The 40855-nt window shown below is 53.0% G+C and carries 52 protein-coding genes; 22 read left to right on the top strand and 30 right to left on the bottom strand.

All coding sequences use genetic code 11. The annotated features are described in order from the left end of the window. The 5 genes from GKAS_RS23830 to ymcF all read right to left on the bottom strand — a co-directional run. Positions 1-238 (bottom strand): recombination protein NinG (locus GKAS_RS23830; protein ID WP_210436379.1); only part of this gene is annotated, 238 nt, incomplete at its 3' end. A gap of 2 nt (positions 239-240) precedes the next feature. Continuing rightward, positions 241-447 (bottom strand): hypothetical protein, encoded by a 207-nt coding sequence (locus GKAS_RS09720; RefSeq protein ID WP_374043984.1) that lies wholly within the window; start codon positions 445-447, stop codon positions 241-243. After that, positions 447-1049, bottom strand: coding sequence for a DUF1367 family protein (locus GKAS_RS09715; RefSeq protein ID WP_035893865.1), 603 nt, complete (start codon positions 1047-1049; stop codon positions 447-449). Before GKAS_RS09715 ends, GKAS_RS09720 begins: the two co-directional genes overlap by 1 nt. A 178-nt stretch (positions 1050-1227) precedes the next feature. Then, complete coding sequence (locus GKAS_RS09710) at positions 1228-1455, bottom strand: hypothetical protein (RefSeq protein WP_035893863.1); 228 nt, start codon at positions 1453-1455, stop codon at positions 1228-1230. 76 nt (positions 1456-1531) lie between these two features. Further along, the gene (gene ymcF / locus GKAS_RS25265) at positions 1532-1708 is read right to left on the bottom strand and encodes a cold shock small protein YmcF (protein WP_227675179.1); all 177 of its coding nucleotides are present in this window, start codon (positions 1706-1708) and stop codon (positions 1532-1534) included. Positions 1709-1850: 142 nt separating this feature from the next. Here ymcF and GKAS_RS25260 point away from each other — a divergent pair, with 142 nt between their 5' ends. Continuing rightward, positions 1851-2021, top strand: a complete 171-nt coding sequence (locus GKAS_RS25260; RefSeq protein ID WP_345703621.1) for a YnfU family zinc-binding protein — start codon at positions 1851-1853, stop codon at positions 2019-2021. A 315-nt stretch (positions 2022-2336) separates the two neighbouring features. Here the strand turns inward: GKAS_RS25260 and GKAS_RS09705 are convergent, their stop codons facing one another. After that, the gene (locus GKAS_RS09705) at positions 2337-2555 is read right to left on the bottom strand and encodes a cold shock domain-containing protein (RefSeq protein ID WP_035893861.1); all 219 of its coding nucleotides are present in this window, start codon (positions 2553-2555) and stop codon (positions 2337-2339) included. Between the two features lie 291 nt (positions 2556-2846). On the opposite strand from GKAS_RS09705, the gene cspF reads away from it, so the two are divergent. After that, positions 2847-3059: a cold shock-like protein CspF gene (gene cspF / locus GKAS_RS23825; protein WP_072011377.1), complete on the top strand. Its 213-nt coding sequence runs from the start codon at positions 2847-2849 to the stop codon at positions 3057-3059. A gap of 250 nt (positions 3060-3309) precedes the next feature. On the opposite strand, the gene GKAS_RS09700 is transcribed toward cspF, so the two are convergent. The 13 genes from GKAS_RS09700 to GKAS_RS09645 all read right to left on the bottom strand — a co-directional run bounded on the left by GKAS_RS09700 (position 3310) and on the right by GKAS_RS09645 (position 10480). Further along, on the bottom strand, positions 3310-5229 hold the full coding sequence (locus tag GKAS_RS09700) for a DNA cytosine methyltransferase (protein WP_051910748.1): 1920 nt from the start codon (positions 5227-5229) through the stop codon (positions 3310-3312). A 62-nt stretch (positions 5230-5291) separates the two neighbouring features. Continuing rightward, positions 5292-5549: a hypothetical protein gene (locus GKAS_RS09695; protein ID WP_035893859.1), complete on the bottom strand. Its 258-nt coding sequence runs from the start codon at positions 5547-5549 to the stop codon at positions 5292-5294. Beyond that, complete coding sequence (locus GKAS_RS09690) at positions 5549-5761, bottom strand: hypothetical protein (RefSeq protein WP_035893857.1); 213 nt, start codon at positions 5759-5761, stop codon at positions 5549-5551. The genes GKAS_RS09695 and GKAS_RS09690 overlap by 1 nt, the downstream gene beginning before the upstream one ends. Then, positions 5758-6270, bottom strand: a complete 513-nt coding sequence (locus GKAS_RS09685; protein WP_035893873.1) for a hypothetical protein — start codon at positions 6268-6270, stop codon at positions 5758-5760. Before GKAS_RS09685 ends, GKAS_RS09690 begins: the two co-directional genes overlap by 4 nt. Before the next feature lie 5 nt (positions 6271-6275). Then, on the bottom strand, positions 6276-6848 hold the full coding sequence (locus tag GKAS_RS23445; RefSeq protein WP_051910747.1) for an ead/Ea22-like family protein: 573 nt from the start codon (positions 6846-6848) through the stop codon (positions 6276-6278). Beyond that, positions 6845-7069, bottom strand: a complete 225-nt coding sequence (locus tag GKAS_RS25545) for a Lar family restriction alleviation protein (RefSeq protein WP_072011376.1) — start codon at positions 7067-7069, stop codon at positions 6845-6847. The genes GKAS_RS23445 and GKAS_RS25545 overlap by 4 nt, the downstream gene beginning before the upstream one ends. Next, the gene (locus GKAS_RS09675; RefSeq protein ID WP_035893855.1) at positions 7062-7418 is read right to left on the bottom strand and encodes a hypothetical protein; all 357 of its coding nucleotides are present in this window, start codon (positions 7416-7418) and stop codon (positions 7062-7064) included. The genes GKAS_RS25545 and GKAS_RS09675 overlap by 8 nt, the downstream gene beginning before the upstream one ends. Next, positions 7415-7666, bottom strand: a complete 252-nt coding sequence (locus GKAS_RS09670) for a hypothetical protein (RefSeq protein WP_035893853.1) — start codon at positions 7664-7666, stop codon at positions 7415-7417. The genes GKAS_RS09675 and GKAS_RS09670 overlap by 4 nt, the downstream gene beginning before the upstream one ends. Continuing rightward, positions 7663-7863, bottom strand: coding sequence for a hypothetical protein (locus GKAS_RS09665; RefSeq protein ID WP_035893851.1), 201 nt, complete (start codon positions 7861-7863; stop codon positions 7663-7665). The genes GKAS_RS09670 and GKAS_RS09665 overlap by 4 nt, the downstream gene beginning before the upstream one ends. After that, entirely contained in the window at positions 7860-8609 is a 750-nt protein-coding gene (locus GKAS_RS09660; RefSeq protein WP_035893850.1) for an ATP-binding protein, read from the bottom strand. The genes GKAS_RS09665 and GKAS_RS09660 overlap by 4 nt, the downstream gene beginning before the upstream one ends. Positions 8610-8611: 2 nt before the next feature. Continuing rightward, on the bottom strand, positions 8612-9595 hold the full coding sequence (locus tag GKAS_RS09655) for a replication protein (protein ID WP_035893848.1): 984 nt from the start codon (positions 9593-9595) through the stop codon (positions 8612-8614). A gap of 78 nt (positions 9596-9673) precedes the next feature. After that, on the bottom strand, positions 9674-10222 hold the full coding sequence (locus tag GKAS_RS09650; RefSeq protein ID WP_035893847.1) for a toxin YdaT domain-containing protein: 549 nt from the start codon (positions 10220-10222) through the stop codon (positions 9674-9676). Between the two features lie 30 nt (positions 10223-10252). Next, complete coding sequence (locus GKAS_RS09645) at positions 10253-10480, bottom strand: hypothetical protein (protein ID WP_035893845.1); 228 nt, start codon at positions 10478-10480, stop codon at positions 10253-10255. A 68-nt stretch (positions 10481-10548) separates the two neighbouring features. On the opposite strand from GKAS_RS09645, the gene GKAS_RS09640 reads away from it, so the two are divergent. From GKAS_RS09640 to GKAS_RS09635, 3 genes are all read left to right on the top strand, one after another. After that, the gene (locus GKAS_RS09640) at positions 10549-11271 is read left to right on the top strand and encodes an XRE family transcriptional regulator (RefSeq protein ID WP_156105146.1); all 723 of its coding nucleotides are present in this window, start codon (positions 10549-10551) and stop codon (positions 11269-11271) included. Between the two features lie 12 nt (positions 11272-11283). Then, on the top strand, positions 11284-11382 hold the full coding sequence (locus GKAS_RS24820; RefSeq protein ID WP_143194474.1) for a YoaK family small membrane protein: 99 nt from the start codon (positions 11284-11286) through the stop codon (positions 11380-11382). 93 nt (positions 11383-11475) lie between these two features. After that, positions 11476-12375 (top strand): hypothetical protein, encoded by a 900-nt coding sequence (locus tag GKAS_RS09635; RefSeq protein ID WP_035893841.1) that lies wholly within the window; start codon positions 11476-11478, stop codon positions 12373-12375. 34 nt (positions 12376-12409) lie between these two features. On the opposite strand, the gene GKAS_RS09630 is transcribed toward GKAS_RS09635, so the two are convergent. After that, positions 12410-12613, bottom strand: a complete 204-nt coding sequence (locus GKAS_RS09630; RefSeq protein WP_035893839.1) for a hypothetical protein — start codon at positions 12611-12613, stop codon at positions 12410-12412. A 203-nt stretch (positions 12614-12816) separates the two neighbouring features. On the opposite strand from GKAS_RS09630, the gene GKAS_RS09625 reads away from it, so the two are divergent. From GKAS_RS09625 to xis, 7 genes are all read left to right on the top strand, one after another. Beyond that, entirely contained in the window at positions 12817-13023 is a 207-nt protein-coding gene (locus GKAS_RS09625) for a phage encoded cell division inhibitor protein (protein ID WP_035893838.1), read from the top strand. Positions 13024-13033: 10 nt separating this feature from the next. After that, the gene (locus GKAS_RS25095) at positions 13034-13201 is read left to right on the top strand and encodes a YdaE family protein (protein ID WP_167540408.1); all 168 of its coding nucleotides are present in this window, start codon (positions 13034-13036) and stop codon (positions 13199-13201) included. Positions 13202-13341: 140 nt separating this feature from the next. Beyond that, positions 13342-16299 carry a RecE family exodeoxyribonuclease gene (locus GKAS_RS09620; protein ID WP_035893836.1) on the top strand — a complete coding sequence of 986 codons (2958 nt, stop codon included), beginning with the start codon at positions 13342-13344 and terminating at the stop codon, positions 16297-16299. 11 nt (positions 16300-16310) lie between these two features. Further along, entirely contained in the window at positions 16311-17423 is a 1113-nt protein-coding gene (locus GKAS_RS09615; RefSeq protein WP_035893834.1) for a RecT family recombinase, read from the top strand. Positions 17424-17457: 34 nt separating this feature from the next. Then, a complete protein-coding gene (locus tag GKAS_RS09610) occupies positions 17458-17868 on the top strand; it encodes a PerC family transcriptional regulator (protein ID WP_167540407.1) in 411 nt (136 codons plus the stop codon). Next, positions 17865-18107 (top strand): DUF4060 family protein, encoded by a 243-nt coding sequence (locus tag GKAS_RS09605; RefSeq protein WP_035893830.1) that lies wholly within the window; start codon positions 17865-17867, stop codon positions 18105-18107. Before GKAS_RS09610 ends, GKAS_RS09605 begins: the two co-directional genes overlap by 4 nt. Positions 18108-18149: 42 nt before the next feature. Next, entirely contained in the window at positions 18150-18434 is a 285-nt protein-coding gene (xis, locus tag GKAS_RS23815; protein WP_072011375.1) for an excisionase Xis, read from the top strand. Here the strand turns inward: xis and GKAS_RS09600 are convergent. The 5 genes from GKAS_RS09600 to rpoE form a co-directional block, all read right to left on the bottom strand. After that, positions 18412-19641 (bottom strand): tyrosine-type recombinase/integrase, encoded by a 1230-nt coding sequence (locus GKAS_RS09600; protein WP_035893829.1) that lies wholly within the window; start codon positions 19639-19641, stop codon positions 18412-18414. The genes xis and GKAS_RS09600 overlap by 23 nt on opposite strands. Positions 19642-20185: 544 nt before the next feature. Next, positions 20186-20662: a SoxR-reducing system protein RseC gene (rseC, locus tag GKAS_RS09595; RefSeq protein ID WP_035893827.1), complete on the bottom strand. Its 477-nt coding sequence runs from the start codon at positions 20660-20662 to the stop codon at positions 20186-20188. Beyond that, positions 20659-21612, bottom strand: a complete 954-nt coding sequence (rseB, locus tag GKAS_RS09590; protein WP_035893825.1) for a sigma-E factor regulatory protein RseB — start codon at positions 21610-21612, stop codon at positions 20659-20661. Before rseB ends, rseC begins: the two co-directional genes overlap by 4 nt. Continuing rightward, a complete protein-coding gene (gene rseA, locus GKAS_RS09585; protein WP_035893823.1) occupies positions 21612-22262 on the bottom strand; it encodes an anti-sigma-E factor RseA in 651 nt (216 codons plus the stop codon). Before rseA ends, rseB begins: the two co-directional genes overlap by 1 nt. Positions 22263-22293: 31 nt before the next feature. Then, positions 22294-22869, bottom strand: a complete 576-nt coding sequence (gene rpoE / locus GKAS_RS09580) for an RNA polymerase sigma factor RpoE (protein WP_035893821.1) — start codon at positions 22867-22869, stop codon at positions 22294-22296. 417 nt (positions 22870-23286) lie between these two features. On the opposite strand from rpoE, the gene nadB reads away from it, so the two are divergent. After that, entirely contained in the window at positions 23287-24906 is a 1620-nt protein-coding gene (gene nadB / locus GKAS_RS09575; protein ID WP_035893819.1) for an L-aspartate oxidase, read from the top strand. Here nadB and trmN read toward each other — a convergent pair. Next, a complete protein-coding gene (gene trmN / locus GKAS_RS09570) occupies positions 24891-25628 on the bottom strand; it encodes a tRNA(1)(Val) (adenine(37)-N(6))-methyltransferase TrmN (protein ID WP_035893869.1) in 738 nt (245 codons plus the stop codon). The genes nadB and trmN overlap by 16 nt on opposite strands. Before the next feature lie 132 nt (positions 25629-25760). Here trmN and srmB point away from each other — a divergent pair, with 132 nt between their 5' ends. After that, complete coding sequence (gene srmB, locus GKAS_RS09565) at positions 25761-27095, top strand: ATP-dependent RNA helicase SrmB (protein ID WP_035893818.1); 1335 nt, start codon at positions 25761-25763, stop codon at positions 27093-27095. Between the two features lie 58 nt (positions 27096-27153). Next, positions 27154-27873 carry a GntR family transcriptional regulator gene (locus GKAS_RS09560; protein WP_035893817.1) on the top strand — a complete coding sequence of 240 codons (720 nt, stop codon included), beginning with the start codon at positions 27154-27156 and terminating at the stop codon, positions 27871-27873. Between the two features lies 1 nt (position 27874). Here GKAS_RS09560 and GKAS_RS09555 read toward each other — a convergent pair whose 3' ends face one another. Next, positions 27875-29074 carry an enolase C-terminal domain-like protein gene (locus tag GKAS_RS09555; protein ID WP_035893815.1) on the bottom strand — a complete coding sequence of 400 codons (1200 nt, stop codon included), beginning with the start codon at positions 29072-29074 and terminating at the stop codon, positions 27875-27877. A 273-nt stretch (positions 29075-29347) separates the two neighbouring features. Here GKAS_RS09555 and GKAS_RS09550 point away from each other — a divergent pair, with 273 nt between their 5' ends. Then, positions 29348-30715, top strand: a complete 1368-nt coding sequence (locus GKAS_RS09550; protein WP_035893813.1) for a PTS transporter subunit EIIC — start codon at positions 29348-29350, stop codon at positions 30713-30715. Between the two features lie 85 nt (positions 30716-30800). Here GKAS_RS09550 and grcA read toward each other — a convergent pair whose 3' ends face one another. Then, positions 30801-31184, bottom strand: coding sequence for an autonomous glycyl radical cofactor GrcA (gene grcA / locus GKAS_RS09545; protein ID WP_035893810.1), 384 nt, complete (start codon positions 31182-31184; stop codon positions 30801-30803). 319 nt (positions 31185-31503) lie between these two features. Between grcA and ung the strand changes: the two genes are divergently transcribed. Further along, positions 31504-32184, top strand: coding sequence for a uracil-DNA glycosylase (ung, locus tag GKAS_RS09540; RefSeq protein ID WP_035893808.1), 681 nt, complete (start codon positions 31504-31506; stop codon positions 32182-32184). Between the two features lie 73 nt (positions 32185-32257). Here the strand turns inward: ung and GKAS_RS09535 are convergent, their stop codons facing one another. Further along, on the bottom strand, positions 32258-33358 hold the full coding sequence (locus GKAS_RS09535; protein WP_035893807.1) for a tRNA/rRNA methyltransferase: 1101 nt from the start codon (positions 33356-33358) through the stop codon (positions 32258-32260). A gap of 204 nt (positions 33359-33562) precedes the next feature. On the opposite strand from GKAS_RS09535, the gene trxC reads away from it, so the two are divergent. The 5 genes from trxC (at position 33563) to GKAS_RS09510 (ending at position 39278) form a co-directional block, all read left to right on the top strand. After that, the gene (trxC, locus tag GKAS_RS09530; protein ID WP_035893806.1) at positions 33563-33988 is read left to right on the top strand and encodes a thioredoxin TrxC; all 426 of its coding nucleotides are present in this window, start codon (positions 33563-33565) and stop codon (positions 33986-33988) included. Between the two features lie 69 nt (positions 33989-34057). Next, on the top strand, positions 34058-34756 hold the full coding sequence (locus tag GKAS_RS09525) for a tRNA-uridine aminocarboxypropyltransferase (RefSeq protein ID WP_035893804.1): 699 nt from the start codon (positions 34058-34060) through the stop codon (positions 34754-34756). Positions 34757-34791: 35 nt separating this feature from the next. Next, entirely contained in the window at positions 34792-37443 is a 2652-nt protein-coding gene (locus tag GKAS_RS09520) for a bifunctional acetate--CoA ligase family protein/GNAT family N-acetyltransferase (RefSeq protein WP_035893802.1), read from the top strand. A gap of 108 nt (positions 37444-37551) precedes the next feature. Beyond that, positions 37552-38907, top strand: coding sequence for a CDP-diacylglycerol--serine O-phosphatidyltransferase (gene pssA / locus GKAS_RS09515; protein ID WP_035893798.1), 1356 nt, complete (start codon positions 37552-37554; stop codon positions 38905-38907). 44 nt (positions 38908-38951) lie between these two features. Next, positions 38952-39278 carry a YfiM family lipoprotein gene (locus GKAS_RS09510; RefSeq protein ID WP_369709355.1) on the top strand — a complete coding sequence of 109 codons (327 nt, stop codon included), beginning with the start codon at positions 38952-38954 and terminating at the stop codon, positions 39276-39278. A 2-nt stretch (positions 39279-39280) separates the two neighbouring features. Here GKAS_RS09510 and GKAS_RS09505 read toward each other — a convergent pair whose 3' ends face one another. Then, positions 39281-40579, bottom strand: coding sequence for an MFS family transporter (locus GKAS_RS09505; protein WP_035893796.1), 1299 nt, complete (start codon positions 40577-40579; stop codon positions 39281-39283). Positions 40580-40855 lie beyond the last annotated feature (276 nt).

Raw genomic sequence — 40855 nt, 5'->3', positions numbered from 1 at the left:
AGTGGCTGAGTGGCTTCACCGCCTGGCGACGTTCGGCCTGCTGCGCCCGCTGTTCTTTCGCCTCCTGGCGCTGGCGCTTAACCTCCTTGCGCTGCGCATCCTCCCGGGCTTTTCTGGTCTGTTCTTTGCTGTATGCGCTGGCGCACTCGTAACCGCACACGGTTTGCGTATCGCGCGTCGGGTGGAACCACTGGCGGCATGCTTTGTTGGCGCACTTACGGCGCGGTAGCTTAGCCATGCTCACCCCCACGCCTTGTTTTGCCAGACACGGCTCGGGCGCGGCGCTTTGTCGCCTTCCGGCAGCTGCGCGCTGATGGTCCAGGTGATGTTGTCGCAATTCAGGCTGCGCTCGACTTTGACGCCGCGGCGCTGGTAGTTAGCCACCAGCTCGTCGGCCTGCTCGGTGGTGCATTCGGTGTGATGGAACCAGCTGTATTTCATCGGTATCATCCCCCAAAGCTCATCAGCTGCGCAGCGGCGTTCTCAGCCTCATCCTGCGTACGGAATGGCTTGGACAATATCCAGTGCCAGAGGACATCAAGCGCGGCCTTGTAGAGCTGCTGGAACTCGATTTCGCCCATATTCGCGAAGGAGATGCTACGGGGGTGTTTGCGGAGTGAACCGTCAGGCAGTTTGATGGTGTCGTAATGCCCGGCTTCGATGATGACCCAGGCCCGGTACGCTTCGTATGATTTGCAGAGGCTGATGCCGTTTGTGACGCGTCGCCCAGCTACCTGCTCGAGGTAATGCTCAGCGGCGTCCTGCAGGGCGTTTGCGCTGCCGCCGTACGTCGACAGGAAATTAGCGAACCCGGTCACCAGTTTGCGCTCGTTGGACGAGATAGCGCCGCCGGTAGGTTCCCAGTATTCGAAGCCGAGGTTAAGCAGCGCGAAGAAGCGTCGATGGAAGGCCGGGTTACGAACCCGCTTGAACTCGGCCACTAACACATCGCCGAGCTTGAATTTGGATTGCAGTAATTCTCTGGTCTCTGGCGTCGCGGAGATCAGGATTCCTGGGGACTGCTTGATTAGCTGTAGTTCGTGCGCCATGGGGTTCTCCGTGGCGCATAAGGCTGTCAGTTGTTCAGGCTGACACTGACATTATGTACAGGTGATAATGGAAAATCAATGTAAAAACCCGCCGAGGCGGGTTTCCATAATTCGGGAATAAATGCGAATCAGAGAACTGGGGTTCTTCATAACCCATCATTGATGCATAACGGAAGCATTATAAGAATTTTTTGGCTGCATCTAAAATTTCCTGAGTACTCAGTTCTCTGTCTGAAGCCACATGCACAACCCCATGGTCACCTGTCAGGGAAGGGAAATTTGCCGACATAATTTGAAGAAAAGTCTCCTCACCATTTGGGTATTCTTGTCGTATAGACGTAATGCCATCAACGATGGAGATCACTTTGCATGGTTGGAAGTTAAAAAAAACGATAACACTTTTCATTTAGCACCATGACTCAATTGGTTATTTTCCTAACGACAGTCATGTCAATGACAGGAGTAGGAAATCAATAAAGACTTTACTCGACTAGTCTAAGGATTTTACCTTTGATGCTTACCGACTCATTAAAAACCATTGTTGTTTTACAAAAAATACACTTTGCACCAAATGGATTTTTTTCTGAAACATCAAAGATTGACGTTCGATATTGAGACCCATGACAACATGGGCATCTGAAATGAATATTTAATCTGATAAAATATACCTCTTAATGACAGCTGGTTTGTTCGCCTTCAGAAAGCCGCATTATTTTACATTGTAATATTCGTGCAAAATTCTAAAAAACATAAGCAACTATCTTAATAACCGTGTATGGTGGCACTCCCGTAAATCAGGAGATGCCTATGTCCGGACGTAAAAACTCGCAACAAAACCGAAATTACCTAATCAAGTGCTTATGCCCAAATTGTTCAAAAAACTCAGAGCATAGTTTCATAAGAGTACAGAAAGGCTCTCAATTAGTCTGTCCATATTGCAACACGTTGTTCAAGTCCTCACAACACTTCTAAAAAACAACCATTGCCAAATAGTGTCGTTTGCTTATTCTAACTAACTCATTTGGCAAAAAGTTGTGTGCCATAAAGTTGAAGTGATGCTTTTGGAGGCAGCCTAGCCTCTTACGCACTTTATTATTTTACAAGCAGTTAGCTTCTGCTTTTAGACTCTTCATGCAGCAAGCCTGCACTTCATCACATCGGTCAGCACACTCATACAAATGTAAAAATGCACTGACCTGATGTTTCGAGTGTGCATCTGATGCGCACCTAAGGCAGGCCTGACCACTCAGGAATGAACCATCATCGTTATCGCAGGCCTGTATATGTTTATTTATCGCAAAGAATTACACCGGCTGCAGCCGGGCCCTTATCTCCGCGTTGAATCGCAAACTCAACCTTTTGCCCTTCAAACAATGTTTTTAAATTATCACCATGAAAGGCAGAGAAATGGACGAACACATCTTTACTTCCATCAATCGGAGAGATAAAGCCGAATCCTTTATCTTCGTTGTACCACTTAACCAAACCTTTTATTCTTGAAGACATACTAGCTCCTTTTGAGTATTTTAATCTAAGAATTATAATAAACGCATAGTATTGTACGTTGGACTCAAAGAGAGGAGATATCAGCGATAGAGCCTGGCTATGAGGACTGCTCGATAAAATGTCTTACGTTACGTTTGTATTTCAAACTTACCGTCTCATTAATGCATTTCCATCACTGATAAGCAAATTTTATTTTAGCCATCCAGGAGTCCTTATCAAAATAAAGCAGTATAATTAGCTTTTTATTTTTTACGTGTATACTTTGCCTCGTATTTTTAACAAGGAATCTATTTGTCTCGTAAAATGACAGGAATTGTAAAAAGCTTTGACTCTATCAGTGGCAAAGGTTTCATTACCCCATCAGACGGTCGTAAAGACGTTCTACTTCATATTTCAGCAGTTTATCACACTAAATCCGAGCACTTAAGACCAGGACTCCGTGTCGAGTTTTGTCGAATCAACAGTCTTAACGGGCCTGTCGCCGCGAATATTTACCTTTCCTGACCATTCCTTGGTTTGGTTTATGTGTAGCAATTCAACATCAGTCTGCAGTTTTCTCTCTTTTCCCTCATCTCGTAAGGGGACCTGTAACCATCTACCTAGGGCACTTCCCCACTTTCAAATCTCCCGGCATTTGCTTTTTCTGATTAAAGCACATGCTTTCTATGCCGCTTCCTCTGTGCTTTGTATTTTTCAGCTGGTGTTATTTCTTCATGTGGTATAAAAATCCCCTCATGGTTGAGGGGATTATAGGTCAGGCTGCAATTTGTTTCGACTGGCACAGCTCCGGCAGATTAGCCCTCACCAGCGCCTCAGCGAACGGCGGCGGCACAGCATTGCCGCAGCGCGCAACCTGCTTGTCCTTCGCGTACTTTTTACCGCTATAGTCCTGGTCGATGATGTACCACTCCGGAAAGCCCTGCGCCCGGTACAGTTCATGCGGTTGCAGCATGCGCATTCCGATATCAACGATGCGGTAAGTGATGCCGTCAACCGTGACCAGACCGTCGCAATCCTCGCCGCAGTATTCCCGCAGGAACGCCAGCGTTTGCTGCGCGCGGTGCTCGTCATACCCATCAGCTGCCAGCGTGGTTTTCACCTCGCCAACGTGCTGGCCACCAGCGGTGACCGTCGGCATAGGTTCGTTTGTGCGCTGCCCGTCTCGGCATGTTCCGCGTAGCTTCACCAGATGCGAGGCAACAACAGCATGGTGATCGATGGTAGTGACCGAGTGCGCCGGTTCATCCAGGCTGACGCCCGGCCCGGTATAATTCCCGCCGTAATGCTTCGCCAAAAACGCGCTCACCGTTGCAAACTTATTGCCCCCGGCTGTTACGGTGCCTAGCGGGTTGTCCAGTTGCAAAACTCGCGGTTCCTGTCCTGGGCGTTCGCCGTACCCCATCTGAATCAGAGTAGGCGTCACCAACTGCGATTTACCGCCGCCACCAGCCGTGATGGTAGCGCTTGGCTCGTCAGCCCGGTGGCCGATGCTGGCGCCGAACTGCCGGGCAATAACCGGCGTGACCAGACAGGCGCGGGATTGCTTGAGAATGGTATGCGCAGGTTTATTCAGTGGGCGCGGTTTCGCCTGGTACTCACTGCCGCCGTTGCCAGCCATGAACGGTGTTAGCGCCGCCTCCACCACGCCGAGTGCATGCCCATTCCCGCCAGGGCGTTTCGATGTGCCAGCGGTCACCGTTGGTACAGGCTCGGTAACTCGCTGCCCTGTTGCGCCAGTGCGGAATTTCGTCAGGTGCGGAACAGCAACCGCATAGCCGTGTGTTTTGGTTATTGTCTGCAGCGGCTCCGCCAGCGCCTGCCCACGGAAACAGTCGTAGCTCGTTTTAGTGCTGGTGTGGTTGCACTTCACGATAAACGGCGTCGGACAATCGATGACAAAGCGCTGGATGCCGCGCGCGATGCGCTTCAGCGTATTCTCTGCCAGAGACTTTTTGCGGTCGAATATGCTCGGGGCCGGAATTGACCAGTCGATGCATTCTGCCGCGGTGCGCCACTGAGCCAGCTTGCCTGTAAGAACTGCCGCCGACTTTGGATCTCCGTGTGTAGCTTCAGGCCAAACAATCGGCCTCCCGTCCCGGCGCATGACCATGAAGAACCGTTTACGGATGGTCGGTGCGCCATAGTCACACGCCCGCAGCTCATGGTGATCAACGGCATATCCCAGCCCGTCAACCAGCTGCTGCGCCAGCTCGCCATCGGCGGCAATGCCCAGGAACTCGCAGCACTCCACCAGCGCCGGATGCCCAGCGGGGATCCCGCCGGACAGCATACCGCAGAACGCCTCGAAGGTTTCACCAGCGCGCTCCGGGTCCGGTCGCATTTCAGCCGCCAGCAGCGGCCCCCACGTTTTGAACTCCTCCACGTTCTCCAGCATCATGACGCGTGGACGCACAGCCAGCGCCCAGCGAATAACGATCCACGCCAGACCGCGAATCTCTTTCTCCACTGGCTTCGAGCCTTTGGCCTTCGAGAAGTGGCGGCAGTCCGGGGAGAACCACGCCAGCCCCACCGGGCGGCCAGCGGTCGCGACAGTAGGATTGACGTCAAACACTGATTCGCAGTAGTGCAGCGTATCAGGGTGATTTGTGGTGTGCATCGCTATAGCGTTCGGGTCGTGGTTGATCGCAATATCCACGCTTCGCTTGGTTGCCATTTCAATGCCAGTGGATGCCCCGCCGCCACCTGCAAAATTATCAACAATGATTTCAGAATGAATCACGCGTATTTCTCCATAGCAGTGGCCAGCGAACGCGCCGCGGCGATGATTGACGGTATCGGCATTTTTTCCAGCCACATACGATTGATATGGTGCTGCAGGCGGCGCTGGTGATGCGCCGGGAGTTCCCCGGCGACTTCAACCTGAGATAAGACCATACCCACTTCGGCAGGCCAGACGGTTTCAGGTACTTCCACCAGCAGCAGACCTTCCAGCTCAATGACGCGTTTACAGGCGTACTCGAGTAATGGATCCACTATTTCACCTCAGACGATTTATCAGCATCGGCTTTACGACGCTCCAGAAGCTCGTCTATCGCTTTTATCGCATCGGCGGTGACATAGTCCTGGGTGCTGCCGTTTTTGTACGTGAGCGTGCGCTGTAGCGTGTCACGTACCAGGATAAGCCGCTCATCTGTCAGTCGGTCATTTGCTGGATGGTTGGCTGGGTCTGTTAAGTTGAATGTCATGCTGCATTTCCCTCTGGCTTGTTGACTATTACGCCGTCATAAACCTCTTTCAGGTGACCGCGCAAATCCATGCGCCGGAGCGCGCTAAACATGTAGTCGCATTCGGCCTGCTTGTTGGCCTGAAATGGCTTGCTGTCCCGATTAACCCACAACCCGTTACCGGGCCAGCCATGCACCTTCTTAACCCTACCTTTGACGACGTGAAGCAATCCCCATCCCGGCGGTAAGTCCTCAACGTTCACAATCCCTGGTTCACTAATCATAAAACGCCAATCACCCATGCCTTTCTCGGGATTAATCCGGAAAGGTTTCTTACGGTCAGCTAACAGGTCAGAGCGAGAGCATTTAGCCTCTATCAGGCAGCTAGCGCCGTTGCGAAAACCGATAGCATCAGCCTGTTCGCCGTAGGGTGTCCATGCACGGAACCGGTCATGGAAAGCGACTTTGAAGCCGTTATTTTGCAGGAACCGGCATGCGATCAGGCAAAGCTCGTCGTGCGTTACAGGCAATAAGCTCATTGTCCTTCTCCTTCGATAACCTGGATGCCAGCGGCGGCCAGCGCATTTTTGAGTCTGTAAATCCACATATCCTCAACCTCGAGCGGAGAGCGTAAATCGATGTTGTCTATACGCGTTGGCAGCTTCACGGTGACGGTGCGGGACTCCAGCTCGGCGATGCGCTGGCGGGAAGCTTCCAGCTCAGAAATATCTTTTTCACGCTCGTCAATATTCTGCTTCGCCAGCCGACGCCATGAGTTGATTTGCTTTGCGGCTTCCCGGTGGCCTTTCTCCAGCTGATCAATGCGGTCCTGCTGCTGGTTGATATGGTCATCCTGTGCTGCGTTAGCACGCCGCGCCTTCTCCAGTGCCTCTACCAGCGCCAGGACGTTCGCTGGGTTGGCAGCTGCAATAAACTCCGCATCATGCGGACGCTCTTTACTGATGTGCTCACACACCATAATTTCAGCGTCATGGCCTCCACCAACACCACATCGCCCGTCGTGGTATTGGAATGCTCTCCAGCTTCCGGGTGTCGCTTTCTCTGCTGCCGCTTTCATGGTCGCCATCAGTGCGGTGATATCGTTCATTGGGCCTCCTGCTTGGCTCGCTGATTCCACTCCGCCCTAACTTCTGAATAAAATATCGGGCAGTCATTGCCTGGTCCTACATACTTGCTACCGGATTGAGCACTGCACGTACCGCAGCGCACAAAATAGAATCGACCACCTGAACCATATTCTGGATTGTCTGCCTCACTGGCTACGTGCGCTACACCTCCGCAGAATGGACATGGAAGTAAATTACTCATGCTCGGTTCCTTGGCGTAACTGGGCGGCGAACTCATCAGCGCGAGTTGCGAACTCTTCAAATTGCTGAACCGGCTTAAATGTGCATGCTCTTGTTATTTCTGCTTCACCGCGCAATGAACGGGAGAACATCTCCACGCCCTGAGCTTGGATGCTTGCAATGGCGGCGTCGGTTGCCGGGGTTTCATTCAGCGCGTAGCAAACGTCATCTGTACTGCATGGGTCATCCTTCCCGCATACTTCGCAGAAGTGGGTTGATTGGCTGTGAGTGGTGATGGCTTGTTTCAGACCTGCGGCCTCCGCTACCACCGCAGCAAGCTGCTGCTCAAGCTGTTCGTATGTTGGTTTCATGCCTGCGCTCCTTCCAGTGCTACTGCGATTTCTTCAAAGAACTTCTCCCTGGTGTGACTGGTCATCGCCGGTACAAACGCAGTCATCAACTTGCCAAGGTCGCAGTTCTCATCATCGGAAAATAAAACGACTTTCTTATCGAGGCGTGTTTTTGCCTCCTGTAACTGCTCGTTCTTGCTCGCGCGCTGGATGTACTCGGCGATAATTGCGATCGCTTTATTCGTCTGCTTCTCGATGACTTCACTCATGATTCGCTCCCGATTTTTTCAATCGTTTCCAGCAGCAATCGGCGGCGAGTTAATTCGCCAAAATGACGACGCCCGGTATCTTTGTGGTACATCTCGTTCTTCCCGGCACACCACATGCTTTTCGTTTCGTGCAGTTTTTTACGCAGCGGCCCGTCTTTGGTGATCACTATTCCGGTGTGAGTTTTGACTATGCTCATTTCACAGCCCTCAGATGCGATACGTTCTTGCGGTAACTGGCCCAGTCAAAGTTCACCCAGATGCCGTTATCCATGGTTAAGCGGTCGATAATTCGAAGCCCCAGTGCATCCTGAAGCCCTGCATGATTCAGGTTCGTCAGTACGCCAACAGGCTTCATCGACGACAGCCGGCGATCGATAACCTGATTCAGAATGACCTTTTCGCCACTGCTGCCGCGCTGAATGCCAACCTCGTCCAGCACCAGCAGATCAACTTTGCAGAGGTCATCCAGCAGAGAGGCTTCCGACTGACCGCCGTCGTAGCACTCGCGAACCCGGAGCATCAGATCCGGAATGGTGACAACCAGAACCGTATGGCCAGCAGCCAGGAGATGGTTGCCAATCGCCGCGGCAAGATGGTTTTTGCCGGTGCCCGGGCCGCCGCTGAACACGAAGCTTGCAAAGCCAGCCCCGAAGTTCTGCGCATAGCTTTTCGCCATGGTGTACGCCTTGCGCTGTTGCTCGCTGGATACTTCGTAGTTGGCGAACGTACAGCTGCGGTGCAGGCTCTGGATACCAGAACGACCGAAGATTTTCTCGGTACGCGCTTTCTGGTTCAGGCGGCCAAGTTCCTCGCAATGCTTCAGCCCCTCTTCCCGCTGCCACGCCAGCAGCTCAGCTGCGCTGGTGAACTTCGGCTGTACGCCTGGCGGAATGAGTTTCTTCAGGCGCTCAAGGGCGCTGCCGGAATTAACAATATTTTTCACTGTTACCCCCTGAACCCGGTTGGGATGGTTTTATCTGGCTCTGAAATGTGATTCACATCCCGGCCCGCTTTGCGCTCAGCGAGAGCAAACTTCGGCTTGAACAATCCCTGGTACCCGTTGGCGATGCTGGTGTTGATCACGTCAACCGGGTTATGGCCTTCGTCCAGGCAGGCTTTCAGCAGTTTGAAAGCCTTGGTGACCGTCATTTCGGTCTTGATGGCCTTGCCAGATTGCTGGCGATAAGCAACCCATTCACCCCATGACTCAGAATCAAGCCACTCAGGAACAGGGATTGTCAGCGGGTCAAACTTCACCTTCCCCTTTGGGGGATTAGAGGGGGTTAGATATGTTTTTATATTTGTCTTTGGAAGAATGTCTTTGGTGTTCCCTGTTTTCGGGGATAGCGTTCCCTGAATTCGGGGATAACCATCCCTGTTTTCGGGGATGGTTGGAGGGGTGAAATCACCATCCCTGTTTTCGGGGATAGCCATCCCTGTTTTCGGGGATACCTCTCCCTGATTCTGGGGATTGCAAATCATGAATTCAGGGGCGTTAATAACCCAGGTTTCAACTTCAGCAGCCGGGAACGCCGCCGGACACTTCATGCAATTTGGCTTGGTATAAGCCCATTTATCCAGGCAGGTATTAATCCCTATGTATCTGGTTTGTCCAATGCGGCGCAGGATGATGATGTTCCGATAGGCAAGGCTCAGAACAGCCTCAGAGACGTGCTTTACCTTCAGCGTCGTTTTGTCTGCAATTAGGCTATTGGCGATACGGTCAGACTTTTTAGACCAGCCATAGGTCAGGCGAACGATAGCATTCAGCACGCGGAACTCACGGCCTGATAGCTCAACAATACACAGGGCATCCTGAATCTGGTTGGCTAAACGCAAATAGCCGTTCTCCAGTTCAGCCATGCGACTCTCCTGTTTTCCCAACTGCGCGGGAAATTTGAATATTTCAGCGGTGTTTGACATACTTATCTCCGCAATTACCTACCGTTTTTGCACCTGAAAGCCGTTGGTGTTCAAGCACCGCGGCTTTCGCCTTTTCTAATACCGTCATACAACCCCCAGCATTGAAGTCACCAGCGTCATTAGCGGTAGCGTTAGATCAGGATCCACGCGAAACATCTCGACAATCCCTTCACTCAATTCCTTCAGCTTCTGATGCTTTGGCGCGCCCATAGCGATGGCAACCTTGGCTTCGCTGGTCTCTTTCTCGAGACGCGCAAGGCGGGCCATGATGCTGTCCTCTGGCAACAGCCGGTTGCGGAATTCCAGCGGAAGAACCGCAAGGATCGCTGGGGTTAGCAGCTGGATGTTTCGCTGTGCCGACATGGAGGTACCGTCGAGCCAGCGGAATAGCTTCTGACGGCGACGGCTCAGATCATCAGGGAAGTCCAGAGCATCTCCACCCTGGCTTTCCCATTCTTCGACAATCAGCCCAGTAACGAAGTCCTGATTGTTAATTGATGCAGCCCAGGCACGAACAGCTGAGCAAACTGCGTGGTGGCTAAAGCTATCACTAGAGACGGTCTTACGCTGATTCTGAGATATCAATCGCCTATCCATCGCAGTGTTATTATTTTGAAACGTAAGTGATTGCATGACCTTTCCCTTTCGTGGTTAAAGTGCCGGTCAGACTGCTTTTGGCTTGCTGATTTCAAGAATTTGGGTGGTGGTGAAGCGACCACCTGAAGCTTCAGCAATTTTCGATGCGTAAGCCGTCTCGCCGGTGTAATCAGTGCGTGGCAAGCAGCCGCTATTGATCCATTTGTAAATTGCTCGCGGAGTCCGCTCACATGCTTTGGCGACCACGGGTACGCGAATCAATTTAATGATTTCGCCAAGACTGGTTGGTTGCATTTTTTAACCCTCAATATGAACTGTAAGTACATACTATGCCGGAACTGATAGTTCACGCAAGAGATATTATGATTGAACCTATGGTTCAGGAAGAAAAAGCGCGAAAAGACTTTTCCCATAGGCTAGCGCTGGCCTGCGATAAAGCTGGTTTACCGGTTCATGGTCGTCAGGCTGAAATAGCCAAAAAGATGAAGTTGACACCAAAAGCCGTAAGCAAGTGGTTTAACGGGGAATCAATTCCAAGACGTGGGAAGCTGCAAGAGCTTGCCGCGAGTATTGGTACAACTTCAACTTACCTGTTAGGCGACACCCCAGATGATGGCATCGGGGAAAGGCGACTGCCGAAATCGACAGAAACATTTCGCATAGATGTTCTTGATGTCTCTGTTAGTGCGGGGCCTGGCGTGATCAATAGTGAGTTCGTGGAGGTATTGCGCTCCGTGGAATACTCCGTTGAAGATGCCCGCCAGATGTTTAACGGCCGTAAGCAGGAACAGATCCGCATCATCAACGTCCGTGGTGACAGCATGTCCGGCACCATCGAGCCCGGTGATTTGCTGTTTGTTGATATCAGCATTCAACACTTTGATGGTGATGGCATTTATGCCTTCATCTACGACGACACATCCCATGTCAAGCGCCTGCAAAAGATGAAAGACAAGCTATTGGTTATCTCTGACAACCCTACCTATCGACCATGGGAACCGATTGAAAAGGAAGAGATGAACAAAATCTTCGTGTTCGGAAAGGTAATCGGCAGCATGCCGCAGACGTATAGAAAACATGGATAGACAGGTGTCTTTATGAGAATTGGAATCGCCTTTCCAGTGATAGTGTTCATCGTTGCAGTAGTGTTTCTTACGTGGTTCATCGTAGGTGGGTATGTCACGCCGGGTGCATAGTGGCAATCGAGTAACGTCCCAGACGTACAGGAAGCATGGGTAGTTAAACTTTAACATTACACAGCAAATCGACAGAACCGACGAGGGCTCAGGATGTCCCAAGAATTATCTTTAACCTTTACCGAAAACATATATTATTCAACTAAAGAACCTGTAAGCATCAAAGACGTGATCACCTCCCTTCAAGGGTGGGAAGCCATCGTAAAACAATCAGAAGGTGTTTTGCAGGAACTGACCGGGGCTAACATTCTTGATATGTCGGTGCATGTCGCCCGATTAGAAGCAGGAAGCCTCTATGAAGATATTGTTATTAAACTCCTCTTTGGCAGCCAAGAAGAACTGGATAAGTTTCTTGCTGGCGCACATGCAAAGCTCGGGAATGGGAAAATGAGAAACGCTCTCGTTGGTGCTGTTGTTATTGGTCTCGTTGGCTATGGCCTAGTTCTGGCAACTAAGGCTATGGCGCCAAACAACACCTCCCACTTTGAAGCAAATAACAATACGATCATCAATATTGGTGCTGGTGAGGCTAATATTTCACCTGAGCGCCTTCAGTCCATCATAGAAAGCACTGTCACCAATAAAAAGACTCTAGCCAAAAACTCCATTAAAACACTTGCGCCAGCTAGGACTGATGAAGAATCTACGATGGTTATAGGCACAGGTGGCGGCACGGTGACAATTCCTGCTGAAACCATTAAAAAAGCCCCAACTGAAGTTGTGTTCACTCCAGAATCATATACTCAGGATCACTCTGATGTGGATGTTGAAATCCGTGCATTAGACCTCGATAATCCAGAAAAAGGTTGGGCTGCCGTTATCCCTGGATTGATAGATCGAAGAGTAAATATGGTACTTGGTCCCAATGTAAAACCATCAGACTTTGCAGGTAAATTTGTTGTGCGGGCCGATATAACAATAACGTATCAACTCAAATCCTCTGATAAAAAATACCAACCAAAAGAAGTATTTATAAAAGAAATAATCAAATAACCATACCCGGCCACCGAGCCGGGTTTTTTGTGCCCTATTCCTTCCCATGCGATATCAATCGCTTTATAGTCTCCAACTTACCGGTCTGTCTGCGCATCTCCAGCAGTCTTAGAGCCTCGAACGCCTCCAGTCCAACCATCTGCTGCTCTGCCAGCATCTCCATATCCTGCATCAGTAACTCGACTTCTTCCTTTGTGATCGGCGGTCTCATGTAGCCTCCTGTTTTTTTTTTGAGCATAGCACGCGCCTCAAACAAAAATAAATCATCTTAAAGTTCATATTGTTATGCGTTTTGAACTTCCCATTGACAATTAATGTACTATTGGTACTTTACATCAATGAACTTATAGTACATTATCACCTCATCGCGAAAACAAACGCGCATAAGGTTCAACAACGTTCCGCCAGCCTGGCGACAAGGGCAAACGAGAGGGAATCAGCATGGTTCATCAGCACTACGGTACCCAGACGGTAAACCGCGGCGCAGTTCAGCCGGGAATGCTCGTCAAGCACAACGACTCAACCTGGACTGCATCAGCCAACGCTCGAGGTCGTTTGTATCTGCATCGCGGCATTGAGCGGACCTACACCAAAGATTTGCTGGTTGAGGTTTATTTAAACGGTCTGGGGAATGGCCTTAGCCATTAACGGGGGAGTTATGCAGGAGAAGAAATGCGCTTACCGCCACTGCGGAAAGCCAATTGAGCAGGGAAAAGAAGTGAAAAACACGCTGACGTTGATCCACGGCGCGCAGCTGAAGCACGAAGAACGCGATTACTGCTGCGTACGTTGTTCTTCATACGACCAGATGGCCCACGAGTCATAACGTAAAAACCCGCCGAAGCGGGCCAGTACGTCCGGTGACACCGACCAAAGTAACACCGGAAATTACCAAAACCAATGAACACACCCAATGGGCGCCACCAATGGCCCGGGGATTCTAACACCCAAAAAAGAGGATCTCACATGGAATTCTTTAATGTGGTTAAGGCCACTCAGAAATCCGGCAAGAAAGATGCAGTGATTTGGCGCAGTGCGAAATCAGAAGCGCGCGCCAATCTTCAGCTCGATGTTGATCTGGAAGATGCCGGAATTGAGACCGGTCGCGGCAAGGATTACCAGAAGCCAATCCGTACTGACTTCCCTGTGTTTAACGACCTGCCGGAAGAAGGTGTGGTTGATTTTACCTGGTGCGAACGCTACGAATTGGCCGAAGACCAGCGCACATGGCAACTGAAACCCGGCGCGGCGCCGCAGGACACTTTCCACCAGGAAGACGTTGCAGACAACGATTTAACCACTGAGCTGATGGCCGAAGAGAACGGCGACCGCAAGGTTGAATACTCCGACGACGAGAACGCCGAGTTCCAACTGGTCACTATGCCTTTCCGTATCCAGTTGCTGGCGCAGCTGTGCGCCGAAACAGGCCATGTTTACCACATCAGCATCCCACGCCGTAAAGAGCTTTCAGCATTAGAAATGGACATGGATAACACCTATGTTCAGAACCTGCTGCTGGCTGTAGAAAACGCGCCGGAAGTTAAAGCCTACGACATGCCAGCTCTCTGGAAGCTGACCGACGCAGTGCAAAAGGCATTGCCACAGACACAGCGCCATGAACTGAACCACTTTATTCAGTTCGTTAAAGCGTGGGTTAGTACCGAATACATCGATCGCGGCCTGCTGGTGAAAGAGTGGCAAAAGGGAAACCGTGTAGCGCAGATCCAGCGCACCGATACAGGAACCAATGCTGGCGGCGGCAATAAGACAGACCGAAACCCCGATTACGAACATACCCTGGATACGCTGGACGAAGAGATCGCACTGGCCACTTTGCCAATGGATTTCGACATCTACAATATTCCGGGTTCAATTCATCGCCGGGCTAAAGAGATCGTCAGCAAGAAAGAAAGCCCATTCAAAGAGTGGTCCGCGGCCCTGCGCAAATGCGCCGGCATCCTGGATTATTCGCGTGCAGCAATTTTCGCACTTATCCGCGGTGCCGCCGAGAACGCGCATCACTTCCCTGTCAGCCTGCAGACGTATATCAACGCTAACCTGATTGAAAGCAACCACGCATCACCAGCAGTTGAGACGCTGGCAGCAGCCGAACAGCCTAAAATCGCCAACATGGGGAATGGCATGTTCTCCATCGATAACCTAATGAACTCCCCAGCAAAACCAACCGAGGAAACCACCAGCGATGAGCAGATGGAAGAGACTGAGCGCGCCGAAGGCGAAACTAACGATGCGATATCAGCAGGCGAAGGTGCTGTGGAAGATGATCAGCAGACAGATACCGTAGCGGAAATCGTGTGTACTGGCTGCGGCGCTGTCGGTGGCGGCCACTGTCCGGAATGCGGTCCCGTTGTTGGCGATGCTACCTACGCAGCAATGGAAGCGGATTTGAAAGAAGAAGCTGATGCGCGTGAACTAGGAGGCAGCAACGCGGAAATTCTGGCCGCCGCGGCACCGAGCCTGGCGAACCATGAAGCGGCAGATGTTAACCAAAAACCGGAAAACGTGAATCAAAATGACGGTTCTGTGCATCAGGAAGATCAAAATGCGCATCAAAACAGCCCAGAAGTGAATCAGGACGAACCAGAAGGGAATCAGTCAGAACCGGTTGCCGAATACCCTGCTTTCTTCGGGCCAGGACGTTACGAAGGCCTGCCGAACGAGGTTTATCACGCTGCCAACGGCATCAGCTCCACGCAGGTGAAAGATGCTCGCGTGTCCCTGATGTACTTCAACGCGCGCCACGTCGAGAAGACAATCACGAAAGAACGCTCTCCGGTGCTTGATATGGGCAACCTGGTGCATGCACTGGCCCTGCAGCCTGAACTGCTGGATGCCGAATTCAGCGTTGAACCGGTAATCCCGGAAGGCGCATTCACCACGACGGCAACGATCCGCGCGTTTATCGATGAGCACAACGCCAACCTGCCAGCGCTGCTGTCCGCCGACGACATCAAAGTGCTTCTGGAACAGTACAACGCCACCCTGCCGCCGCAGGTACCGCTGGGCGCGTCACTGGAAGAAACCGGGCAAAGCTACATGGCGCTGCCTGCTGAGTTCCAGCGTATTGAAGAAGGTCAGAAGCAGACCGCAACGGCGATGAAAGCCTGCATCAAAGAATACAACGCCACCCTGCCGCCGCAGGTGAAAACCAGCGGAAGTCGTGACGCGCTGCTCGAGCAGCTGGCGGTGATTAACCCTGATCTGGTCGCGCAGGAAGCGCAGAAGCATCAGCCGTTGAAAGTCTCCGGTACCAAAGCAGACCTGATTCAGGCCGTGAAATCCGTTAATCCTGACGCTGTATTTGCCGACGAACTGCTGGATGCCTGGCGCGAAAACCCGGAAGGAAAAGTGCTGGTCACCCGCCAGCAACTGCGCACCGCACTGAACATTCAGAAAGCCCTGCTCCAGCACCCGACTGCCGGCAAGCTGCTGACGCACCCTAGCCGCGCTGTTGAGGTGAGTTATTTCGGGTTCGACGACGAAACCGGGCTGGAAATCCGTGTGCGTCCGGATCTGGAAATCGACCTGGACGGTGTGCGCATCGGTGCCGACCTGAAAACCATCAGCATGTGGAACGTAAAGCAGGAAGGTCTGCGCGCCAGGCTGCACCGGGAAATTATCGATCGCGACTACCACCTGAGCGCAGCGATGTACTGCGAAACCGCAGCACTTGACCAGTTCTTCTGGATTTTCGTTAACAAAGACGAGAACTACCACTGGATCGCCATTATCGAAGCTTCTACCGAGCTGCTGGAACTGGGCATGCTGGAGTACCGCAAGGCGATGCGCGCTATCGCGACCGGCTTTGATACTGGCGAGTGGCCAGCGCCAATCACCGCCGACTACACCGACGAACTGAACGACTTCGACCAGCGCCGCCTTGAAGCGCTGCGCCTGGCATAAGGGGAATGATGATGGAAAACATGAATATCGTGAACGCTGAACAACAGGCACCAACCACTATCTCTGCCAGTAACGCAATTTTTAACGTTCAGGCATTAACGCAGCTTCAATCCGTTGCAGGGCTAATGGCGCAGGCCGCAGTTACGGTTCCAGAACACCTGCGGGGCAACCCTGCCGATTGCATGGCAATCATCATGCAGGCCATGCAGTGGGGTATGAACCCTTACGCCGTGGCGCAGAAAACACACCTGGTCAACGGCGTGTTGGGTTACGAAGCGCAACTGGTTAACGCAGTGATTTCGAGCTCAAACGCAATCGTGGGCCGCTTCCACTATGAGTACGAAGGCGACTGGTCAAAATGCGCCAGCAGCCGTGAAGAGATAGTCAAGAAGCCTGCAAAAGGCGGTGGGACGTACGACAAGAAAGAAATGGTACGCGGCTGGACCAGTGCCGATGAAGAAGGGTTATCTGTGCGTGTTGGCGCGGTCATTCGCGGTGAAAGCGAGATTACCTGGGGTGAGCCGGTTTTCCTTTCCAGCGTGATTACTCGTAATTCCCCGCTGTGGATTTCAAACCCGAAACAACAAATCGCCTACCTGGCACTCAAGTACTGGGCGCGTCTCTATTGCCCTGCCGTCATCCTGGGTGTCTATATCCCGGATGAAGTTGAACAGCGTACAGAGAAAGAGATTAACCCGGCGCCACAACGTGTGAACCTGAAAGAAATCTCAGGTGACAACGTCACAACCACCATCAGCGCACGGGAATCCACCGTGAATGTTGATGCGATCGCTGACGAATTCCGGGACCGGATTGATTCTGCCGAAGATGTGGACGCGGCAAAAGCAGTCGGCGAAGACATTAACCAGGCCAAGGCGACTTTGGGCTCAGCACTGTTCACCGAACTCAAGAACAAAGCCACGCAACGTTATCACCGGGTGAATGCTCGGAACAAAATCGAGGCAACGATTAACTCCCTGCCGTCTGCCGGCGAACCGGATGCGGCCGACTTGTTCTCAAAAGCTGAGGCGACACTCACCGCCGCGCGCCGCCACTTGGGCGACGAACTTTACGAGCAGTTCCGCGTAACGCTCGACGACATGAAACCGGAATACGTTGGCTAACGGAGGTCGGCCCCGTATGGGGCCGGATACCAGCATGGTAAGTAAAATTGAACGTCAGAACGCGGTCGCCAATTACCTACTTGATAACCCGCAGGCCAGCCCCGCAGAGATCAGCGAAGCTCTTTGCATTACAGATCGGAATTTGCGCCACATCATCAATTCACTGATCGAGAGCGGGAGGATTGCCCGGTGCAAAAGCCGTGAAGACTCCAGATGGTACCGCTTTGTGCTGAATACTCGTCAGGTCGGCAAGTCCAGCGGCCAATCAGCAGAATCAAGCCAGCTTAGCCAGCTGCAGGCGACGGCCACGCAACTGGAAAAGCGCGGCTTGTGGCGCCGGGCGGCTACCGTCTGGGCAGAGTTATCCCGTCTCCAGAAAACGGTCACTGGTGTTGCCCTGATCGCCTCTCAGCGTAACCGCTGCGTTCGGAGGGCCAGAGCATGAAACTGATTAACCGCGGCAGTAAACAATCCCCACTCGCGCGCCAGGCATGCGCCATCGCGCTGGAGACACACCACCAGCGTTACGGCGACTACGGGCGCAGAAAGATGAAAGAGACGTACACGGTGCAAGTTGAAGGCGTGAAGGTCTGGGTGGAGGTGGTCAACCGTAGTCACAGCTATGTGGCCACGCCAATGACCGGGATGCGTCGGCTCCGTGCACTGCCGGGCCAGGTGAATTGATTAATACTGAAAATGGCCCGGAAAGGGCCACTGGAGAAAATGATGAGCAAAAAAACTGAAGACTTCAAATTAATGAACATTCGAGAAATTTGCGAACAATTATGCATTTCGTCGAGAACATTGGATCGCTATCGGAAGCGCCCGGGTAATGGAAACCCATTCCCAGAGCCGGACTGCTCATATATGGGCGGCTCCAATAAGTGGATCAAAAGCAAAGTTGAAGAATGGCAGCTTCGTGAAATGGCGCGTCCTGTTCGCCGGCCAATGACACACCTGAACCTACCTCGCGACGTTAAAGGGCGACTTATCCGGTCTGACGCGGCGTGAATTCCAGGACGTCGGGCTCGATGATGCTCATCAATCGGGCCCACCACCTACCGTACGCTTCTCTCATTTCCTCGATGTAGGTGTGCTTATCGTACACCGACCACACACCAGGCAGTTTATGGCCGAGCATTATCTCGGCAATATGCGGCTCTGTCAGTTCGGAAAAATTCGTTCTCGCCGTCCGCCGTAGGTCATGCACTGTGAAGTGCGGGATCTGTTCGTTATATGCCTTGAGCATAAATTTCACCAGGTTACTGCTTATGCTCATATGGAAACATTCGCTCATCGGCTTATCTTCATGACTCGAAAAGATAAAACGACCGGGAGCCAGCTCAATAACCCGTTTTAACATCGGGAGCATTTCGGGAATGATCGGGCGAACAATCGGCTTTTTACTTTTCCGGCCTGTTTTGTGGTTTTCCCACGGCACTGTCCAGATCCCTTCCTCAAAATCAAAGTGCGTAACTTCAGCCTTACGCAGTTCACCAACCCTGCATGCCCATACCAGGCACAATTTAAAAAGAATTTTGTTCCGCTCAATCAGTCGCGAATCTTCGATAGCTCTCCAGACAAGCGCCATCTCTTTACGGTCCAGCGTTCGTTCACCCATTTTCTTCTGAATGCCAAAATCCCGCCCGGATAATTCCGCCAGTGGGTTAACCTCCAGCAGCTGGCGTTTCACAGCCCATGAATAACATTGCCGACCATTGCTGATTACCCGCCGGGTGATCTCGGAGTACCCTTCCGCTAGCCGGTCAAGAACGGTGAGCCAGTTGTGCAACGTGAGCTGATGCGCTGGGTATTTCCCGAGCTTAGGAAAAACGTGCAGTTCGAATGAGCGCAGAATCTGATCAGCCGTTTCTTTCTGGATGCACACCATGGAGTACCATTCGCGGAAGAGTTCCTCAAACGTGTACTGGCTGTTAATTTTGGCTTTATCGAGACTTTGCCGGATGCGTGGATTTTCGCCGCGGGAAAGAATAGCCGACCACTTCGCTACTTCGTCGCGCGCAGCTTTCAGCCCGAACTCTGGGTAGCTGCCGATCGTCATTTTGTCTTGCTTGCCCAGGAAGCGGAAACGATAGAAGAAGGTAACCGCCCCTTTCTTGGATATGCGAACCCACAGACCGTCGCGGTCTGCCTTTTCTTCAACTTTTTCGCGTTCGCGCCCGAGGCACGACTTTAGATAACTATCTGAAATAGCCATGGTTTGTCTCTGCGTGTGTCCATCAGAACGGGAGGTTCTGTGTCCATCATAGGATATGGACGCACTGGTGGACACAAAAACCGTGACTTATGATGTCGTAGGTTGACTGTACATGCAACCAGTATTGTTTTTGTGGGAGCTGATTTGGTGGGGATCTTACGGGGATTTTGTCGGAGGTTTGCGGAGGCTGTCGGAGTGTCAGTTATCGATATGTGCAATGATGGAGAAGTTACGTATATTCTTCATATATTAAAATATTTATGCCTTACGAATACTTTGAGGCCGCGGTACGGAGCCTGACGTTGTATACACGTCATCCTTCGAGTTGCCTCGGCGTTGGCTGCACTCACTCACCCCTATCACGTACTGGTGTACGCTCCCGGGGATTCATTCGCTTGCCGCCTTGATGCAACTCGAATGATTTTGTGTATAGTCGTTCGAAAACGCCGCATTCTACACTACAACCGCGTAACCAGGAAATGCTCTTCCCGCAAGCATAGCGCTTCCTGCGAGGAGCGTTCCAAAAATAATAAAGCCAGCGTAATCACTGGCTCAAATCGGCGGAAGATGTCGTGCGAATCAGGTCGGGCGGAAGCCCCACGCTGATGATGATGGGCTGCCAGGTTTCCCTCGCGGCAAGCCGCGGCGAGAGGCCTTTGGCAATCAGGAACCCGCCAACACCGCCGAGCACCGCGCCGCTGAGCGCCGCAATATCGGTGCCGAACAGGACCTGGAACAGTGCCGCGACCACGAACAGCCCCAGCAGCGGAGACATATAAACCAGCATGGCAGAGCCAAGCAGGCTACCTTCGGTAATGCCCAACTCCACTTTTTGCCCTATCACCAGCGGTTCAGCACTAGGAACAGAAATGGTGTGGGTGGTCTGCGGCCCTAGCTTATTCAGCACTCGGCTGCCGCAGCCTGCACGTGATGCGCAGCTATTGCAGGAGGCTTTTACATCGCAGCTCACCTGCGCAATTCCGTTATCCCATGCAATAACGGTAGCCCACTCTTTAATCATTGTGCGCCCTTGAATTGAATACCGTCAGCAACGCGTTTCGCCGTCGGAGGCGGAAGCTCGCCAACAATCGTGATATCAGCCTGATTGCGGATGGTCGTTGTGACCGTTCGACGAACGGTACGCAGCATCTGCTCGCTGCTGTTAGCCGTCGCGCGGCTGATGTTCACAGAGAAGCTAAACAGGCCGTCGGAATAGAGACGGGATTCAACCGGGCTGTCGACGCTCGGCAGCGTGCGACGGCTGCTGGAGACCTCTTTAAAGCCCTGCGGCAGCCAGCTTGTCGTCCAGTTGAAGGTCGCATTGGTCCCTGTTGGCAAGGAGAGCTGCGGCGGCAGGTTGGCTTTCGCCAGCCCCTGCATGCTGGAGCTTACCTGATCGCCCGTTGAGAGAGCCACAACCCGGAACTGTTCCAACGTCTCGCCATCGCGGTCGAGCAGGTCAACGCGCATCGGCAGCTTGCTTTCGGAGTCCATCCACACGATATAGCTATAGCGTGTGCCGTCTCGCGCCACGACGCGGATCACATCACACATGCGGTCCGCAATACGCGTACGTCCTACGGAGATAAAATCGTAGTAAGGCGCCAGACGTTTGAAATCGGTATAAACCAGAGAGGGTAGCGAGTCGACAATATAGTCGCCGTTCAGCGTGAACGGATCGAGACCCGGCTCAAAGTAGCTGATCTCGTTTCCACGCTGAACCACTTCGCGGCGAGGGCCGTCCATCTGCAGCAATTCCGCCAGCGGTTGTCCATTAAGACGCACGTGACGATAGCGCAGAGATTCAACGCCTGATTTATTAATGCTGACGAACGACAGCTCGTAGTTGAGTGACTGACTGGCCAGATTCATCTCCTGCAACAACGCCCCGGACGATACATCAGCCGAGGCGTTGGCGGTGAAGAACAGGCTACCAGCCACAAGTGACATGGCACACCAAAGTTGCTTCATTACTGCGATTGCGTTCCTAGAGTTTGATATCCTGGCACCTGAACAGCCGCTTGCTGGGTTTGTGCCTGCTCAAACTGAAGCTGTTCTGAATGCAAGCGACGCTGCAATTCATAGTCCTGCAGCATAGCATTAATACGGCGGCGCTGTTCCTGAACCTGTTGCGGCCCGGTGCTGCCTGCCGACGCTTCCGAAGGAACCCCCAGACTCACTGGACTGGCTTTACCCATCATCGGCAGCGTGTTGAATACCGGTGATTCAGGTTGGGAGGATTCCGGTTGCCCATTATAGTGCTGAACGCCGACAATAACAGCAAGCGATACGCAAGCTGCCACCCCCATCTGGGTAAGCGAACTGGCCCATGGACGAACCTTGCTCCAGAACGGCATCTTCTGCCATTGATGTGGTGCTGGCTGGGCTTCAGGAATAAGCGGCGCTGTCGGAAGACGAACGGGCTCATTTTCGATGGCGGCCATAACGCGAGAGGAAATATCGAAGTGAAGCACGTCACCGGTGTCGCCGCGAAGCGAGTCGCGGATCAGGTGATAGCTTGCCCAGGTTTCCTGTAACTCTGGCGAGCGCGTCAACTCTGTCAGCAGCTCGTTATCCAGCGTTTCACCATCCATTAAGGCGGAAAGTTTTTCTTTCTGCATGCCTAATACCTTTTCCAGTATCCCGCTTCCATCAACGCCTGATAAGCGGTTGAACTTTATTATCAATAGCTTCTCGCGCACGGAAGATACGTGAACGAACCGTACCGACCGGACAATCCATGATAGCCGCTATCTCTTCATAGCTTAGGCCATCGAGCTCCCGCAAGGTAATTGCCATGCGTAAATCTTCCGGAAGCGCATCAATGGTACGAAAAACTATCTGTCTCAGTTCTTCTGACAACATTAAGTTCTCAGGGTTCGAAATTTCTTTCAAAGCGCCACCGCTTTCAAAGTTTTCGGCGTCGTTCGCGTCAACATCACTAGACGGCGGACGACGCCCCTGAGCAACCAGGTAATTTTTAGCTGTATTCACCGCAATACGGTACAGCCACGTATAGAAAGCACTATCTCCCCGGAAAGAATCCAGCGCGCGATAGGCCTTAATAAAAGACTCTTGTACCACATCCGGCACATCGCCAGAGGGTACATAGCGGGAGACCAGGCTCGCAACCTTATGCTGATAGCGCACTACCAGAAGGTTAAAAGCTTTCTGATCTCCTTTCTGGACCCGTTCAACCAGGACCTGGTCCGTTAACTGCTCGCTCATCCGAGGTAATGTCTCCCCAAACCTTATTCCCATGCGTAATCAGAATGCCACTCCAGCACTACATTATGAGCAAGCAGTGACTTAGAGTGTTCGAGTTTCGTAAAGTTCCGTTACGCTTTGTTTTTTCTTTAGCCGCAAACCGTTCATTGTCTATCATTATAAGTCTGCTGATGCTTACCAATACGTAAGTTGCGAAATAAAAACGCAAATCCCGTGAAGAGTAACGTAACGCGGCTTTTATTTCACCATAAATACGTCTCAAACCTCATAGCGTTCTTCTTATTTCTTCGCCTCTCTTTTCGCCTGTTTTGTCACCAGATGTTTAGCCATTACAACCATAGTTCAAAAAAACCCTGCACACCTCGCTTTTATAGTGCTACTCTGCGATCACCGTGTTTAGTAAATTAAACAAAGATAATGAACTCACTTCCAGAACTTTCTTGTGATGTACTGATTATCGGCAGCGGGGCTGCGGGTTTATCACTGGCGCTACGTCTTGCAGAGCACAGTTCGGTTATCGTGCTGAGCAAAGGGCCGATTAGCGAAGGCTCAACCTTCTATGCGCAAGGCGGAATCGCCGCCGTTTTCGATGAAACGGACAGCATTGAATCGCACATTGATGACACGCTGATTGCCGGCGCCGGAATTTGCGACCGTCAGGCCGTATCGTTTGTCGCCAGCAACGCTAAACACTGCGTGCAGTGGCTTATCGATCAGGGCGTGCTGTTTGATACTCAGGTGCAGGCAAACGGAGAAGAGAGTTATCATCTGACGCGCGAAGGCGGACACAGCCATCGACGCATTCTGCACGCCGCCGATGCTACCGGGCGCGAAGTCGAAAATACCCTGGTGAGTAAGGCCATTAACCACCCCAATATCCGTATTCTCGAGCGCAGCAACGCCGTTGATTTAATTATCTCAGATAAGGTCGGCCTGCCAGGGACCCGCCGCGTGGTAGGTGCATGGATTTGGGATCGCAATAAAGAGAAGGTTGAAACCTGTGCGGCAAAATCAGTCGTACTGGCCACCGGCGGGGCATCCAAGGTTTATCAGTACACCACCAACCCGGATATCTCTTCTGGAGACGGTATCGCCATGGCCTGGCGCGCAGGCTGTCGCGTGGCGAACCTCGAGTTTAATCAGTTCCACCCGACGGCGCTGTACCATCCACAGGCGCGTAACTTCCTGCTGACCGAAGCGCTGCGCGGCGAAGGCGCGCATCTGAAGCGCCCTGATGGCAGTCGCTTTATGCCAGACTTTGACGAGCGCGCTGAGCTGGCACCTCGCGATATCGTCGCGCGCGCCATCGACCATGAAATGAAGCGCCTTGGCGTCGACTGCATGTACCTCGACATCAGTCATAAGCCAGAAGATTTTGTGCGCCAGCACTTCCCGATGATTTATGACAAATTACTGGGGCTTGGCATCGACCTGACCAAAGAACCGGTACCGATCGTACCTGCTGCGCACTACACCTGCGGCGGCGTGATGGTTGACGACTATGGCCGCACCGATGTTGACGGCCTTTATGCCATCGGCGAAGTGAGCTATACCGGCCTGCACGGGGCCAACCGCATGGCGTCGAATTCACTGCTGGAGTGCCTGGTCTACGGTTGGTCGGCGGCGGAAGATATTCACAAGCGCATGCCGTACGCGCGTCAGGCGGAAAAACTGCCCGCGTGGGATGAAAGTCGCGTGGAAAACTCCGATGAGCTGGTCGTCATCCAGCATAACTGGCACGAGCTGCGCCTCTTTATGTGGGACTATGTCGGCATTGTGCGCACCACCAAACGTCTGGAGCGCGCGCTGCGTCGTATCACCATGCTGCAACAGGAGCTGGACGAGCACTATTCACGTTTCCGCGTATCGAACAACCTGCTGGAGCTGCGTAATCTGGTTCAGGTTGCCGAGCTTATCGTACGCTGCGCGATGATGCGCAAAGAGAGTCGCGGCCTGCACTACACGCTGGATTATCCGGATCTGTTAGCGGAGTCGGGCCCATCCGTCCTTTCGCCGCTGGTTCACATAAATAAATAGAACGCCTGGGTCAGCGCAGTGTAGCCTTCCGAGTACTGCTGCTCTGGCCCACGGATCACTAGCCTGTCGCTAAAGCACTCTCCCCCTTTTGGAGAAAACGCCAGCAGTACGCGATGCGGCAGGCGCATTTCAGTTTCCGCCACGTCGGTGCGCAGGCGCAAATGCCAGCCCATGGATAACGCCTGTTGAGTAAACATCTGGCCGATGTTTTCCGGCAGCACCACGCAGAAGAAACCATCTTCAGTAATCGCATTCGCCGCGCAGGCCAGCAGCGTTTCGTGGTCGAGTGAGGTGGTATAACGCGCCTGCTCGCGCTGCGGCGTGGCGCACTCCACGCCCTGCTCATAGTAAGGCGGGTTGCTGACAATCAGGTTATAGCGCGTCGTCAATCCAGCCACCCACTGCTGAATATCCGCTGTGTGAACCTGAATACGTTCAGCCCACGGCGATTCGACTACGTTCTCCCGCGCCTGTTCTGCCGCGTCTGCATCAAGCTCAACGGCATCGATAACCACGTTTTCATCGGTACGCTGCGCCAGCATTAACGCCAACAGGCCGCTTCCCGTACCAATATCGAGGATCCGATTAACCCGAGCGATAGGCGACCACGCACCCAGTAAAATACCGTCCGTACCCACCTTCATCGCACAACGATCGTGGGCAACAAAAAACTGCTTAAAAGTAAATCCGTTGCGGCGCAGCGCGGATTTAGAATCAGAGATCATGGTCAACCTTGCCAGGGGAACTGCATGTGCTTTTATAGCTATGCACAATACCCGAGAACAGATAGCCATACAAACAGATGAAGATTAGAGCCGTAACGTCTATAATCAGCGCCTCACACAGAGGTAATCATGACTGTAACGACTTTTTCCGAACTTGAACTTGACGAAAGCCTTCTGGAAGCCCTCCAGAGCAAAGGCTTTACACGCCCGACTGCCATTCAGGCTGCCGCCATTCCGCCTGCGCTCGATGGACGTGATGTTCTCGGTTCTGCGCCAACCGGCACCGGTAAAACAGCGGCGTATTTGCTGCCTGCGTTGCAGCACCTGCTCGACTTCCCGCGCAAAAAATCTGGCCCGCCGCGCATCCTGATCCTCACGCCTACGCGTGAACTGGCGATGCAGGTCGCCGATCATGCTCGCGAGCTGGCAAAAAACACGCATCTGGATATCGCTACCATCACCGGCGGCGTCGCGTATATGAACCACGCCGAAGTGTTCAGCGAAAACCAGGATATCGTGGTGGCGACCACCGGTCGTCTGCTGCAGTATATTAAAGAAGAAAACTTCGACTGCCGCGCCGTTGAGACGCTGATCCTCGACGAAGCAGACCGTATGCTGGACATGGGCTTCGCCCAGGACATCGAGCATATTGCCGGTGAAACCCGCTGGCGTAAGCAGACGCTGCTGTTCTCCGCCACGCTGGAAGGCGAAGCGATTAAAGACTTTGCCGAACGTCTGCTGGAAGATCCGGTCGAAGTATCTGCAACACCGTCGACCCGCGAGCGTAAGAAAATTCATCAGTGGTACTATCGCGCTGATAACTTCGAGCACAAGGTTGAGCTGCTGAAACACCTGCTGAAGCAGGAAGATGCCACCCGTACCATCGTGTTTGTGCGTAAGCGTGAGCGCGTGCACGAGCTGGCGGAAATCCTGCGCCAGGCCGGTATCAACAACTGCTATCTCGAAGGCGAAATGCCGCAGATCAAGCGTAACGAGGGCATCAAACGTCTGACCGACGGTCGCGTTAACGTGCTGGTCGCAACAGACGTTGCCGCGCGCGGGATTGATATCCCCGACGTCAGCCACGTGATTAACTTCGATATGCCGCGCGGCGCAGATACCTATCTGCACCGTATCGGTCGTACCGGCCGTGCCGGGCGTAAAGGGACGGCGATTTCCCTGGTGGAAACGCACGATCACCTGCTGCTGCTGAAAATTGGCCGCTATATCGAAGAACCGCTGAAGTCTCGCGTGATTGACGAACTGCGTCCGACGACGCGTGCACCGAGCGACAAAATGACGGGTAAACCGTCGAAAAAAGTCCTCGCTAAACGCGCTGAGAAGAAAAAAGAGAAGGACAAAGAAAAACCGCGCGTCAAGGTACGCCATCGCGATGCCAGGAACGTTGGCAAACGCCGCAAGCCAAGCGGCAGCGCTGCGCCAGAGCAGACTAGCGAAGAGTAAAGCAAACGCCGGGATAACCTCCCGGCGTTTTCATATTGGAAAGTAACGGACGCTGGCCATGAAGAAAAAAGAGTTTGTGACCCAGGATCTCCTCAGCAAAATTTACCAGCAGCACAGCGAAGGGCCACGTAAGCTCCCGCCTGAGAGACAGCTGGCAGAGGAGTACGGCGTGTCGCGCTTTACCATTCGTCAGGCGCTGGAGAAACTCGCCAGTATCGGGGTGGTTCGCATTGTGCAAGGTTCCGGTATCTGGATTAACGAGCAGACGCGCAACAACCCGCTGGTCTATAACTCAATAACCGAAAAGCGCTTCGATCAGATGCGCTATCGTATGATAAGCCTGCACAAAAAGCGGCCCGAACGGGAAGACAGGCAAATTTTCGGCCTCACCGATGATGATTTTATCTGGCAGTTCTGCCGGTTACGCTTTGTCGATGACGTCGCAACCCAAATTGAAATCTCCCGCATGCCCGCCGCGATGTTCAGCGATCTCAATCAGGTCGTGATTGAACGCTCGTTGCAGCAATACGTGCTGAGCAAAGGGTTGCAGATTTCCCACCTGCTGACCAGCTACCGGGCGGTCAGCGTAAGCCGCGAGCAGTCAATTCTACTGGGCTGCAAAAAGGGCAGCCCAGCGATGCACATCAATAACCGCGGGATCCTCGACGGCGGTCGCGTGTATGAGATAAGCGACATTATCGATATCAACTACAGCTGCACCTACGTGATCCCACATAACCGCGACAACCTCACCTTCCGCCAGCAGCCTCAGAGCTGATTTACGGCGTGTGAATAGTACCGTCTGGTAGACGGCTCTGGGTCCATTCGTGCGGGCGGTACGCTACCGGATGCTGCAACGCCAGCGCTTCATCAAAACCTACGCCAATGCCAGGCACCGTCGGCGGGTAGATAAAGCCATTTTTCACCTCAGGCGCACCGGGGAATACCGCATCCGTCATGGCAGAGCGTGGGATAAACTCCTGGATAGCGGCATTGTGCAAATGGATATTCAGGTGCGTGTTCACCGCCACGCCGATAGGCGTCATATCCCCAGGACCGTGCCATGCCAGGCGCACGCCAAAGGCCTGGCACAGTACCGCCAGCTTCAGCGCAGGCGTAATGCCGCCAATCTGCGAAATATGGCAACGGATAAAATCAATCTGCCGGTTGACGATAAGGTCATGCCACTCAGCAGGGTTATTGAATAACTCTCCCATCGCTAACGGCACGCTGCTCTGCTGGCGAATCTGCGCCAGCCACGGGCTCTGCTGCGGCGATAAAATATCTTCAATAAACCACGGCTGATAGGGTTCAAGCTGCTTTGCCAGCTGTAGCGCCTGCTGCGGAAAGAGGCGTTCGTGGACATCATGTAAAATGTGGAAACGATGCCCGTAACGCGCGCGAAGCAGCCGGAACATCTCAACCGTATTGCGCACGTACTCGTCCTGATCGAACCATGCTCCCGGCGTTGGGTTCTCCGGCGTATGCATTTCTCGCGGCGTACCGCCGTAAAAACCAAGCTGGCAGCGAATATGACGATAGCCCTGCTCCAGAAGTTTATCGACAGAGATAAACAGCTCATCTGGCGTTTCGCCGCTGGCATGGGTATAGGCCGCAATCGCATCGCGGGATTTTCCCCCCAACAGCTGATACAGCGGCATACCAGCAAGCTGCGCTTTGATATCCCACAGCGCCATATCCACACCTGAAATAGCGTTATTCATCGCCGGGCCGTTACGCCAGTAAGCATTAACGTTCATCATCTGCCAGAGGTCTTCGATATTGTTGGCGTCTCGCCCCACCAGCAACGGTTGAAGATATTCATCCACCAGCGTTTTCACCGCCAGCGGGCGCTGTTGGAACGTTGCGCAGCCCAACCCCACCACTCCATTATCCGCTGTCACCCGCACCGTCACCAGATTGTGGCGCTCTGGGCGGGTGATAAAGCACTCAATCGCAGTAATCAACGTCGGTTTCACAGAAAGCTCCCTGTGCAAAATAAATATCAATTTCTTATTATCTTCACCCTATTTTCAGGGTTCGGTAAACCTTTTTATCGAATAAATATTTTGGTCTGGAAATAGAGATATTTATATTTAAAAAACGTACCAATTTACCAATTATCTACCACTCAATGCCAAATACAGGAAAGAATGTGATTTTCATCATCATTTATTGGTTTGTTTTTACTGATTAGCTTATTTACCATTTCTACAGACAAAGATAACAACAAACATATCGCAGGAGCCGCTATGGGGACGCAAGAGGCTATCAGCCGAATTATTGGTCTGGTGGGTGGTCGGGAAAATATCAATAAAGTCTGGCACTGTATGACGCGGTTACGCTTTGATTTAATTGATGATAATAAAGTCGCGCAGGAAGAAATTAAAAACCTGCCTGGCGTGCTGGGCGCACAGCTACAAAGCGATCAGTTTCAGATAATTATCGGGCCCAGGGTCAATAGCTGGTATGAACAACTGCAGGAGACCTTAGGCACCGGCGGCCAGAACGTATCTCACAGCGCACCTAAAGCGCGTAAAAGCCTGGTATCGCTGTTTATGGATACGGTCTCTGGCGTATTTGGTCCAATCGTTCCCGCAATTGCGGGCGCCGGGATGATTAAAGGGCTGCTGGCCGGGCTTATCGCCCTGAAGCTGGTGTCACCGAAAAGTGATACCGTGATGATAATCGACCTGATTGCGAGCGGTGTTTTCTACTTCCTACCGTTTTTCCTGGCCGTTTCGGCAGCGAAGATCTTCAAGACCAATGAGTATCTGGCGGCGGCGGTTGCGGCATGCCTGATGTATCCGACGCTGATTGACGCCGCAAAAGCGCTCGCGGCCCATCAGGCGGATGCCGCCTCTGCGCTCTGGTTATTTAACGCCATTCCGGTCTCGGTCTTTAACTACGCCTCAAGCGTTATCCCGGTCATTTTCTCGATTCTGGCGCTGAAATACATTCATCAAGCGGTCGACAAAATCATGCCGGAGGTATTGAAAACGGTCTTTACCCCAACGCTGACGCTGTTCCTTGCCGCGCTGGCAGCGCTGGTCATCATTGGTCCGATTGGTATCTGGCTGGGTAAAATGCTGGCGTGGTTTATCGAAGGGCTGTTTGGCGTGTCGGCAAGCTTCGCCGGGCTGGTTGTCGGCGCGATTCGTCCGGTGGCGATTCTGACCGGAATGCATCACGCCATGACGCCGATTGCCCTGCAAAACTTTAGCGACCGTGGCTACGATATGCTGATGCCGATGATGTTTATGGCTAACATGGCCATCGCAGGCTCCACCTTTGCCATCTGGCGAGTGAGCAAAGAGAACCGGACGGTGACGCTTTCCGCCGCGATTTCCGCGCTGTTGGGCATTACCGAGCCCGCGCTGTTCGGCGTACTTACGCGTTACAAAAAAGCGTTTATCGCGGCGACCATCGCCAGTTCTCTGGCATCGGCGTTTATCGCCTTCTTTGGTGTGCGGCTGTATGGCTATATTTTATCGAGTATTTTTAGCCTGCCCGCCTATATCGGCCCCTACTTTGTCTTTGCGCTTTCCGGCGTGGCCATCGCGCTGATCCTCTCCTTTACGCTCACTACCCTTCTGGTTGGACGCGAAGAAGCAAAATAAAAAAATCCCTCCGCAGGCACCCTGCGGAGGGATTCGTCTACTGATGCCGGCTAGCCCGGCACGCCATTTTCCCACCCCTGAGAAATTACAGGCTCTCAGTAAAGGTACGAGCAATAACGTCGCGCTGCTGCTCTGGAGTCAGTGAGTTAAAGCGCACTGCATAACCAGAAACACGGATGGTCAGCTGTGGGTATTTTTCTGGATGCTCAACCGCGTCCATCAGAGTTTCACGACGCAGCACGTTTACGTTCAGGTGCTGACCGCCTTCTACGCGAACTTCTGGTTTCGCTTCAACCGGGATTTCACGGTATTCAATGTCGCCCAGCGCGCTAACGGCTACAACGTCATCTTCTGCGTAACCGCCTTTTGCACACAGGCAGCGTGCTTCGCCTTTCTCGCTGTCGAGCAGCCAGAATGAGTTCAGCAGGTCTTTGTTTGCAGCTTTGGTGATCTGGATACCTGTAATCATTTGATGCCTCCCTAAGGCTCTTTATATTCGTTTTTAACCGGCCTGACCGCGGCCAATTGGTAAAACCATTGTTGCTTGAGTGTATATATACCCCTCGAACACCCTTGATTCTTTGATTTAAATCAATAAAAACCACACCATAAAAGAGGTCATATCTGAATATACTTGTTTTGCATCAAGTTACGCCCTGCGATACACACAAAAATCTTTGTAAAGATTCAACTTTTTTTGTGCCACCAGCGATAACTGCTGCCTTCTGATTTTGTGATGTCGAAAGAAGCAGTTAAGCTATACCGATAGCAATTCGCAGGAGAGCGAGATGACCACCCCATTAACCTGGCACGACGTGCTGGCCGCTGAGAAAGAGCAGCCTTATTTTGTGAACACCCTAGCCACCGTCGCCAGCGAGCGTCAGTCCGGCCAGACTATCTATCCGCCGCAGAAAGATGTCTTTAACGCTTTTCGCTTTACCGAGTTAAACGATGTGAAGGTCGTGATCCTCGGGCAGGACCCGTATCACGGTCCCAATCAGGCGCACGGTCTGGCCTTCTCCGTGCAGCCGGGTATCGCGACGCCGCCCTCCCTCTTGAATATGTATAAAGAGCTTGAAGGAACCATCCCCGGTTTCACGCGCCCAAACCACGGCTATCTTGAGAGCTGGGCGCGCCAGGGCGTGCTGCTGCTCAACACCGTTCTGACCGTTCGTGCAGGACAGGCGCACTCGCACGCAAGCCTTGGCTGGGAAACTTTTACCGATAAAGTGATCGCGCTGATTAACGAACATCGCGAAGGCGTCGTGTTCTTATTATGGGGATCGCACGCGCAGAAAAAAGGCGCGATTATTGATACTCAGCGCCACTGCGTGCTGAAAGCACCTCACCCATCGCCGCTCTCTGCGCACCGCGGGTTCTTTGGCAGTAACCATTTTGTGAAGGCGAATGAGTGGCTAGAGCAGCGTGGCGAAGCGCCGATTGACTGGATGCCGGTGCTGCCGGAATAGTTCGGGAAATATTGCAGATATAAAAAAAACCGGTCGAGTCGCCTCTTCCGGTTTTTTTCAACATCGCGTTTGATTACGCTTTATGCTGACGCCACCATTCGGCTAACACCACGCCCGTCGCCACAGAGACGTTCAGGCCTTCAACGGCACGAGTTCCGTCGATAGAAACGCTCATGTCAGCAATAGCGGCCGCCGCTTCGGAAACGCCATCGCGATCCTGACCCAGCGCCAGAACCATCTTCTTAGGCAGTTCGGATTTGAACAGCGGCAGGCCACGGCCGTTGCCGCTGGTCGTTACGATGGTGTAGCCCGCATCGCGGAACTGCTCCAGCGCATCGATGAAACCGTCACCGGTAATAGGTTCAACGTGTTCAGCGCCACCTTCTGCGGTACGGATAGCCGCGCCGGATTCCAGCAGAGCCGCATCCTGCAGTACCACGCCTTTCACACCGAAGTGCGCGCAGCTGCGGATCATCGCGCCGAGGTTGTGCGGGTTACCCGCATCTTCCAGCGCCAGTACACAGTCATCTTCGCCGCTTTTGGCGACCCACTGCTGTACGGAAGTCCCGTTACGTTTTTTGATCAGGAAGCACACGCCGCCGTGGTGTTCAGTGCCGGACGCTTTCGCCAGCTCTTCTTCATCAACCACGTGATAGGCTTTACGGTTTGCCGCCATCCAGCGCAGCGCTTCTTTAAAGCGTGGGGTTACGCTCTGTACGAACCATGCGCGAACGATAGCGTCCGGACGGCTCTGGAACAGTGCCTGACAGGCGTTTTCGCCGTATACGCGAGTCTCTTCCGCGCGCTGACGACGCAGTACTTCTGGATCGATAAAGCTTTTACCGCTGATCCCGCCGTGATCGGCTTTCGCCGGTGCGTCATCACCCGGAGCACGGGAAACCGTACGCCATGGGGAGCCTTCACCACGATCGCGATCGCGTTCTACATCGCGGTCACGGCCACGTTCACGGCCGCGTTCGCTGTTAGGACCCTTTCTCTCATCACGGGCAGGGCGACGACCGCCTTCGGCACGGGAAGCACCAGCACGGGATGTGCCAGGACGGCCTCCGCCTTTACCAGTACGAGGATTTTGGGTGCGTTTGTCCGAGTCATCGTCACTGCGGACGTACATCACTTTGACCTTGCCGTTTTTGTTCTTCAGTTCGTCGCTCATGTTTTTCTCCACCTGCGCTGCGCGAAGCGCGCAGATTACCTGATGTGCTAGCGCTTAGCTATGACTTCGTACAAAAGACCACGACTATTGTACCCATTGGATAAAACGCATTGTCGATTAATACGCTCTGAACGATAATGTGTAACATTATAGAAACATTCGGCAACATTGCCGTTCTGCAACACGATGACCCAGAGGTGAGTTATGAATACCGTTTGTGCCCACTGCCAGGCGCTTAATCGCATTCCAGAAGCGCGTATTAACGAAGCGGCAAAATGTGGACGCTGTGGTGAAGACCTGTTTGATGGCGAAGTCATTAATGCCACGGACAGCACGCTGGATAAACTGCTGAAGGACGATCTCCCCGTTGTTGTTGATTTCTGGGCGCCATGGTGTGGCCCTTGCCGTAGCTTCGCGCCCATCTTCGAGGATGTGGCCGAAGAACAAAGCGGCAAAATTCGCTTTGTGAAAGTGAACACCGAAGCGGAACGCGAGCTCAGCGCCCGTTTCCGAATCCGCAGCATCCCGACCATCATGATTTTCAAAAATGGTGAAGTCGTCGATATGCTTAACGGCGCGGTACCAAAAGCGCCGTTTGAAAGCTGGCTGAACGAAGCGCTGCAAGCATAATCCCACCGGGGCACATCTTGTGCCCCGTATCCGCCTCTGCGACAATAGTCTCTTTGCCGTACGATTCCCATGATTGATAACGCCGTTCTTCGGTTGCGCGCTGAGCGTTTAGCCCGTGCGACTCGCCCTTTCCTTGCCCGTGGTAATCGGGTTCGCCGCTGCCAGCGTTGTCTGCTGGTGCAACGCTATTGTCTGTGCGACACCATCGCCCCGCATCCGGCAAAGAGCCGCTTTTGCCTGGTGATGTTCGATACCGAACCAATGAAGCCCAGCAACACGGGTCGCCTGATTGCCGATATTTTGCCGCAAACAGATGCGTTCCAATGGTCACGTACCGAGCCGCCTCAGGCGCTGCTCGAGCTGGTTAAAAACCCGGACTATCAGCCAATGGTGGTTTTCCCGTCGTCTTATGCCGACCCGGGCCGTCAGGTACTCAGCGCGCCCCCCGCTGGAAAGCCGCCGCTGTTTATTATGTTAGACGGAACCTGGCCAGAAGCGCGGAAAATGTTCCGCAAAAGCCCGTGGCTGGACAATATCCCGCTTATCTCCGTCGACCTGTCGCGCGTATCCGCCTACAGCCTGCGGGAGGTGCATGCCGAAGGTCAGTACTGCACTGCGGAAGTGGCCATTGCGCTGCTGGATTTAGCCAATGATACCGGCGCGGCTTCAGCACTTAGCCAGCACTTCACCCGCTTTCGTGATAACTACCTTGCGGGAAAAGCTCATCATCAGGGCAACATCACAACAGCCGAAGCGGAAAACGGTTAAACTCATAGGATTACTGTCGCGTAAGGAAGACGGCTATGAGTCAACGTGGGCTGGAAGCACTTCTGAGGCCAAAATCTATTGCGGTGATTGGCGCCTCGATGAAACCACAGCGGGCCGGTTTTTTAATGATGCAGAACCTGCTGGCCGGTGGCTTTGCTGGCCCCGTTCTGCCCGTAACTCCGGCCTGGAAAGCGGTGCTCGGCGTTCTCGCCTGGCCGACTATTGCCAGCCTGCCCTTCTCTCCAGATCTTGCGGTACTTTGTACCCACGCGCGTCGTAACCTCGAACTGCTGGAGGCTCTGGGGGAAAAAGGCTGTAAAACCTGCATTATTCTCTCCTCGACGCCCGACCAGTTCAGTGAACTGAAAGCATGTGCTGCCCGTTACCAGATGCGCCTCCTTGGGCCAAACAGCCTGGGCTTGCTCGCGCCTTGGCAGGGTCTGAATGCCAGCTTTTCACCGGTGCCCATTCGCAAAGGGAAACTGGCCTTTATTTCTCAATCTGCCGCCGTTTCCAATACCATTCTCGACTGGGCCCAACAGCGCGAAATGGGGTTTTCCTACTTTATCGCGCTTGGCGACAGCCTGGACATTGATGTCGACGACCTGCTCGATTATCTGGCGCGGGACAGCAAAACCAGCGCCATCTTGCTCTATCTGGAGCAGCTCAGCGATGCGCGACGTTTTGTCTCTGCCGCGCGCAGCGCCTCACGCAATAAGCCGATTCTGGTGATCAAAAGCGGACGCAGCCCGGCGGCACAACGCCTGCTTCACGTTAACTCAGGTATGGACCCGGCATGGGATGCCGCGATTCAACGCGCGGGTCTGCTGCGCGTACAGGACACTCACGAACTTTTCTCTGCCGTTGAAACCCTTAGCCATATGCGCCCCTTGCGCGGCGAGCGGTTGATGATTATCAGCAACGGCGCGGCCCCAGCGGCACTGGCGCTGGATGAACACTGGGCGCGCAACGGTAAACTCGCCACACTCAGCGACGAGACGCGCCAGCAGCTACAGCAGCTATTGCCGGAAACCGTCGAAGCCAATAACCCGCTGGATTTGCGTGACGATGCCAGCATTGAACACTATTTAGCGGCGGTGAAAGTGCTGCTCGATAGCCCAGACCTGGATGCCCTGATGGTGATCCACTCGCCAAGCGCCACGGCGCCGGGAAGTGAAAGCGCGACAGCGTTGATTGACCTCATCAAGAAGCACCCGCGCGGGAACTATATTAGCGTGCTGACCAACTGGTGCGGCGAATACTCATCGCGGGAAGCGCGCCGCATGTTCAGCGATGCGGGCATTCCAACCTACCGCACGCCGGAAGGGACGATTACCGCCTTTATGCATATGGTGGAATACCGGCGTAACCAGAAGCAGCTGCGGGAAACACCGGCGCTGCCGCATAGCCTGACGGCAAATACCTCGCAGGCCCACGAGCTATTACAGCAGGCGATAGACAACGGTATCAGCGCGCTGGACACCCACGAAGTTCGTCCGATTCTGGAAGCCTACGGGCTGAATACGCTGCCAACCTGGATTGCCTCAGACAGCGCAGAGGCCGTTCATATCGCCGAGCAAATTGGTTATCCCGTGGCATTGAAGCTACGCTCGCCGGATATCCCGCATAAATCGGAAGTTCAGGGCGTGATGCTCTATCTTCGCACCGCTACCGAAGTGCAGCAAGCCGCCGACGCAATCCTCGACCGTGTCAAAATGACCTGGCCACAGGCGCGCATTCACGGCCTGTTGGTACAAAGTATGGCTAACCGTGCCGGCGCACAGGAATTACGCGTGGTGGTTGAGCACGACCCGGTTTTCGGCCCACTGATTATGCTGGGCGAGGGGGGTGTAGAGTGGCGTGCGGAAGATCAGGCCGCCGTTGCGCTACCGCCGCTCAATATGACGCTGGCGCGCTATCTGGTTATTCAGGCAATTAAGAGCAAAAAAATCCGCGGCCGCAGCGCACTCCGTCCGTTAGATATCCCGGGCTTAAGCCAGCTTTTAGTCCAGGTTTCTAACCTGATTGTCGATTGCCCGGAAATCCAACGCCTGGATATTCATCCGCTGTTAGTTTCCGGCAGTGAATTTACCGCGCTGGACGTCACGCTGGATATCGCTCCATTTAGCGGTTCAAGCGAAAGCCGCCTTGCTATTCGCCCGTATCCTCAACATCTTGAGGAGTGGGTGATCATGAAAAACGGTGAGCGTTGTTTGTTCCGCCCTATCCTCCCGGAAGATGAACCGCTGTTGCAGCAGTTCATCGCTCGAGTCACAAAAGAAGATCTTTACTATCGCTACTTCAGCGAGATTAACGAGTTTACCCACGACGATTTAGCCAATATGACGCAGATCGACTACGATCGAGAAATGGCCTTTGTTGCCGTTCATGGTTCCGGCGATGAGACAGAGATCCTCGGCGTAACACGAGCGATTTCCGATCCTGATAATATCGATGCGGAATTCGCCGTACTGGTACGTTCTGATCTGAAAGGCCTTGGGCTCGGTGGGCGGCTACTGGATAAACTGATTAACTATACCCGCGCTCACGGTTTACTGCGCCTGAATGGCATTACCATGCCCAATAACCGCGGGATGATAGCGCTCGCGAGAAAGCTCGGCTTTGACGTTGATATTCAGCTGGAAGATGGGATTGTGGGTCTTTCCTTAAGGCTGAGTAATGACTAAGTTGCTGGAAATGCTGCCCTTACCCGACAGAGATGGTATCATTGACCGCTTACGTCGTCTGCCAGGTACAGAGGACCCTTCACTAAACCAGAGAAGAAACGCACTGTGATGTTGTCAAAATTTAAGCGTAATAAACATCAACAACACCTTGCCCAACTACCCAAGCTTTCACAGTCTGTTGATGATATTGAGTTTTTCTATGCTCCAGCAGATTTCCGTGAAGCTCTGCTCGCAAAAATCGCCAGCGCCACGCGCCGAATCTGCATCGTCGCGTTGTACCTCGAACAGGACGACGCCGGAAAGACGATTCTGCAAGCCTTGTACAACGCCAAACGTCAACGCCCGGAACTTGAAGTCCGTGTGCTGGTTGACTGGCATCGTGCACAGCGTGGGCGTATTGGTGCAGCGGCATCTAACACTAATGCCGACTGGTACTGCCGTACCGCGAAAGAAAACCCGGGCGTAGAGGTTCCCGTTTACGGCGTGCCTATCAACACCCGTGAAGCACTCGGCGTACTGCACTTTAAGGGCTTCATTATTGATGACTGCGTGCTGTACAGCGGCGCGAGTATCAACGATGTCTATCTGCACCAGCACGATAAATATCGCTATGACCGCTATCAGTGCATTCGTAATCCGAAAATGGCCGATATCATGTTTAATTGGGTGTCGGAAAATCTGGTTGAAGGCCGCGGCGTTAACCGTCTCGATAATACCGAGCGTCCGAAAAGCCCAGAAATCAAAAACGATATCCGCCTGTACCGCCAGGAGTTACGTGATACCAGTTACCATTTTGAAGGCGATGCCAGCGATGATGAACTCACCGTCACGCCATTAGTTGGTCTGGGTAAAACCAGCGTTCTGAATAAAACGATTTTCCACCTGATGCCGTGCACTGAGGAAAAACTCACCATCTGTACGCCGTATTTCAATCTGCCTGCGCTGCTGGTGCGGAATATTATTCGCCTGCTGCGGGATGGAAAAAAGGTCGAGATTATCGTCGGTGATAAAACGGCAAATGACTTCTACATCCCGGAAAGCGAGCCGTTTAAAATTATCGGCGCGCTACCTTATCTGTATGAAATTAACCTGCGTCGCTTCCTGAGCCGTCTGCAGTATTACATTAATACCGATCAGTTAACCGTGCGTCTGTGGAAAGACGAGGATAATACCTACCACCTGAAGGGGATGTGGGTCGACAACGAGTGGATCCTGCTCACCGGCAATAACCTCAATCCACGCGCCTGGCGTCTGGATCTGGAAAATGCCGTGCTGATCCACGATCCGAAAAAGCAGCTGGCCTCAATGCGCCAGAAAGAGCTGGATCTGATCCGCAAACACACCACAGTGGTGAATGATTTCCGCGATCTGCAAAGTATCGCCGAATATCCGGTTAAGGTACGCAAGCTTATCCGCCGTCTGCGACGTATTCGTATCGACAGACTCATCAGCCGTATCCTTTAAATTGCAGCCTCGTTTCGACGGGGCTTTTTTTCAGGGAGCCTCCAATGATCCGTGTATTTGTTCTTTTCTGTACGCTCGTATTAAGCGGTTGTAGCCACATGGCAAACGATAGCTGGACCGGCCAGGATAAAGCACAGCACTTTATTGCATCAGCTATGCTCTCTGCCGCCGGTAATGAGTATGCGCAGCACCAGGGCATCAGTCGTGACCGCAGCGCCGCCATTGGCTTTATGTTTTCGGTGAGTCTGGGGGCATCGAAAGAGCTCTGGGACAGCCGCCCGGCTGGGAGCGGCTGGAGCTGGAAAGACTTTGCGTGGGACGTCGCCGGTGCCACAACCGGCTATGCGGTGTGGCAGCTGGCGCAGCATTAACGCTACAGGCGTAACCCCTTCCCTTTGCGGTGCAGCTTCAGCGATACGAGGAAGGCCAACGCCGCCATCACGGTAACATACCAGAAGAAGGCGGTTTCAATACCCTGCGACTTCAACGACAACGCCACGTATTCAGCTGAACCACCAAACAACGCGTTCGCGACCGCATAAGAGAGCCCGACACCCAGCGCGCGCACCTGTGCCGGGAACATCTCGGCTTTCAGGATCCCGCTAATCGAGGTATAGAAGCTGGTAATCAGCAATGCACACATGACCAGGCCAAACGCGGCATACGGTGAGGTGACGTTCTGCAATGCGGAGAGAATCGGCACGGTAAACAGCGTTGCAAGGGCGCCAAAACAGAGCATAGAGGTACGACGACCGACTTTGTCTGATAACAGGCCAAAGAATGGCTGTACCAGCATGTAGACAAACAATGCTGCCGTCATAATGACGCTGGCGAGGTTAGCGCTCATGCCCGCTGTGTTCACCAGATATTTCTGCATATAAGTCGTGAAGGTATAGAAGCTTAGCGAGCCAGCAGCAGTAAAACCAAGCACCATCATAAATGCTTTACGATTACGCCATAGCCCCTTGAAGGAGCCCGCTTCTTTCAGCGTCCGGGTTTCTTTCTGCGATGTTTCATCGAGCTGACGGCGCAGCCACAATGCCACAATAGCCAGTACCGCCCCCATAGCAAATGGGATACGCCATCCCCAGGCGTGAAGACTGTCGCTGTCCATTACGTTTTGCAGGATAACGACGACCAGTACCGCTAAAAGCTGGCCGCCGATTAAGGTGACATACTGGAATGACGCATAGAACCCTTTACGTCCTTCAACCGCCACTTCACTCATGTAGGTTGCACTGGTGCCATATTCCCCGCCAACAGAGAGTCCCTGGAATAAACGAGCCAGCAGCAGCAGCGCTGGAGCCCAGGTACCAATCACGCTGTAACCGGGCAGGCAGGCAATGACCAGCGAGCCAAAGCACATCATGCAGACGGAAATAAGCATCGAGACTTTACGCCCACGACGGTCGGCAATACGGCCAAATAGCCATCCTCCAATAGGGCGCATCAGAAAACCAGCAGCAAAGACGCCCGCGGTTTGTAGAAGCTGGGTAGTCGTATTTCCGGATGGAAAGAAGATATGAGCAAAATACAGAGAACAGAACGAGTAGACATAAAAGTCAAACCATTCAACGAGATTCCCCGATGATGCCCCAACAATTGCCATGACTCGACGGCGAGTATCGCTGCCGGTAAGCGTCCCTTCTGGGGTCACACTGGTTACAGCCATTCGTTAACTCCTGCCAAAAGCGATCTCCTGCCTTAACCGGGCGTACACGTCACGCAGGCAGGTATTTTAGTAAATGAAATGTTATATAATTGTTATATGTAAATTAGTGATTCGCATCACATTTTTAATTAGCAAGATCACTGTTTAGGAGTAACTGCAGGTACAAGGGGCAAACGAAGGGGGTTGAAAACGTTAAAGGTAGGGCATTTGTAGGCCGGATAAGGCGTTTTCGCCGCCATCCGGCAGCCTGCGCCACCGCGCTTTCATTTTCCACAC

This window comes from Kluyvera ascorbata ATCC 33433, from assembly GCF_000735365.1.
Taxonomy (GTDB): Bacteria; Pseudomonadota; Gammaproteobacteria; order Enterobacterales; family Enterobacteriaceae; genus Kluyvera; species Kluyvera ascorbata.
The sequence above is the reverse complement of the archived record's forward strand: the minus strand, read 5'-3'. Positions and strand labels throughout refer to the sequence as shown.

What these genes read in the sequence shown, in the direction of transcription:
- GKAS_RS09715 (WP_035893865.1), bottom strand. Translation starts at nt 1,049, where the DNA reads ATGGCGCACGAACTACAGCTAATCAAGCAGTCCCCAGGAATCCTGATC.
- GKAS_RS09710 (WP_035893863.1), bottom strand. Translation starts at nt 1,455, where the DNA reads ATGAAAAGTGTTATCGTTTTTTTTAACTTCCAACCATGCAAAGTGATC.
- GKAS_RS25260 (WP_345703621.1), top strand. Translation starts at nt 1,851, where the DNA reads ATGCCTATGTCCGGACGTAAAAACTCGCAACAAAACCGAAATTACCTA.
- GKAS_RS09705 (WP_035893861.1), bottom strand. Translation starts at nt 2,555, where the DNA reads ATGTCTTCAAGAATAAAAGGTTTGGTTAAGTGGTACAACGAAGATAAA.
- GKAS_RS09700 (WP_051910748.1), bottom strand. Translation starts at nt 5,229, where the DNA reads ATGGCAACCAAGCGAAGCGTGGATATTGCGATCAACCACGACCCGAAC.
- GKAS_RS09690 (WP_035893857.1), bottom strand. Translation starts at nt 5,761, where the DNA reads ATGACATTCAACTTAACAGACCCAGCCAACCATCCAGCAAATGACCGA.
- GKAS_RS23445 (WP_051910747.1), bottom strand. Translation starts at nt 6,848, where the DNA reads ATGAACGATATCACCGCACTGATGGCGACCATGAAAGCGGCAGCAGAG.
- GKAS_RS25545 (WP_072011376.1), bottom strand. Translation starts at nt 7,069, where the DNA reads ATGAGTAATTTACTTCCATGTCCATTCTGCGGAGGTGTAGCGCACGTA.
- GKAS_RS09675 (WP_035893855.1), bottom strand. Translation starts at nt 7,418, where the DNA reads ATGAAACCAACATACGAACAGCTTGAGCAGCAGCTTGCTGCGGTGGTA.
- GKAS_RS09670 (WP_035893853.1), bottom strand. Translation starts at nt 7,666, where the DNA reads ATGAGTGAAGTCATCGAGAAGCAGACGAATAAAGCGATCGCAATTATC.
- GKAS_RS09665 (WP_035893851.1), bottom strand. Translation starts at nt 7,863, where the DNA reads ATGAGCATAGTCAAAACTCACACCGGAATAGTGATCACCAAAGACGGG.
- GKAS_RS09650 (WP_035893847.1), bottom strand. Translation starts at nt 10,222, where the DNA reads ATGCAATCACTTACGTTTCAAAATAATAACACTGCGATGGATAGGCGA.
- GKAS_RS09645 (WP_035893845.1), bottom strand. Translation starts at nt 10,480, where the DNA reads ATGCAACCAACCAGTCTTGGCGAAATCATTAAATTGATTCGCGTACCC.
- GKAS_RS09640 (WP_156105146.1), top strand. Translation starts at nt 10,549, where the DNA reads ATGATTGAACCTATGGTTCAGGAAGAAAAAGCGCGAAAAGACTTTTCC.
- GKAS_RS24820 (WP_143194474.1), top strand. Translation starts at nt 11,284, where the DNA reads ATGAGAATTGGAATCGCCTTTCCAGTGATAGTGTTCATCGTTGCAGTA.
- GKAS_RS09635 (WP_035893841.1), top strand. Translation starts at nt 11,476, where the DNA reads ATGTCCCAAGAATTATCTTTAACCTTTACCGAAAACATATATTATTCA.
- GKAS_RS09630 (WP_035893839.1), bottom strand. Translation starts at nt 12,613, where the DNA reads ATGCTCAAAAAAAAAACAGGAGGCTACATGAGACCGCCGATCACAAAG.
- GKAS_RS09625 (WP_035893838.1), top strand. Translation starts at nt 12,817, where the DNA reads ATGGTTCATCAGCACTACGGTACCCAGACGGTAAACCGCGGCGCAGTT.
- GKAS_RS25095 (WP_167540408.1), top strand. Translation starts at nt 13,034, where the DNA reads ATGCAGGAGAAGAAATGCGCTTACCGCCACTGCGGAAAGCCAATTGAG.
- GKAS_RS09620 (WP_035893836.1), top strand. Translation starts at nt 13,342, where the DNA reads ATGGAATTCTTTAATGTGGTTAAGGCCACTCAGAAATCCGGCAAGAAA.
- GKAS_RS09615 (WP_035893834.1), top strand. Translation starts at nt 16,311, where the DNA reads ATGGAAAACATGAATATCGTGAACGCTGAACAACAGGCACCAACCACT.
- GKAS_RS09610 (WP_167540407.1), top strand. Translation starts at nt 17,458, where the DNA reads ATGGTAAGTAAAATTGAACGTCAGAACGCGGTCGCCAATTACCTACTT.
- GKAS_RS09605 (WP_035893830.1), top strand. Translation starts at nt 17,865, where the DNA reads ATGAAACTGATTAACCGCGGCAGTAAACAATCCCCACTCGCGCGCCAG.
- xis (WP_072011375.1), top strand. Translation starts at nt 18,150, where the DNA reads ATGAGCAAAAAAACTGAAGACTTCAAATTAATGAACATTCGAGAAATT.
- GKAS_RS09600 (WP_035893829.1), bottom strand. Translation starts at nt 19,641, where the DNA reads ATGGCTATTTCAGATAGTTATCTAAAGTCGTGCCTCGGGCGCGAACGC.
- rseC (WP_035893827.1), bottom strand. Translation starts at nt 20,662, where the DNA reads ATGATTAAAGAGTGGGCTACCGTTATTGCATGGGATAACGGAATTGCG.
- rseB (WP_035893825.1), bottom strand. Translation starts at nt 21,612, where the DNA reads ATGAAGCAACTTTGGTGTGCCATGTCACTTGTGGCTGGTAGCCTGTTC.
- rseA (WP_035893823.1), bottom strand. Translation starts at nt 22,262, where the DNA reads ATGCAGAAAGAAAAACTTTCCGCCTTAATGGATGGTGAAACGCTGGAT.
- rpoE (WP_035893821.1), bottom strand. Translation starts at nt 22,869, where the DNA reads ATGAGCGAGCAGTTAACGGACCAGGTCCTGGTTGAACGGGTCCAGAAA.
- nadB (WP_035893819.1), top strand. Translation starts at nt 23,287, where the DNA reads ATGAACTCACTTCCAGAACTTTCTTGTGATGTACTGATTATCGGCAGC.
- srmB (WP_035893818.1), top strand. Translation starts at nt 25,761, where the DNA reads ATGACTGTAACGACTTTTTCCGAACTTGAACTTGACGAAAGCCTTCTG.
- GKAS_RS09560 (WP_035893817.1), top strand. Translation starts at nt 27,154, where the DNA reads ATGAAGAAAAAAGAGTTTGTGACCCAGGATCTCCTCAGCAAAATTTAC.
- GKAS_RS09550 (WP_035893813.1), top strand. Translation starts at nt 29,348, where the DNA reads ATGGGGACGCAAGAGGCTATCAGCCGAATTATTGGTCTGGTGGGTGGT.
- grcA (WP_035893810.1), bottom strand. Translation starts at nt 31,184, where the DNA reads ATGATTACAGGTATCCAGATCACCAAAGCTGCAAACAAAGACCTGCTG.
- ung (WP_035893808.1), top strand. Translation starts at nt 31,504, where the DNA reads ATGACCACCCCATTAACCTGGCACGACGTGCTGGCCGCTGAGAAAGAG.
- GKAS_RS09535 (WP_035893807.1), bottom strand. Translation starts at nt 33,358, where the DNA reads ATGAGCGACGAACTGAAGAACAAAAACGGCAAGGTCAAAGTGATGTAC.
- trxC (WP_035893806.1), top strand. Translation starts at nt 33,563, where the DNA reads ATGAATACCGTTTGTGCCCACTGCCAGGCGCTTAATCGCATTCCAGAA.
- GKAS_RS09525 (WP_035893804.1), top strand. Translation starts at nt 34,058, where the DNA reads ATGATTGATAACGCCGTTCTTCGGTTGCGCGCTGAGCGTTTAGCCCGT.
- GKAS_RS09520 (WP_035893802.1), top strand. Translation starts at nt 34,792, where the DNA reads ATGAGTCAACGTGGGCTGGAAGCACTTCTGAGGCCAAAATCTATTGCG.
- pssA (WP_035893798.1), top strand. Translation starts at nt 37,552, where the DNA reads ATGTTGTCAAAATTTAAGCGTAATAAACATCAACAACACCTTGCCCAA.
- GKAS_RS09510 (WP_369709355.1), top strand. Translation starts at nt 38,952, where the DNA reads ATGATCCGTGTATTTGTTCTTTTCTGTACGCTCGTATTAAGCGGTTGT.
- GKAS_RS09505 (WP_035893796.1), bottom strand. Translation starts at nt 40,579, where the DNA reads ATGGCTGTAACCAGTGTGACCCCAGAAGGGACGCTTACCGGCAGCGAT.